This is a genomic window from Allobosea thiooxidans, assembly GCF_900168195.1.
Classification (GTDB): Bacteria; Pseudomonadota; Alphaproteobacteria; order Rhizobiales; family Beijerinckiaceae; genus Allobosea; species Allobosea thiooxidans.
In genome coordinates this window covers 112,586-169,990 of record NZ_FUYX01000003.1, presented here as the reverse complement: position 1 = coordinate 169,990, position 57,405 = coordinate 112,586, and the positions used below count along the sequence as shown (strand labels likewise).

Sequence of the window (57,405 nt, the reverse complement as noted above, 5' to 3'; positions counted from 1 at the left end):
GCTTCGGGCCTGATCTCCAGATCGCCGTTATAGGCGCCCCAGTTGATCTCGTTGCCGGGCTCGACGGCGATGAGGGGGACGCCGAGGCTGTCGATCCGCTGCAGGGCATCGCGCAAGGTCGCCCGGTAGAGCTCCGGCGAGATGTCGGAGAGGCGATACATGTCCCAGATGCGGCCGCGGCCGGAGCGGGGCTTCGTCCCCTTGGGATAGAGGGCGGCGTTGTTCAGCGAGACCTCGAGCAGGATGGCGAGGCCCTTCTGATGGGCGACCCGTACGGCGTCGATGCTGGCATCCATCGGGTTGGTCAGGGAGAGCCGCACCGAGCGGATGCCGCTCTGCGCGATCTGATCCAGCACCTTCTCGCGGCCGGCAGCGTCGAGCCAGGCGAGATTGACGCGGTTGACGCCGAACTGCGCCGGAGCAGCGGCGGGTGCGGCGAGAGCCGCAACCGCCAGGCCGGACGCGGCGACAAGCGGGATCAGGCGGCGGAGCCACGCCGCCGGCCAACCGGCATGCAAGCTCCGCCCCATGGCCCTGCGCGCAAAATCCGCCATCAGCGGATCCCGATATCCTTGAGCGCCGCGTTGAAGTTCTCCTCGCAGGCCGAGTAGCGATGGATCGCGGCCGGGACGTCGATCTTGGAGAGGAAGTCCTGCAGGAAGGCCTTCTTCTTCGCTTCGCGGTTCCAGACGGACGCCTCGATATAGGGGAAGCCGACGAAATCGAGCATCTCGCGCATGCGGTCGTCGACGGCGATCATCAGTGCGGGCACGCCGGACTGCATGCCGATGATCGAGCCGTGGAAGCGGCGGCCGAAGCAGAAATCCTGCCCCGACACCCAGCTGCGCCATTTGTGCGTGTCGAAGAAGACGCGGAACTCGCAGTTCCGCTGCCATTTCTCGGCGTGCTTGTACTCGGTCTTGGCGACGATGCGGCCGGCGGCCTGGTCGTAGGCGTCGTCCGTCTCCTCGGCGAGGATGTTGAGGTTATAGACCGTGATCTCGTCCTGGATGACATAGCTCGCGATGCTGTCCTGCCGCAGCAGCGCATGCGCGTCGACGATCGTGTCCGGCACGCTGCCGAGATAGCCGCCGAAGGCGATCTTCTGCGCGTCGGCGAGATCGGGATCGGCGAGGTGGCTGAGCGAGCGCTTCATCGCCGCGGGCTCGTAGTACAATGACGGACAGCCGGTCGGGCGGACATAGTTCATGCCCTCGGCCTTGAGGAAATCGGCCGTGAAATGGCCGCGCGTCAGGAAGAAGCTCTCCTTCTTCTTGAGCACGTTGAGGAAGCGGCGCGTGCCCTCGGGCAGGGCGTCCTTGAGGTTCTCCTTCTTCTGGATGCCGATGCCCATCACCACGATCGGCATGTTCAGCCGCTCGAACACGAAGGATTCGGTCGTCGCTGCATAGCCCGGCCGCAGCAGATTGGCCGAGGCGAACAGGCACAGGTCGAAGCTCTGGTTCAGCTTCTCGTAGGTTTCCGGCGAATTGACGCTGTTCGCCAGGTGCCAGAACGGCACATAGGTGACGTCGTGGCCGCGCACGCTGTGAGCGGCGCCTTCGCCGATCAGGTAGTTGCCGGTGTTGGCGATCTTCTTGACCTGCGCGATCAGGTCATTCTTGGTTCGCACCGCCTCGAAATAGGGGCGGTGCCTGACGGTCGCCCCCGATACGCTTTCGACGGTCCGCATCAGGTAGGATGGGATGCCCGTGACCATAATCCGCATGTCAGTCTGCCCTTAAGCCCCGTTTTTCGCCCAGAGCGCTTCCCCGCTTATCCGAAACGCGGAAGTGCTCTATCTCTTCGTTTCATCGCTTTTTTCGCGCGCGCCGGTGTCCGCTTCGCGGGAAATGGCTTCGCCCAGCCTCAGGCGATGCCGATCTCGTTCAAGACCGAGCGGAAATTGCGCTCGCGCTCGGAATAGGTCTCGATGATCCGCGGGATGTTCATCGCGGCGAGGTGGTCGGCGACGAAGGCCGCGCGATCGTTGGCGCCGTTGAAATCGGCGGCCTCGAGCTTCGGCAGCCCGGAAAAGTTCAGCATCTCGCGCATGCGGTCGTCGACCGCGACGATCAGGCTCGGCACGCCGGCCTGCAGCGCGATGACATTGCCGTGGAAGCGCCGGCCGAAGGCGAAGTCCATCGACGCGGTCCAGGCCCGCCACTGATTGGTGTCGAAGAAGGCGTGGACATCGACCTTCTTCTTGAGCTCGTCCGAGCCCTTGAAGGTCAGGTCCCCGATCACCCGGCCCGAGGCGGAATCGTAGACGCGGTCATCCGCATCCGGCTCGACCTGCATGTCGAAATGCAGCAGCTCGTCCTGCACCACATAGGATGAGCGTCCGTCATCCGAGGAGAGGGCGTTCATGTCGCCGATCGTCTCGAGCTCGGCGCCCATGTATCCGGTGAAGATGGTGCGGCATTCGCCGACCTTCACGTCCGGCAGCCGGCGCAGCGCGCTCTTCACATTGGCCGGCATGAAATAGAGCGAGGGACAGCCGACCGGCCTGACGAAGGAGAAGCCCTGATCCCTGAGGAAGGCAGCGGTCTCCTCGCCGCGCGTCAGGAAGTAGTGCTCCCTTTCCTTCAGCACCTTCAGCAGGCGCTGCGTGCCCTCGGGCAGGGACTGCTCGAGATCGGGCCGGTTCTGGATGCCGATGCCGAGCATCACCACCGGCATGTCGAGCCTGGACAGCACGAGCGCCTCGGCATCGGCCGACAGGCCCTTGCGCAGCAGGTTGGCGCAGGTGAAGACGCAGATGTCGAAGCGGTCGTTGATCGTGTCGAGGCCGGTGCCGTTGTTGACCGCGTTCCACAGGTGCCAGAACGGGATATGCGTCGCGTTCGGCGAGAGCGCCCGCAATGCGCCTTCGCCGATCAGGTAGTTGCCGGTATTGCTGATGTTCTTGAGCTCGCGGAGGAAGGCCTCCTTGCCCTCGGGCTGTGGCTGCTTCTCCGAATAGAAGACCTGGGCGCCCTCGGCCTTCTGGATGAGGCGGGTGAGATGGCTCGGTATGCCGGTGACGAGAATTCTCGGTGCCATGGATTCAGGATCTTCCGTTGATCACGCGACGGCACGGACGGAGGGCGCGGCCTCGTCGCCGGCGCGCTCGCCCGAAGCGATGTTGCGTTGAATGGGGGCTGTCGGCGCGATCGTGTCGCTCCAGGCGATGAAATCGGCAAAGGAGGCGCTCCAGGAGCGCTCCGCCGCGGTCGCGAGCGCGCCTTCGGCCAGGCGGCCGAGTGTCGCCCGGTCCTGCGCCAGGGTGGCGATCGTCCGGGCCATCTCGACCACGATCCGGGCGTCGGCGGCGTTCCCGATCAGGACGCCGTCCTCGCCGTCGACGACCAGCTCCTCGACGGCGCCGACGGCGGTCGCCATCGGTACGCAGCCGAGCTGCTGCGCCTCGGCGATCATCAGCGGCGCGCCTTCCCAGCGCGACGGCATCACCAGGATGTCGGCCCAGGCCAGATGGGCCGCGATGTCCTTCGCGGCGAAGACCGGCGGCGCGACATCGACGTCGAGACTGCGCAGGCGCGTCATCCAGGACGAACTCGGATCGTCGGAAAGGATCTCGCCGCCGATGGCGCGGGCCTCGATGGGGACGCCCCGCTCTTTGAGCTGAGCGAGCATGCCGTGCAGCCGGTCGATGCCCTTCTGCCGGTCGAGCCGGCCCATATAGAGCAGGCGAAGCGGTTCGTTCCCGCGCCCGGCCTTGCGCGCTTCGCTGACCTGGGCCCGCAGCTTCGCGTCGATGGAGAAACTCGCCGCATTCGGCACGGCGAAGATCTTGCCGAAGGGGACGCCGAAACTGTGCAGGTAGCTTTTGAGTTGCTCCGAGCAGGTCAGGAAGGCGTCATAGGCATGTTCGAAGGCGATGGCCGCATAGGGCTGGCCGGCCGGGCGCCTGAGCGCCGTCTCGTCGACGACATGGAGGTAGCAGGCCGTGCGGGTGCCGGCTGAGCGCAGCTGCGCCATCAGCGGATGGGCCGCCATGACATGGTTGTTGACGATCAGGTCGAAGCCGGAGAGCAGCCCCTTCAGTCCGGCCCAGTCGAGCGGGTGCTCGTCGGTGATGAAATCCTGGCCGAGGAATTGGCCGCTCCCGCCCCAGGCCGGAATCCCATCCTTCCAGAAATGGAGGTGGTCGAACGCCTGGTCGAACTCGTCGAGCACGTCCATCCGCTCGGAGCCGAGCACGAAGAGATGGGTTTCGAAGCCGTTTTGCCGGAGCTCCCGCCCGGCCGCATAGGCGACCTTTTCCGCCCCGCCGAACGAGGCGTTCGGCACCAGCACCGCTGCGGTCCGGCGCGGCCCCGCATGATGCGCCACCGGCAGGACGGGGGAGCCGCCGAGCTCGGTCCTGAGCAGCTTGTAGAGCTCGGACAGGGCGGGCAGCCGGCGTGGCCGCCAGGTCCAGCGCGTCGAGGCCGTCGGCCGCAGCGGGCTGGTCGTCAGCGCGCTGACGAGGTTGAGCAGCGCCTGCTCGGGCCGGATCAGCGAGCGGCGCTGGGGCGCCTTGGGGAACGGGAAGCTGATCTTGAGGCGTGCCGATGTCGGCCAGGTCTGGTCGCGGCCGATCGAGGAGAACCAGTCGAGCGCATCGTCGTCGATGACGTTCCTGATCAGTCCGGTCGAGACGAAGGTGAGATCGGCCGCGCCCTGCCGGGCGCCGGAGGGAAGGATCTCCCATTCGATGCTCCGCTGCGAAACGGCGTTGCAGAGCTCCACGAAAACGACGTTGCAGCGCTCGGCCAGGGTTTCCAGGTGGCAAAGCAGGTTCGGCAGGAGCCGCGAGCGGGCGAGAAGCTTGAGCGTCTCGCTGCCGCAGGCGGCGATGAAGGGCGGGAAATGGACGTTGTCGGGCTCGCCGACATGGCCCCAGAAGGCGCGCACCGCTTCGTCGAAGCCGATCTGCCCGGCCGGTAGCGTCGGGTCGGTGAAGACGTCGAGCATGCCTTCGCCGGTGCGGATCAGCGCATAGCGCGGCGCCTCCTCATGCTCGAAGCCGACGAGGGCCGGCCGGCGGAACAGCGCCTTGTGCCGGCGCCGGAGAAAGCTCATCGCGGCCGGGCGGTCGCGGTTCGCCTCCTTGAAGCGGCTCTCCGCCCGCAGCCGATATTCGAAGGCGGTGTCGTGGCAGGGCTCCCCGACGAAGCCCTTTTCGATGGCCGAGAGCCAGAACTCCCAGTCCTCGAAGCCGTTCTGGCGATCTTCCTCGAAGCGTACGCCGGCCCTGAAAACGTCGATCGAGATCATCGACCCGGTGTCGCAGATATTGTCGCTGATGCAGTGGATCAGGCGTGAATAGCTGTCGCCGTAATGGGCCCGCCAATTGACCGAGAAGGTGTCGATATTGGTGTAGACCCAGCCGGCCTCGCTCGCCTTCAGCCGGCGATAGAGCGTCTCGACCGTATCCGGCAGGACGCGGTTGTCGGCGTCGAGAAAATAGACCGCCTTGGCCTCGGGCAGCTCCTCGAGGATGTAGTCGATCGCACGGTTGCGGGCGCCGCCCGGGCCGGCATTCTCGCCGAAGATCACATGGACCTCCGGATGGGCCGCGGCATGGAGGGTGAGCTGATCGAACACCTCGTGATGCGGGTCGCCATCGACCGACACCACGATCGCGAGGCGGCATGCCGAGACCGAGGCCAGGGCCGATTCCAACGCTTCGATGACGAGCGCGGCATGGCCGTAGAGCGGCATGGCGATGGCGATCAGGTCCTGGGCCTCGTCACGCATTGGCGACCTCCCGGACCGGGCTCTTCTCGAGATATTTCACCAGCCGGAAATTGAAGACCTTGAGCCAGGCGAAATCGACCGAATTGGTCGCGGCCTTGCTGAGGACCACCAGGTCCATCGTGCGCGACGTCGGTATCTCCAGCATGAAGTTGATGTCGATCGGCTGTTCGGCCGTGATCTCGGTCCAGCCGCTGAAGAAGGTCGTGGGCGGCAGGGACCGGCCATCGGCTAGGGCCTCGATCTGCTTGCGGATATCGGCCGACAAGGGGACGAGCATCAGCCCGACCGTGCCTGGCTTGCCTTCCGGGTGGTCGATCACGGCGCGCGCCGAGATGCGCGCGGTGCCGGGCGCTACCACGCGGCGTACGGCGCCGGCGGTGATGCCCTCGCTGAGCGGATGGCAGACGATCGCATCCTCGAGCTCCAGGAAGCGCACGGTCGGAAAGCTCGGCTCGATCGGGCTGAGCGAGACATTGGCGACGGCGCGCAGCAACTCGACCGGCAGCCGGTAATCCTCGACCTTCCGCCCCGAGATCACGGTGGACGGCGTGAAGACATTCGGCAGTGCGGTCGGGCGGGCACCGGGGAGGCCGGTGAAGATCCGCAGCGCCAGGGGGCGCATGTCGAGGTCGGCATGCGGCATCCGCGCCTGGGCGGCGTAGCGCTCGTTGGTGATGACGTGGCCGAGCGAGAGTTCGGGCGGCAGCCCGCCCGTGGCCGAGATTTTCAGCCGCAGCGTGCGGGGGCTGCCGTCGCATGCCTTGGGCAGGGAGAAGAAGTTCCAGCCCTCGGTGATGCTGTCATAGGGAATGAGCCATTCCGCGATGCCCTCGCCGCTCTCCACATAGTCGAGCGTGACGACGAGCTGGCCGGTCTCATCCGCCGGTATGTCGCGGACATGCACGGCGAAGCCGGAAACCGCGTAACTCGAAACCGGAAAGAGCTGGACGATCTCGGTTTCGCGCAGCAGGGCCGCGAGCCCCTGATCCTTGGGGTCGATGAACGGCCCGTGGCCGAACACCTCGGAGACCGTGTCCCAGTTGCGGGCATGGAACGCATTCTCGAGCGCGCGATAGTTCTCGAAGAGCGTCTCACGCTCCCGCCGCAGCGTCGCCAGCTCGGTGTTGGCGCCGGCCATATGGCGCGACAGGCGTCCCAGGCCGCCTTCGAGCACCTGCACCACGAGCTCAGCATCGGAAGCCAGCGCCGCTTCCTGCAGCCGGATGACCGGGACATCGGGCAGGGACCCTATCTTGCGGAGCCGCTTGAGCGCGGCCTGCAGCGCCTTGCTGCCGGCATCGGAAGCCGCGACGCCGATCAGCGGAAACGTGCCCCGCAACCCTTCGGCGTCCGTTTCGGGATCCAGAAACAGGAGAAGATCACCGAGCGGAGAGGTTTCGAGGGCCTCCTGATCGCAGCTCGATGCAACCACATAGCGATTGCGGCGCGGAAGTCGATGAATGGTCGCGGATAATGACACGTTCAAGTTGGCGTCCACCATACGTCGGGAAGTCACGAATTTTTCTCTGATTTCCCTTTGAGGTTTTGAGTAGAACTGGCTGCGTGTCAATATTTCAATTATGACATTTTCGAGTACTTTGCCGCCTATTACGTTTAACTGCGCGCCAAATTGGTTTGAATTTAGAAGTATAACCCAATTGTGCCATAATTGAACTTTCATTCGGTTGTCATGCGACATGCGCCCACGACGAGATCGTCGTCGAAATCATGGGCGATGCCGTTGCCAAATGCGGCAATGCGGCCGTGGAAACCGAACGCGACCGCACGCTGCGATGGCGGCGCTTCCGCCTTTCGGGCACCGTCCGACAGACCCGGTCGACCACTCTTGAACGGGGCGTCGCTCTGCTCTGCGCCTCGCCGGGGCTGTGCAGTCCGAGGGCTGCGCCCAGCGGGGGCGGGGAGCTAAGTCAGTGTCGCCTCCGGCATGATCGAAGCCCGCTTCCAGGCTGCCTGCTCGTCGAGCTCGGCCTCGAAGCGACCGAAGACGACGCGGCCATGGTCCAGTTTTCCGCCCTCCGGCAGCCGCGACAGGAAATGCAGGTCGACCGGTCCCGATTCCGGCTGCGGCAGGCGGGCGGTCAGCGAAAACGGCTTCAGGGGCTCGGTGAGTTCGACCCATTCGCTCGAGGCGAGAACGCCCACGCCTTGCTCCGCGTCGTCCGCACTGTGGCCGGGGCGCGTGGCGACAAGGCGGGTGAGCAACCGCGTCTTGCACAGTCCGTCATCGATCGTTGCCTCGCAGGACAGGGCCGTGAGGCCCGGTTTCGCCGGCAGGGTGATGCAGGCGGCCGAAGCCGGCGACGTCTTCAGGGGGCGCAGCAGCACCCGGCCGCGGTCGAGGTAACCGAAATAGGGATAGGCCCAGCTCAGTTCCCGGGTCGATCGCGCCGTCGCGACCACCTGTTCGGGGATTGCGATCACGGGGTTGGCCGGCAAGGCCGCCAGCCCAGGCCCGGCCGGCGGCTTGAGGTCGGGAACCCCGCCCCAGAGCTTGAACTCCAGCATCGCGCCGCTCGGGGCATCCCCGGCCGGTGTGCTGCATGCGTATTCGCCGAGCAGGCCGACCGGGGCGCATGCCAGGCGCGGCGCCGCCGTTCCGCCGGAAGCATGGATACGCAGTTCGAGCCCCCGCCAGGTCAGGGCCGAGGCGGCGGGCAGCCGCAGCGGCAGCCAGCCGCTCCCCAGGTCGCGATAAGGCGCGCGCCAGCGCGCCATCTCCGCTTCCGTCTCCAGAATGACGAGTGCGACTTCGAGGAAACCGTCGCCGTTGCCGGGCGCGGCGGCCCGGAGGTCGATGCCGAGGAAGCCGCGAGCGCCCATCGGCAGGCGCTGGCGCAGGAGCGGGCTCGCGGCACCACCCGCTGGCACGGCCGCCGGGACGAGCACGTCGCCATCGGCGGCCGGCGTCTCGAAGACGAGGCGCGGCGGCGCCGCCCGGAGGTTCGCCAGCAACTCCTCGAGCTCGGGCGGAAGGCGAATGGCTTGCGTCCAGCTTTCGCGCAAAGCGGCGAGATCCTCGATCAGCATCTGGTTCAGCCGCGTCAGGCGGGAGACTTCGGCCAGCGAGCGCTCGATCAGTGCGGTGCGCAGCATCGCAGCGTCGCCATTGACGAAGATCGGCTCGGCGCCGCTCCCTCCGGTGCGCGACCACCATTCGGCCAGGCCGGCCGTGGCCAGCGTGCTTTCGGGGCTCCAGACGGCCCAGACATTGGTCGGGGGCAACTCGATCCTGCGCCGGTTGTCCCCGGCCGCACCGCCGTCGAGGACGGAGAGGGTGAACTCGGCGCCATCCGCGGTTTCCGCCACGAACCAGCGCATCGCGTCGGCCGGCGGAACGAAGCGCGACGGCCGGTCGCGCGGCGTCGCCACCAGGACTTTCGGGCTGCCATCATAGAGCGAAGGCAGCAGGTCAGGAGAAGCATGAAGCATCAGACGGAGACCTTCTCCGGTTGGATTTCCGACAGCGTCGGGTCGGGGATCGGTGGCGCGGCGGTGCGAGGCTTGGTCATCTCCGGCCACAGGCGCAGCCGCCTCGATGGGATGCCGAGGGCCCGGCAGAGATGCAGCATCTCCTCGCTATCCAGAATGATCGCATCATAGGCCTGCTCGAAGGCGGAGCAGGCGGTGACCGCATCCAGCGGCGACCGGCTCTCTTGCGGCGCGAGAAGCGCCCAGGTCTCGACCTTCAGCCGGCGGAGCGCGCCGGCGATCTGATGCAGCACACAGCTCCCGACCGAAACGACGCGGGAATAGGGGGCAAGCGTCGCCAACGCCGCTTGCCCGTCGCGCCAGTCCAGCCGCGGCAGGCTCGTGCCGAGATAGCTTTGACGCGTCGTGGCTCCGGCGCCGCACAGCGAGGCGAGCGGCAGCGACACGATCTCGCGGAAGATCTCGAGATCCCCGGCCTCGCCGGAGAGCTGCTCGCCGAAGGTGACGAGGTGGGGAATGTAGCCATCCTCCTGCAGCGTCTCTGCGAGCCTTGCGGCTGCCGCGATCGCCTTGGGGCCGGCTTCGTCCACCACCAGCGCCACGCTTCGGTCCGATGCCGCCGCAGGAAAGGCGGACGGCGTGCCGAAGAGCTCGGGATAGTAATCGCGCGGGACGGCGGCGCGCGCGCGATATCGGTCATGATCGGCCGCGCGCCAAAGTGCACGGCCTTCGCGGGCCGACACCTCGTCCAGCCTGCGCTGCAAGGAGGCCAGGCCCTCGGCGGCCGGCCGCAGCGCTTCGCCTGCATCGGCGCAGCCGATCGCGAGCTCGAAGAAGCGACCGCCGAACGGTTTGACGGTGTGCCAATGATTGCCGGTGGCGAAGGCGCCGTCGGGAAATTGCTGGGCCAGCAATGTTGCTGCCTCGATCGCCAGGATCTGGGCGGTCGCCGGCGGTGCCGGGATCTGCTGCGCCGGGAGCCGGTTCACCGTGGTGGCGCGCCAGCTCATCGTCCGGTGCGGGGAGGGGCTGAGCGTGATCGAGCAGGCGGCGATCGCGGCCTGCACCACCGCAGTTTCGAGCGCCCACAACGTACCGGCGAGCAGCCGTCGATCGGCCAGCGCGTCGTAGAGCGCCTGGTCCATCACGATCAGATGGCCGGGGCAGCGCCCGTAATCGGGCTGCTCGGCGGCGCGCATCAGGCGGATGAGGTAGTCGTCGAGTGCGATGAGCTCGCAGGTCCCGGCGGCGGTCATGCATCGGACGAGGCCGGTATCGGCGTGGTGAATGGCGTAGCGCGCCCGCGCCTCGATCTCCAGCCTCAGCACGGACTTCACGTTATAGAGCTGCGCGTGCTTGCCGCGGATATAGGCGAGGATCGGGGCGAAATCCCGCTCGGCCTCGACCAGCATGCTCTCGCCGCGCCGGCGATAGCGAAACCCGGCATCGGCGACATGCACGCCGCGAAAGCCCTTGCCGAGCCCCTGCAGCCAGAAATCCCAGTCCTCGACGCCCTTGCGCATGGCCGTGTCGAAGCGGGCGCCGGCATTGAGCATGCGCCGCGAGACGGTGCTGCCGGCCTCGCAGAAACTGCGGAACAGATGTTCGAGCGGCGAATAGGAACCCGACATGTCGCTGAAGCTCGCGAAGCCGAACTTGTCGACATCGGCATAGGCCCAGCCGACGCTCTCGTCGGAGCTGCGCAGGGCATCGACCATGCGTTGCAGCAGGAGAGGCCCGATATGGTTGTCGCAGTCCAGGAAATAGACCGCCTCGAGCGCCGGGAAAGCTGCGAGAGCGAATTCGAGGCCGGTGTTGCGGGCGGCGCTGAGGCCGCCATTGGCCTTCTTCAGATAGAACAGCTTGCCCGGATAGGACGCCGCGAAGTTGAGGCAGACCTCATGCATTTCGGGCGACGGACAGCCATCGTTGACGACCACGATCGCGAAGGCGAAATCCGTCTCCTGGCCGATGGCGGCACGAAGCGCCTCGGCCGCCAGCGACGGCTGGCCATAGGCCGGGACGAGGATGACCGCCCGCACATCCGCTTTCATCATGCCGTTCACATCCTGCTCCTGCGATCTCGGACCACGTGCCGCGTCAAACGAGCCGTGTGCGCGCCCTGGCGGCCATCCAGCGCGCCGTGTCGCGCAAGCCGTCCTCCCAGGAACATCGCGGCTGCCAGGGGGTCTCCCGGGTGATCAGCGAGATATCGAGGATGTTGACGGGCACATCGGCGGCGCGCCCGGCGCGGTAGATCCGCGGGACGTTCGACGTGCCGGCGATGGCCTCGATGTCGCTCGCGACCTGGTTGATGCTGAGCCCGGCCCCCGATCCGACATTCATGACGCGGTGGGGACCGTCATAGGTCGCAGCCAGCAGAAGGGCGGAGACGACGTCGTCGACATGCACAAAATCGCGCACGACCTCGCCCGTGCCCCAGATTTCGAGCGGCTCCCCGGCAAGGGCACGGTCGAGCATCGCCGCGACGACGCCCTGGCGCTTCAGCGGCGACTGCAGCGGGCCGTAGACATTGGCGATGCGCAAGGCGGAATATTCGAGCCCGTAGAGGTGATGATACAGGGCGAGATATTTCTCGATCGCGAGCTTGCCGACGCCGTAGGCCGATATCGGATCGGTGGCCGCCGCTTCGGGGATCGGGCACCGGTCGGCCGTGCCATAGACGGTGCCGCCGGAGGAGGCGAAGACGACGCGCCGGACGGCGGCGGCGTTGCAGATGTCCAGCAAGCGCAACGTGCCGCTGACGTTCATCTCGAGATCGGAAATCGGCTTCTGCCCGGGCTGTCCGGGCACCGAACCGCTCAGCAGGTGGAAGACGATCTCCTGCCCCTGCACCGCCTCCGCGACTGCCGCGGAATCCTCAAAATGCCCGCAGCTCCAGCAAACCCGGTCATCCAGCTCATCCGGATTGGTCAGGGTGCGCCCGAAGGCTCGGGCCGCGGCGCCCTGGCGCACCAAGGCATTGGCCAGGTGAACACCGAGAAAGCCACCGCCTCCCAAGACAAGGCATCTGGCGCCGTCAAGCGTCGGGATGTCGGCTCTGACGATAGACATGCCTGCCTGAGATTCGGTTTGTGAAGGGTTACGCCAACAACAGATCAGTCGATCAGCGAGGAAGGATGCGTTTTGTTTCGAAATTCATTCTAATTTACCTCCGATTTGGTATTGTCAGATCATCGGGAATCGTGACGTTGATATTCTGGTGGTCCATGATTGCGTCGCGAATACGACGCCGTGCGTCGATCGATGCGGCGCTGTCGCGGCCAAGAGCTGGGGCAGGGCATCGTTCGGTGCCTGGCGATCGGCGTGCACTTGGTTCCAATGCGCGGCGTCTTCTCGGTGCAAGGCCCGAGCTCTGTTCTGCCGCAGGCTGGCGCCGATAATCGTTGCGATTTTGGCGGTTCGTCCCACGTGACGAAAAAGGGGCTGGATGCACCGGGCTCCGGAAGTCCGGTTAAGGGCGGCGCGATGACGCTCGCTCCTGGTGCTTCACGGCCTTGGGCCTTTCGCCGGAGCGGCCACCGAAATGCTGCGCAAGGGAGGCTTCGCACGGGCCAGGGCGCCGACGAGGCCACCGATCGGGCGCGCGACGGCGGCCAGTCGCTGGGCTAGTGAGCCCAAACCGGCTTGAGTGCTTGGCGCGGCCATACGGAAGACCCGCTTCCGGGCCGCAGCTCTACGTCCGGTCGTAGCGCGAATCGGATTCGGAATGCTCAATGGATGATGAGAGATCGCATCATCCGGGAGCCTTGCGGGCGTGCGTTGGGCGATAGTTGGGGGGCGAACCCCGATGCTTTTTCGATTTATCAAATAAATCATCTGCTTAACGCAGTTGAGATGGCGGAAGAGGTGGGATTCGAACCCACGGTGGGCTTGCACCCACGGCGGTTTTCAAGACCGCTGCCTTAAACCACTCGGCCACCCTTCCGGTGCGGCGTTCAATGCCGTCGGGGCGCCGGATTTGCAAGGGAATTGCGGGACGTCGCGAAGGAAAAGCATGCGTTGCGCAGCGTGGCCCGGAAGTCACGGCCGTGGATAAAATGGCAGCGCCTTCCCGCCCTCGGGTTGACAGGCGCCGCTTTTCCGACACGTTTGTGCCCGCTCAAGGACAGGGACTCGCCTGTTCGGTGGCGTCGGGATTCGCGGCGTATCGCGGTTAAACGATCCCTTAATGGAAATGGCCGAAAACTCGGCTTGAACGCGCGTGCGGTCGAGCCGGTGCGATGTTTTTTGGCCCAGAGAGCGGAATAGCGGAATGACACGAGGCGCTAGCTTTTCGGCCACGGGGCTTTCCACCGAACCGTCCGATCCCGCTTCAGCGCCCTCATCGCTACGCTCCGTGACGCGCCTGGGCTGCGTCGTCCTCGCCGGGCTTTTCGTCGCCAACTGCGCCGGCAACCAGACCGCCGGCCGCCGCTCCAAGGAGATCGGCGCCTTCCCGCAATCGAAATACGGGGCCGCCAGCCCGCGCGTCATCGCCGACGGCGAAGAGGTTCCGAAGGGCGGTGGTCGCCAGCTCGTCGGCAAGGCCTATTCCGTGGCAGGCAAGCGTTACACCCCGTTCGAGAAGCCGGTCGGCTACACCTCGGTCGGCACAGCCTCCTGGTATGGCGAGGCTTTCCACGGCCGCCGTACCGCCAATGGCGAGGTCTATGACCGCAACAGCATCAGCGCCGCGCATCCGACCATGCCGCTGCCGGCCTATGCCCGCGTCACCAACCTGATGAACCACCGCTCCATCATCGTGCGCGTCAACGATCGCGGCCCGTTCCATGGCGGGCGGATGATGGACCTGTCGCAGAAGACCGCCGATGCGCTCGCCTTCCGCCATCTCGGCACGGCGCGCATCAAGATGGAATATCTCGGCCAGGCCTCGCTCGCCGGTTCCGACGACAATCTCCTCCTCGCCAGCCTGCGGACCGATGGCTCGCCGGCGCCGATCCCGGGCACCAGCGCACGCACCATGGTCGCGAGCGCGGAGCCGGTGGCGCCGTCGCGCTCGCGTTCGGCCGATGTCGAAACACAACAGCCCGCAGAGGCCGAGCCGGCTCCCGTGAGCCAGCCGCTCGCGCAGGCCTACGCCCCGCAGCAGCCGGTCCGGACCATCAGCCCGACCGCTCCGGTCGTCGCGAGCCTCGCCTCGGCCAGCTCGGCACCGCTAGGCGGCACGCCGGTGCACGCCGCGCCGCTGCCGCCGAGCCGCCCGTTCGATCTCGACACCATCGCCAACGCGGCGAAGCCGGTCCGGGTTCCCGCCCTGCTGCGCACGACGATGCCGCCGGCCCGCGCCACCATGGCGAGCCTCTTCACCGCACCGGAGAAGGGGCCGGCCGAGCGCTTCGCCAAGGCGCATCCGCTCAACAAGCTGACGCCGCAGGCGCTGCAGCCCCTGGCGCGGAACTGACGGCAAGGAGCTTGACCTGCCGTAAGGCGCTCTGCTTCACATCGCAGTATGAGCGCCTTTAGCCGTTGGACGATGTCGATCCGCATGCCGGGCGCAACGCTGCGTCGGTCCCTCGGTCGGCTGCTTCTCGTCCTCGCCATGGCGAGCCTTGCGGCCGCCGGCCATGCCCAGAGCTTCCAGTCGCCGGCTCCCTTCGCGATCCTGCTCGATTCGGAAAGCGGAGCCGTTCTCTATGAGAAGGCAGCCGACGAGCTGATGGTGCCGGCCAGCATGGCCAAGCTCGCCACCGTTCTCGTCGCTTTCCAGGACATGGCCGCCGGGCGCCTGACGCCCGACAGCGAGATCGGCATCTCGGAGAATGCCTGGCGCAAGGGCGGGGCGCCCTCGGGCGGCTCGACCATGTTCGCCATCGTCAACAGCCGGCTCAAGCTCTCCGACATTCTGCAGGGCATCATCGTCCAGTCCGGCAACGATGCCTCGATCGCGCTGGCGGAGGCGATTGCCGGCGACGAAGCGACTTTCGGACGGGTGATGACCGAGCGGGTGAGGGCGCTCGGCCTGACGAAATCGGTCTTCCGCAACGCGACGGGAATGCCCGACCCGCAGCAGCGCGTGACCGCCCGCGAGCTGGCGCTGCTGGCGGACCACATCATCAAGACCTATCCGGAGCTCTACAAGATCTTCGGTCAGCGCGACTTCACCTGGAACAAGATCCGGCAGCAGAACCGCAACCCGCTGCTGACGATGGATATCGGTGCCGATGGCCTGAAGACCGGTAATATCGACGAATCGGGCTATGGGCTGGTCGGCTCGGCCGTGCAGAACGGCCAGCGCCTGATCGTCGTCGTGAACGGGCTGAAGACCGCGCGCGACCGGGCGAGCGAAGCGCGCAAGCTGCTCGAATGGGGCTTCCGCGCCTTCGAGCGACGCCAGCTCTTCGCCGCGGGCGAGAACGTTGGCGAGGCCAGCGTCTATGGCGGCGAGAAGGGGCGCGTCGCGCTCCGCAGCAAGGGGGCGATCAGCCTGCTGATGCCGCGCGGCAGCTCCGAGCGCCTCACCGCGCGCATCGTCTATCGCGGCCCGCTGCTGGTTCCCGTCGAGGAGGGTGCGCAGGTCGCCCGGCTCGTGGTCACGCGTGGCGACATCAAGACGCTCGACGTGCCGCTCTATGCCGCGGAAGCCGTGCGCACGGGCCCCCTGCAGAGCCGGGCACTCGACGCGCTTCTCGAGGCCGCGACCGGCTGGGTTCGCAAGGCGCTGAGCCGGAGTTAGATCGCCGTGCGTCCTGCCGGACGCGATAACGGCGATCTATGTATTTGTTATCGCATCGGATTCGTCCGAAGATTGGATTCCACTTTTCGGTCCGATGCTGTAAGCGGACGGACATGAGCAAGGGTCGTTTCATCACGCTGGAAGGCGGGGAGGGCGCCGGCAAGTCGACGCTGGCACGGGCACTGGCCGAAAGGCTCGAGCGCGCCGGCTTCCCGCCCCGGATCACGCGCGAGCCCGGCGGCTCGGTCAAGGCGGAGGCGATCCGCGAACTGATCCTGTCTGGCCGGGTCCGGTCCTATGGCGCCTTCGCCGAGGCGCTGATGTTCTCGGCCGCGCGGATCGACCATATCGACAGCCTGATCCGCCCGGCGCTCGAACGGGGCGAGTGGGTGATCTGCGACCGCTTCATCGATTCCACGCGCGTCTACCAAGGCGTGCTCGGCCAGGTCGACGCGAAGCTGCTCGGCGAGCTCGAGGCCGTGACCATCGCCGGGCTGATGCCGGAGCTGACGCTGATCCTCGATCTCGACCCCGAGATCGGCCTGGCGCGCGCCGCCAGGCGGCGCAAGCCGGACGAGGCGGTCGACCGCTTCGAGGGCGAGACGCTGGCCTTCCATCGCAAACTGCGGCAAGCCTATCTCGACATTGCCCGCGCCGAGCCCCGACGCTGCGCCGTGCTCGATGCGACGCTGCCCGCCGAGGGGCTCGCCGAGGCCGCGTGGCGCATCCTGCGTGCGCGTTTGCCGATCGATGCGGAAAGCTGATGCGAGAGACGAGCGACGAACCCGACCGGCTGCCGATCGCGCCCCATCCCCGCGAGACGCTGTCACTGATCGGCCATGAGACCAGGGAGAAGGCCTTTCTCGACGCCGTCTCCTCGGGCCGGATGCATCATGCCTGGCTGCTCGGCGGTCCCGAAGGCGTCGGCAAGGCGAGCTTCGCCTACCGCGCCGCGCGCTTCATGCTCGCCTCGGGAGATCCGCGGACACGCGCGTCGGGCCGCGCCGATCTCGCCATGCCGGAGAACGACCCGGCGACGCGGCGGGTGATGGCCCGGTCGCATCCCGACCTGCATGTGCTGCGCCGCATTCCGAAGCCGGACGGCAAGAGCTACACCAGCAACATTCCGGTCGACGCCGTGCGGCGGGTGATCGACCGCTTCGGTGCGAGCGCGGCGGAGGGCGGCTGGCGCGTCTGCATCGTCGATTCGGCCGAGGACATGGATCGCTCGGCCGCCAACGCGCTGCTGAAGCTGCTGGAGGAGCCGCCGCCGCAAGCCCTGTTCCTGATCGTCGCGCATGCCCCAGGGCGGATGCTGCCGACGATCCGCTCACGCTGCCGGCTGCTGAGCTTCGAGCCGCTGGACGAGCCCGGCGTCGTCGAGGCGGGCCGCCTCGCGCTGGAGCGGATGGAGGCTCCCCTCGACGAATCCGCGCTGCTGCGCGCCGCGCGACTCGCCGAAGGCTCGGTGCGGCGCGCGCTGACCTATGTCGATCCGGAGACGCTGGCTCTGGTCGAAGCGGTGAGGGCGCGGCTCGATGCCCTGCCGCAGATCGACCTGCCTGGCCTGCTCGCTCTGGCGGAGGATGTTGCCGGCAAGGCGGGAGAGCGCGACTTCGCCGTGATGATCGAGACGGTGCAGGGCTGGATCTCCGACCATCTCCACGCGCATGCTGCAGCGCAACCGGCGCGCCTTGCACCGTTGGCGGAGGTATGGGAAAAGCTGGGACATGCGGCGCGTGAGGTCGAGACCTATAATCTCGACCGCCGCCCGCTCGTGATGACCATGTTTCATGATCTGTCGGCTGCGGTTTCCCGTTCGCGCGCAGCGTGAAGCGAAGCTCTCGGACAGACGATGGCCACGGCCCCGAAATTCTACCTGACGACCGCGATCCACTACACCAACGGGCCGCCGCATATCGGCCACGCCTATGAGATGGTGGCTGCGGACGCGATCGCCCGCTTCAAGCGGCTCGACGGCTACGACGTCTTCGCCATGACCGGCACCGACGAGCACGGCCAGAAGGTGGCGCGCACGGCCGCGCAGAACGGGCTTTCGCCGAAGGATTTCGTCGACCGGATCGCCGGCCGCTTCCAGGAGATGGAGCAGACGCTCGGCTGCTCGTTCGACCGCTTCATCCGCACCACCGATCCTGACCACAAGGTCTCGACCGACGAGCTCTGGCGGCGGATGGAGGCCAATGGCGACATCTATCTCGCCAAGTATTCCGGCTGGTATTCGGTCCGCGACGAGGCCTTCTACGGCGAGGAGGAAACGACGCTCCAGCCAGACGGCACGCGCCTGGGCGGGCAGGGGACGCCGGTCGAATGGGTCGAGGAGGAGAGCTACTTCTTCCGCCTCGCCAAGTACCAGGACGCGCTGCTGAAGCTCTATGACGAGGTTCCCGACTTCATCTCGCCGGAGACGCGCCGGAACGAGATCGTTTCCTTCGTGAAGGGCGGGCTCGAGGATCTCTCGATCAGCCGCACGACCTTCGACTGGGGCCTGTCCGTGCCGGGCGATCCCAAGCACGTGATGTATGTCTGGGTCGACGCGCTCAACAACTACCTGACCGGAACGGGCTTTCCCGACGCCGCGAGTCCGCGGGCGCATTACTGGCCGGCAGACGTCCACATCATCGGCAAGGACATCGTGCGCTTCCACACGGTCTACTGGCCGGCCTTCCTGATGTCGGCCGGGCTGCCGCTGCCGAAGCGTGTCTTCGGCCATGGCTTCCTGCTCAACAAGGGCACGAAGATGTCGAAATCGCTCGGCAACGTCGTCGATCCCTTCGCGCTCGCCGAGGCCTATGGCGTCGACCAGCTGCGCTACTTCTTCCTGCGCGAGGTCTCCTTCGGCCAGGACGGCAACTACAGCCATGAGGCGATCGTCGGGCGCATCAATGCCGATCTCGCCAACGACCTCGGCAATCTGGCGCAGCGCTCGCTGTCGATGATCGCCAAGAACTGCGAGGGCAGGGTGCCGCCGCGCGGCGCGCTGACCGAGGCCGACGAAGCCATGCTCGCCATGGCTGACGGCGCCCTGGCCAGGGCGCGCGAGGCGATGCAGGACTTCGCCCTGCACACGCTGCTCGCCGAGATCTGGGCGGTAGTCGCCGAGGCCAATCGTTATTTTGCCGGCAACGAGCCTTGGCGCCTGACCAAGACCGATCCGGCGCGGCGCGACACGGTGCTCTATGTCACGATCGAGGTGATCCGGCAGGTGGCGATCCTCGTCCAGCCGGTGATGCCGGTTGCGGCAGGCAAGCTGCTCGACCTCCTCGCCATCCCGGCCGAGGCGCGCAGCTTCGCCGCGCTGGGCGCGCAACACCGCCTCGTGAGCGGTGCGCCGCTGCCGGCGCCGAGCGCGGTCTTCCCGCGCTATGTCGAGCCCGAGGACGGTCAGGCGGCGTGATGCTGATCGACACGCATTGCCATCTGGACTTTCCGGATTTCGCCGAGGAGCTGCCGGCCTATGTCGCGCGGGCCGAGGCCGCCGGCGTCGGCCGGATAGTGACGATCTCGACGCGGGTCGCACGCTTCGCCGACTACGCCGCCATCGCCGAGCGCTTCCCGTCGGTCTGGTTCTCGGTGGGGACGCATCCGCATCAGGCGCATGAGGAGCTCGACGTCACGGCCGAGCGGCTGGCGGAGCTGTCCCGCCATCCGCGCTGCGTGGCCATCGGCGAGGCTGGGCTGGACTATCACTACGATTCCAGCCCGCGCGCGGCCCAGGCCCAGGGCCTGCGCACGCACATCGCCGCGGCGCGCGCGACGCAGCTACCGCTCGTCATCCATGCCCGCGAGGCCGATGACGACATGATCGCCATCCTGCGGGAGGAAACGGGGAAGGGCGCCTTCCCTGCCATTCTGCATTGCTTCACCGCCGGCGAGGCGCTGGCGATGACGGGCGTCGAGCTCGGCCTCTATGTGTCCTTCTCGGGCATCCTGACCTTCAAGACCTCGGAGAACCTGCGCCGCATCGCGCGGATGGTGCCGCGCGAGCGGATTCTGGTCGAGACGGACGCGCCCTATCTCGCGCCGGTTCCGTTCAGGGGCAAGCGCAACGAACCGGCCTATGTCGCTGAAACAGCGAAGGTTCTCGCCGAAACGATCGGCGTCGAATTCGACGAGGTCGCCCGGATCACGACGGAGAATGCGCGCCGCTGCTACTGGAAGATGGATCACGCCGCACCGGCATCGGCCGCCTGATACGCCATGACGCTGACGGTCACGATTCTCGGCAGCGGCTCATCCGGCGGCGTGCCGCGCCCGGGCTCCGGCTGGGGCGCCTGCGATCCGTCCAATCCGAAGAACCGGCGCCGGCGCTGCTCGATCCTGGTGACGCGCTCTGGTCCCGGTGGCGTCACCCGCGTGCTGGTCGATACCTCGCCGGATCTGCGCGAGCAGTTGCTGTCGGCCGAGGTGCCGGCGCTCGATGGCGTGCTGATGACGCACGACCATGCCGATCACACCCACGGTATCGACGATCTGCGCGCGCTCGTCCTGCATATGCGCCAGCGCATTCGCATCTATGCCGATACGGCGACGGAAGCCTCCTTGCGCTCGCGCTTCGGCTATCTCTTCGAGACGCCGCCGGGCAGCTACTATCCGCCGATCCTCGATCTCGACCAGATCACCGCCGGACGGCCACAGACCATCGAAGGCGCTGGCGGCCCGATCACGGCTCTGCCGTTCCGGGTCGAGCATGGGCCGAACTACCAGGCGCTCGGCTTCCGCTTCGGGGATCTGGCTTATCTGCCGGATGTCAGCCTGATCCCGCCGGCGGCGCGCGAGGCCATGGCCGATCTCGATGTCCTGATCCTCGATTGCCTGCGCGAGACGCCGCATCCGAGTCATTTCCATCTGGCGCAGTCGCTGGAAGCCATCGCTGCGCTGAAGCCGCGCCGCGCCATCCTGACCAACCTCCACGTCGATCTGGATTATGCCAGCCTGTCCAGTCGCTTGAACGAGGGCGTGGAGGTGGCGTTCGATGGGCTGGAAGTGGTGGCGCCGACGTAGCGGGCCCAAAAGCCTCATCGAGTTTGGTTCCATAATATGTCTTATGCGAATCAAGTCCCAGCGTGTCAGGGCCCCTCGTCAATGCCGTACGGCTTGATCGAGACCGACAGGCGGTGGCGGCTGATCGCCCCCCGCAAGCGCCGTCCGCAATCGGCGTCACCAGTCTAGCGTGGCGGATTCTCCTCGTCGGGAACTGCCATCGTCTTCTTCGTTTCGTTGAACGGCCCAAGGTCCGGTGGCGGCTTGGGAGGCGGAGGTGGAGGTGCAGGCGGCCTGCGCCGGTCGGAATCGACGTTCTTGTCGTCCGGCACGAGCTGTGACCATTCCGAACTGCGAGGCGCGCCGTTCCAGCCTTGCCGGGGCGCGGAATTCAGCGGCCCCGGCCCCGGTCCCGCTCCCCCACCCGCGCCGCTTCCACGGGCGGCGATCTTGAAGGCGATGCTTTGGACATCGTCCCTGGTGGCGGCGTAGCCGAGATTGCCCGACACGAACACGACGTCGAAGTCCAGGCCGGCATTGGTCACGTTCTTGACGCCGAAGTCGGCCTGGTACTCCAGCGACGAAAGCCGCCCCACTGGCTGAAGGTTTGCGCCGAGGTCGAGGCCCGTCACGACCTGCTTGAACCAGTTCTGGAAGCCGTATTTCGCGCGCGAGGATTCCGGATAGGCGTCGCAGGCGCTCGAATCCGCCCGCTCGAGGTCGATGATGAAGTTGATCTTCGTCGTCACGGTCTGGTTCGCGCTCTGGGAGAAGCCGAGATACGGACCGAAGGAGGCCGAGCCATAGGTCAGAATCTTGGAATTCCCCCTGGCGCTCGCGGACCCCTCGTGGCTCACCACGAGCTTGAAGGTGAAAGTCCCCGTCACCCTCCGGCCCTTCAGGCGCGAGATTCGTTTCCCGGACGGATTGGCCTCTTCCTGGAGCGCCTTGGCGAACGCGCATTTGAGCGCTGCTGAGATCGGGGCGATGGCCGCGAGTTCCTGACCCGAATAGTCGGGGAGGCTCGCGCACCCTGCAAGCGCGACGCCAAGCACCGAGGAAACGGGCAAATTCCTCACAGGCCTCCCCTGCCCTTACGTCATGTCATGGAGGCACGAAATCACGCAGCACGCAAGGCCGGCCGCGCTGAGCCGACGCTGCACCGTCCGTGAAGCTCGATCGACCTCCTTCGCGCTAGCGACTGTCCTGGTCGAGCTGCGCATATTCCGCCGCGAGGAAGTCGAGCAAGGCGCGCACTGACGGCAGGAGCCCGCGCCGCGAGGGAAACACGGCATGGATGACGCCGGCGCGCGGCGCCCAATCCGGCAGGACATCGACCAGTCTTCCCGCCCTGAGATCCTCGACGATCACCATGGTCGGCATCTGCGCCATGCCCACACCCGCAATCGCGGCATGGCGCAGCGCCACCATGTCCTCGGTGACGAAGCGAGGCCTGTGACGGATGCTGGCCTCGGCGCCGTCCGGCCCGGAGAGCCGCCACTCATGGTATTGGTGCGGCCCGCCCCATGACAGGCTTGGCAGATCGCCGACGTCGGCCGGCACGAGCGGTCGGTCGAAGTTCTGCAGCAGGCCAGGCGCCGCGACCAGCCGCTGCCGGCTCTCGGCAAGGCCCTTCATCACCAGCTCGCTTTCGTCGAGCGGCGGAAAGCGCACCCTGATCGCGATGTCGAAGCCTTCGCGGATCACGTCGACGCGCCGGTTCGTGCTCTCCAGCTGGACCTCGACCTTGGGATGGGCGGCGAGGAAGCGGGCGATCATCGCACCGACCTGAAAATACAGGACCGCGGATGGGCAGGCGACGCGCACCACGCCCTGCGGCGCGGCCCGGATGCGGTCGATCGCCTCCTGCGCCGCCTCCGCCTCGACCAGCATCGCCACGCAATGACGGTAATACTCCCGGCCGATTTCGGTGACAGCGAAGCGCCGTGTCGAGCGCTGCACCAGCCGAACCCCCAGCCGCTCTTCCAGCAATGCCAGGCGCCGGCTCAGGCGCGAGCGCGGCATGCCGAGAACCCGGGCGGCCGCGGCAAAGCCCTGATGCTCCACCACCTGCGCGAAGAAATAGAGATCGTTGAGGTCCTGCGTCACAGTCATTGTCTCGCGTGCAGGACAGTTTGTAGCATTTCAGGCGGCTACTGCCCTTCTCGTCCTGACCATAGTCTCTTCGGTAACACGGCGCCACCACGGCGCTCACGAGGAGACAAGCCCATGAGAAAGGTTCGTGGAATCTTCGGAAGCCCCGACGCCCATTGGGTCGGCGACGGCTTTCCTGTGCGCTCGATGGTTTCGCCTGCCGTGCAAGGCGCCTCGTCGACCAGTCCCTTCCTGCTGCTCGACTATGCCGGCCCGGCCGAGTTCGCCCCCGCCCAGCGGCCGCGCGGCGTCGGCGTGCATCCGCATCGCGGCTTCGAGACCGTCACCATCGTCTATCAGGGCGAGGTCGAGCATCGCGACTCGACCGGCAAAGGCGGCCTGATCGGCCCCGGTGACGTGCAGTGGATGACGGCCGCCTCCGGCATCCTGCACGAGGAGTTCCACTCGCAGGCCTTCACCCGCAGCGGCGGCACCCTCGAAATGGTGCAGCTCTGGGTCAATCTGCCGGCGAAGGACAAGAGCGCGGATCCGGGCTACCAGACGCTGCTCGACGCCGATATTCCCGTCGTCGCCCTGCCTGGCGGTGCCGGAACCGTGCGCGTCATCGCCGGGAGCTATGACGGCCATGCCGGCCCGGCGCGGACCTTCACCCCGATCGAGATCTGGGACATCAGCCTCAACCGCGGCGGCACCACGTCGCTGACGCTGCCCGAGGGGCATACGCTCGGGATCGTCGTCCTGCGCGGCAATGTCCTCGTCAACGGCGTCGACAAGGTGCGCGAGGCCCAGTTCGTCCTGCTCGACCGGGAGGGCGGCGCCGTCACGATCGAAGGCGAGACCGACGCGACGCTGCTGGTTCTCGGCGGCGAGCCGATCGACGAGCCGGTCGCGATGCACGGCCCCTTCGTGATGAACACCCGCGAGGAGATCCGCCAGGCCATGGCCGATTTCCAGAGCGGCCGCTTCGGCAAGATTCCGGCCTGACAGCCGGCACCGGCGCCGTCCGCCGCCGCGATGCCGGACATTTCACCCCCATGGAGGAAGATATGACCAAGCCCTATACCCGCCTCGACAAGGACAAGGCCGCCGTCCTGCTCGTCGACCACCAGACCGGCCTGCTCTCGCTCGTCCGCGACATCGACCCGGACAAGTTCAAGAACAACGTGCTGGCGCTGGCGGACCTCGCCAAATATTTCAAGCTGCCGACGATCCTGACGACCAGCTTCGAGGACGGCCCGAACGGCCCGCTCGTCCCCGAGCTGAAGCAGACCTTCCCGGACGCGCCCTTCATCCCGCGCCCCGGCCAGATCAACGCCTGGGACAACGAGGACTTCGTCAGGGCGGTCAAGGCGACCGGGCGCAAGCAGCTCATCATCGCCGGCGTCGTCACCGAGGTCTGTGTCGCCTTCCCGGCGCTGGCTGCGATCGAAGCCGGCTTCGATGTCTTCGTCGTCACCGATGCCTCCGGCACCTTCAACGAGATCACGCGCCATTCTGCCTGGCAGCGCATGTCGGATGCCGGGGCGCAGCTGATGACCTGGTTCGGCGTCGCCTGTGAGCTGCATCGCGACTGGCGCAACGATGTCGAGGGCTTGGGCGCGCTCTTCTCGAACCACATCCCCGACTACCGCAACCTGATCACGAGCTACTCCACCGTCTCGGCGAAGAAGACGGCCTGATCCCCGGCGGAGCGCGGTGCAGATGACACCGGCGCTCCGCCCTCCCCGCTCACGCCCTGCAAAGAGGAAGCCATGACCACTGCCAATCCCGCTAATTTCGACGGCCGGCGCCCGGTCATCGACCCGAACGACGCCGTCATGCTGCTGATCGACCATCAGAGCGGCCTGTTCCAGACCGTCGCCGACATGCCCATGCCGGTGCTGCGCAACCATGCGACCGCGCTCGCCAGGATGGCGACGCTGAGCAAGATGCCGGTGATCACCACCGCTTCGGTGCCGCAGGGGCCGAACGGCCCGCTGATCCCGGAGATCCACGAGAACGCGCCCCATGCGCAGTACGTCGCCCGCCGCGGCGAGATCAACGCCTGGGACAATCCCGACTTCGTCGCGGCGGTGAAGGCGACCGGGCGCAAGACCCTGATCATCGCCGGCACCATCACCTCGGTCTGCATGGCTTTCCCGGCGATCGCCGCCGTCCATGACGGCTACAAGGTCTTCGCCGTGGTCGATGCCTCCGGCACCTATTCGAAGATGGCGCAGGAGATCACGCTCGCCCGTATCGTCCAGGCCGGCGTCGTGCCGATGGATACGGCCGCAGTCGCCTCCGAGCTGCAGAAGACCTGGCATCGCGACGATGCTCGGGAATGGGCCGAGGTCTATACGAAGATCTTCCCGCCCTACCAGCTCCTGATCGAGAGCTACATGAAGGCCCAGCAGGTCCAGAAGGACCAGGAGCAGCTCGACTCCCAGCGCGGCTGAATCGACCGCAGCCATCGCTACGACGGCATCGTCGACCTGGCCGCCGGGCGCTCAAGCCTCGGCGGCCATCTCGTTCGTCTATCGCACGGTCAGCCGGCGTCAGGCCGCCTGCTGCGCAAGCGGGACCCTGGCGGACAGGGTTGCGCCCTGCCCCGAGACGCGGAACGTCAGGGTTCCCTCGAAGGCCATCAGCCTCTCGCGCATGCCGGAAATCCCCACCCCTTCCCGGATCGGGTCGGGACCGCCGACGCCCGCGGCGGCCGTGCCGTCGTCCTCGACGCGAAACTCCAGCATGCCCTGCTCGTCCATGTCGAGGGAAAGCCGAACCGTACTGGCGTTGGCATGGCGATGGACGTTCGCCAATGCTTCCTGCGCGACACGGAACAGGGCCATCTCGACTTCGGCCGGCAGCCGCAGATCCCTCAGCGCATGGCCGATCCTCAGCTCGAGACGGATGTTCGTGCGCCTCTGGAAGCCGTCGACGAACCAATGCAGCGCGTTGGGCAGCCCGGCTTCGTCCAGCATCGGCGGATGCAGCAGATAGGAGACTCCGCGAATCTCCTTCTGCGTCCTGTCGATGAAGTCCCGGATACGGCTCAGATGCTCGTGCCAGGGACCGTTGCGACGAGAAAGAGCGTCCGCGGCCAGCTTGAGCTCCAGGCTGGCGGCCAGCAGGTTCTGGGCGGCCGAGTCATGGAGGTCGCGCGCGATCTGGCGGCGCTCGTGGTCCTGGCGCTGCAGCAGGCGGCCGGTCAGCTCGCGCAGGGACGAGGTCAGGTATTTCTGCCTGGCGATGTTCCGGATGCTTCCGATCGCGATCCCCGCCTGCCCGGGCAGCGGCGCCATGCGCATTTCCCAGTGGCCCGGTTTCGGGCCCGCCCCCACCTCGTGCTCGCGTTGCAGGGTGTCGCGCATTTCGATGCAGCGCTGGAAGCTCGACGCTATGAAGCTGGCTTCGGCGGGTTCCAGGATTTCATTCACCGCCCGGCCTGCGAGCTGATCGGAGGGCAAGCCGAAGAAGGCTTGGCTGTTCTGATTGACCTCGAGGAAGATCGGGACATCGCCACTCTCTCCCCGACCGATCAGGAAATTGCAGTCCGGCGAGCTGTTGAAGATCGTCCGATACCGGGCGCGGTTGGATGCCAGCGCCGCCACCAGTTTCTTGAGGCTGCGCAGTTGCCGCTCCGCGATGAAGGCGGCCAGCGCCAGCCCCGCGATCGGCAGGGCCAGCAGCATCAGGACCTCCCTGACCTCGAGCCACCAGGCGGCACGGATCGTGTTTTGCCTCAAGCTTGCGAAGGCATAGAGCCCATAATCGCCGATGGCCTTGAACGCCACGATGTTCGGTCGCCCATCGGCATCCTCGATCTCGACATGGCCTTGCCGGGCTGTCTCGTGTTGGGCCGACCGGATCCGTGCCGCGAGCTGATGGGGATAGTCGGCGCCGAGTGCTGCGCCGGCATGCTCCGTGAGCAGGACTCCAGACGAGGACAGAAGGCCCACGGTTTCCGCGGAGGGGCCGGATATGCTCTCGAAGAACCGTCCGATATAACCGCGATCGAGCGCCAGAAAGGCGATTCCGGCGAAGGCGCCGTCCGCGTTCCTGATCGCGCGGCTGATCGGTACGCTGAAGAAGGTGTCCTTCGCACCGATGATCGGGGTGCCGACGTAAAGGCTGCCGTGGCTGCCGCGGTCGCGTTGCACCCTGAAATAGTCGCGCCAGGACACGTTCATCGAACTGCGCCAGGGTGCCGAGACCTTGATCTCGCCGCCGGCATCGGTGACGCCCAGAATGCGCATATGCGGGCGCGATGCCAGGATCGCTGCCATCCGCTGGATCGAGCGTTCGGCCTCGCCCGGCGGTTCGGTCGGCATCTGGGATATCTCGGAGAGGGTCGAATCCGCTCCCTCGAAGACCCGCAGGCTGTGCTCGGACGCCAGGGCGACCGCCCGCCCCAGCTGTTCGGTCGCCTCCCCGACCCTTTGGCGGTAGGTCGACTCCGCGTAGATCAGGCCGGCGGCGATCGGAAGCAGCGCGCTCAGAAGCAGCGCAATGCGAATGGCCCGGAACAGCCGCCGGCGTTCGGCCTTGACCAATCCCGACGATGCTGCCTCTCGTTGCATGACCTCAGCTCCCACCGCCGCCGCCGGCTGTCCGCTTGTTGTCGGTCAATTTCGCGAGACACGCCCCCGCTACATATGCGCCCCTCTCAAATCCCGGAGGTGCCACTAGGGGTGTTCCGCAGCGATAGTGCAATTTCGTGGGCAAGTTGCAAGACGCGGCCATGCGCTGGCCATGCGGAAAGTCGTGTCGATTGCCGGCTGGTATGCGCGCGGGCTGCGGTTGCGCGGATGCTCTGCGGCACCGCACGGACGCGATGGCGGCGCGTTCCTGCGCAGCGACGGCATCGTCCTCAGGGAAAACCCCAAATCCCGCATCGGCAGCCGGATCACCGGCCGTAATACGAGGATCATGGGCCCGAACGGCCCCGTTTCCGCAAGCGGGAACGGAAGGGAGCGCGATTCGCCACCCGGCGGATACGGGATTTCTTGCGGCAATCCCAGGGTTCAGGGACCTGTCGCAACCCGTTTCCGCTGTCTATGGTGGTGCATCTTGCGATCCGGGAAACTGCCTGAGGCATTGGCGGATAGGGACATGAATGCGTCACCCGACTGGCGCGAGAGCGCTCGGCCTGCCCGAAAGCCGGTGCGCGTCCTGATCGCGGACGATCACGACATCGTCCGCCGCGGCGTTCGCTCGGTCGTCGAAAGCCGGCCCGGCTGGGAGGTCGTCGCCGAGGCTCAGGACGGCCGCGAGGCCCTCGACCTGGTGATCGCGAGCAAGCCGGACATCGCCATCGTCGACTATTCCATCCCGATCATGAACGGCGCGCAGCTCACGCGCCATATCTGCGCGGAAGCGCCCGGCACGCAGGTGCTGATCTTCACGATGCACGACAGCGACGTGCTCATCCGCGAAGTGCTCACGGCCGGCGCCCGCGGCTTCCTGGTGAAATCCGATGCCGACCGGACGTTGATCGCGGCGCTCGATGCGCTCGCCCGTCGCCAGCCCTACTTCACGGGGCAGATCAATGAAGCGATGCTCAAGCTCTACCTGTCCCAGCCGGGCGGCAGCGAAACGAGCACGCTGACACCGCGCGAGCGCGAGATCGTCCAGCTGATCGCCGAGGGTAATTCCAGCAAGGAAGCCAGCCGCATCCTCAACATCAGCCTGAAGACCGTCGAGACGCACCGTTCCTCGGTCATGCACAAGCTGAATCTGAGCACGACGGCGGCACTGGTGCGCTACGCCGTCCGGAACAAGATCGTCGAGCCCTGACCGGTGCGGACGACGCGGCCCCGACACCTCGCGCTGCGTCTCAGGGTTTGCCCCGATACACCTTCGCCCTCGCCTTCCCGACAATCACCGCCGTCATTGCGCGGAAGGACGGCGACGTGAGCGGGTTGGATATCTTCGCCTGGATCGTGCTGATCGTTCTGGCCGCCAGCACCGCCTTCGTCGTGGCCTTCATGGCGATGCTGCCCGGCATGGTCGCAAGGCGACGCGGCCATCCCTGGGCCGAGGCTGTCGCCGTCGGCGGCTGGGTCACCCTGTTCTTCGGCTTCGTGCTGTGGCCGCTGGTTCTGATCTGGGCCTATGTCGACGTACCGTCGAACCCGGCCCGGCGCCCTGTCGCGCCGGAGGCAGTGCGATGATCGTCGTCCTGCTGAACGTCTACCTCGCGCTGCTGTTCATCTTGGTGAAGCTGCGGGTCGTTCCGTTCAACCTGTTCTGGAAGGTGTCGCCGGTCATCGTGCTGCTGCTCCTGTTGGTCGGCCTGTTCATTCCGATGAACTGGGGCGCGCCACAGGGGCCGGCGCTCGTCGTGCGGCAATCGATCGCCATCGTGCCGGACGTCGCCGGCGAGGTCATCGACGTGCCGGTGGCAGCCAACACTCCCCTGAAAGCCGGCGAGATCCTCTTCAAGATCGACCCCACCCCCTACCGGTCGCAGCTGAAGGCGCTGGAAGCGCAATACAAGCTCCAGGAACAGCGGCTGTCGCAGATGACCCAGTTGCAGAGCACGGGATCGGGCCGCGCCTTCGACGTGGAGCAGCGTCAGGCCGAGGCCGACCAGCTCAAGGCGCAGCTGGAGGGCGCGCAGTGGAATCTGGACAAGACCGTCATCCGTGCCCCCGCCGACGGCTACGTCACCAATCTCGCGCTGCGCAAGGGCGCGCGCGTCTCGAACCTGCCGCTCTCGCCGGTCATGTCCTTCGTCGACACGGCGGACACGATCATCGGCGTCGAGATCAACCAGATCGATGCACGCTATATCGCGCCCGGCCAGCCGGTGGAGCTGACCTTCAAGTTCGCGCCCGGCCAGGTCTTCCCCGGCCAGGTCGAGAGCGTGCTGCAGGCGATCTCGACCGGTCAGGCCCAGGTCTCGGGCGCAGCGGTCACCCCGATAGCGATCCAGTCGGCCCCCTTCGTCGTTCGCGTCAAGCTCGACGATCAGGCCTTTGCTGCCTCCCTGCCCGCCGGCGCGACGGGAGATGCTGCGATCTTCACCGACCGGGTCAAGGCCGCGCACATCATCCGCAAGGTGCTGCTGCGCCAGATCGCCATCCTCAACTACGTCAACCCGTTCTGACGAACGGCCAGGACCCGCGAACCGGAGAGAGGTTGCCATGCAAGTCAGTCTGAAGGGCAGGCTCCGCAACAGCGTCGCCGTTGTCGCCGCCATCGGCATGCTCCTGCCAACGCCGTCCGGCGTCTGGGCTCAGGCGCCGCGCGCTGCGGCGGCGGCAATGCCGGCCCCTGCCGCTTCCGATCAGGCATGGCCGCGCGTGATCGCCGACGCCGCCCAGGACATCACGATCTACCAGCCGCAGATCGAAAGCTGGCGCGACGGCATCCTCGAGGCGCGCGCGGCCGTGGCCCTGAAGCGCCCGGCCAGCGAGGCGCCGACGCTCGGCGTGGTCTGGTTCAAGGCGCGGACCTCGGTCGACAAGCAGAGCGACCTGGTCGCGCTGGATAACATCGAGGTGACCAGGGCCAACTTCCCCTCCGATGCCGGCAGCGCGGACGCTGTTCTGGCCAGCTTGCGCCAGCACACGGCCGACGGCCTGCGGAGCATTTCCCTGTCACGCCTCCAGTCGAGCCTCGCCGTATCGGAAGCCGAGACCAGCCAGAGCGTCGCGGTCCGCAACGACCCGCCCAGGATCATCTTCAGCCAGACCCCTGCCCTGCTCGTCCTGGTCGACGGCAAGCCGGAGCTGCGGCAGGTCGCCGGCAGCAAGCTGCTGCGCGTCATCAATACGCCGGCGCTGATCCTCTTCGACGAGGCCGGCGCCACCTATTACCTGCGGGCGCTCAAGCAGTGGTGGAGCGCCAAGGCGCCGGAAGGTCCCTGGGCGGTCGCCGCCAACCCGCCTTCGACGCTCGCCGCAGCGCAGAAGGCCGCGGGCTCCCATGTCAATCTCATCGACACGCCACCGGCGGACATCGCCGAGGCTGTCGAGGCCGGCGCCGTCCCGAACCTGCATGTCAGCCTGTCCCCGGCCGAGCTGATCCAGACCGCAGGCGCGCCCGAATACCTGCCGGTCCCCGACACCGAACTGCTCTACGTCAAGAACACCAGCAGCCATGTCATCGTCGATGTCGCCAATCAGGAGAACTACGTCCTGATCGCCGGGCGCTGGTTCCATTCGAAGTCGCTGGCGGATGGCCCGTGGAGCTTTACCGCGAGCGATAAACTGCCGGCCGATTTCGCCAAGATCCCGGACAGCCACCCGAAGGGCGAGGTCCTGGCTTCGGTCAGTGGCACGGTGCAGGCACAGGATTCCCTGATCGACAACCAGATCCCGCAAACCGCCGCCGTCGATCGCAAGAAGGCGAAGGCGAGCGTCCATTACGACGGAAAGCCGCAGCTCAAGCCGATCGAAGGCACCAGCCTCGAATATGTCGTGAATGCCGCCGTCCCGGTCATCAGGGCGGGAACCGCCTATTATGCCGTCCAGAACGGAGTCTGGTTCGTGGCGGCCGGCCCGAACGGTCCCTGGGCGGTCGCGACCGAAGTGCCTGCCGCGATCTATGCGATCCCGCCGAGCTCGCCGCTGCACTTCGTCACTTACGTCAAGGTCTACAGCGCGACGCCGGAAGTGGTCTATGTCGGCTATACGCCCGGCTACTACGGCACCGTCGCCGCGCCCGGCGGCGTGGTGGTCTACGGTACCGGCTATGCCTATCCGGCCTGGATCGGCTCGGCCTGGTATCCCGCGCCCCTGACCTATGGCTACGGCGCCGCCTTCGCCTGGGGGGCCGTCACCGGCTTCACGATCGGCGCGATCGCCGGTGCCGCCTGGGCTGGCGGCGCCTGGGGCTGGGGCGGCGGCTGGGGTTGGGGCCACAACAACGTCGTGATCAACAACTTCAACAGCTTCAACCAGTTCAACTTCAACCACGCCAATATCTACAACCGCTGGACCAACAACGCCGTCCATAGCCGCATCGACAACCGGGTGGCGAACCGGATCGACAACCGCCCGGGCGGGCGCGGCGGCCTCACGCCCGGCGGGCGGGCCGAGCTGCGCGACAATGCGCGTGCCAACATCGCCCAGCATCGCGCCGGCGCGAACGACCACTATGCCGGGCGCAACGGCGAGGTCTTCCGGCGTGGGCCGCAAGGCTGGCAGCAGCACCAGAACGGCCGCTGGAGCAATGCTGGTGCAGGCGAGATTCCTCACCTGAATCGCGAGCAGATCGGCCGTTTCCACGGTGAGCGCATGGAGGGCTTCCGCGGCGGCGGCATGGGCGGCGGGCGCTTCGGCGGAGGCGGTTTCCAGGGCGGCGGCTTCCACGGTGGCGGTTTCGGTGGTGGCGGTTTCCGGGGCGGCGGCGGCTTCCATGGTGGCGGGTTCCACGGCGGTTTCCGCCGGTAGAGCTCCGCCGACGCTCATTTCCTCTTCCCTCCTATCCGGCCGCGGCCGATGCAGGGGAACCTACCCCGTCGGGTTGCCCGAACGTTCGAAAGGCAGATCAAGCATGAGTATCCGCAGCATTGCCCTGTCGGCCCTTGCGGCCACGCCGCTCCTGCTCGCCGCAGACCTCGCATCCGCTTCTCCCGATCGCCTTCAGGGAGCCTGGGTCGGCGACGCCGCGACCTGCGACCAGGTCTTCGCCAAACAGAAGGGCCGCCTGACGTTCAAGAAGCAGAAGGGCGACGTCTGGTCGGGCTTCATCGTCAACGGCAAGCATATCAGCGGCGTGCGCTCGACCTGCGATCTGGTCTCGTCGAAGCAGAAGGGGGACGTCTCGACCTTCCTGCTCAGCTGCAAGGATGCGATCGCCTTCGACACCATGACCCTTTCGGTCCGCTTCAGAGACGACAACACGATCGTGCGCTTCGACCCGGATTTTCCCGAGGTCGAACTGCTCTACAATCGCTGCAGTTGATGGCGAGGTCGGGAACCGCGCGCCTCCAACGATCCGCGGCTCCCGACCTTTGAACGGAGGTTGAGCTCATGGCGAAGACGATGAAGGCGGCGGTGGTTCGCATGTTCGGCGAGCCGCTGGCCATCGAAGAGGTTCCGATCCCGCAGCCCGGCCCGGGAATGATCCAGGTCGCGATCCAGGCCTCGGGCGTCTGCCACACCGACCTGCACGCCGCCGAAGGCGACTGGCCGGTGAAGCCCAGCCCACCCTTCATTCCGGGGCATGAGGGCGTCGGCTACGTCTCCGCCGTCGGCTCCGGCGTCAAGCATGTGAAGGAAGGTGACCGGGTCGGCGTACCCTGGCTCTACACCGCCTGCGGCCATTGCCGGCATTGCCTCGGCGGCTGGGAGACGCTGTGCGAAAGCCAGCAGAACACTGGTTACTCCGTGAATGGCGGCTTCGCCGACTATGTCGTCGCGGATCCGAACTTCGTCGGCCACCTGCCGCAGAACATCTCGTTCACGGAGATCGCACCGGTGCTCTGCGCCGGAGTGACCGTCTACAAGGGCATCAAGGTCACCGACACCAAGCCCGGCGACTGGCTGGCCATATCCGGCATCGGGGGCCTCGGCCACATGGCGGTGCAATACGCCAAGGCGATGGGCCTCAACGTCGCGGCGGTCGACATCGACGACGACAAGCTCGAACTGGCGCGCCGCCTCGGCGCGACGCTCACGGTGAACGCGCGCAAGGACGATCCCGCCACGGTGATCCGTCGCGAAACCGGGGGCGGTGCTCAGGGTGTGCTGGTGACGGCGGTCAGCCCGAAGGCCTTCGAGCAGGCGATCGGCATGGTGGCGCGCGGCGGCACGGTCTCGCTCAACGGCCTGCCGCCGGGCGGCTTTCCGCTCGACATCTTCGGCATGGTCCTCAACGGCATCACGGTGCGGGGATCGATCGTCGGAACCCGGCTCGATCTGCAGGAATCGCTCGATTTCGCTGCCCAGGGCAAGGTCAGGGCAACGGTCTCGACGGCGAAGCTGGAGGACATCAACGACGTCTTCGAGCGGATGCGCCAGGGCCGGATCGACGGCCGCGTCGTGCTGGATATGGCAGCCTAGCGGCGCGTCCCTGCCCTGCCGATCGCCTTCGGGAGCAACCGCGGAGCGAGCGGGGGTTTTTCCCGATGGAGGGCGCATCGAGCCTTGCCTTAAGGTCAGATCATGACGTCGGATCCTGCGCTCGCAAACCACGCCCCTCGGGGCCGGGAGGCATCCTTCCGGCCGATGACTGGCATGGGTTCCCGGGGAGCTTTTCGCCGAGCGTCCAAACACTTGCCTGTGCGATCGCACCAAGCTCGCCCTGCCGCACCGGCCGGATCGGGCCGGGCGGATCGAAGTGCCTGACCGGGGGCGGCCCCCTTGCAGAGGAGAACAGCCATGATCGGATTGCCAGTTCCTGTTTCCGCAGCGGCGCCACCGTCCGAAAAGGCTCCGCTCAGGCGGCGCCTGCTCCTCGCCTGCGCCGCGGTCGCGGCTGCCGTCACGGTCGGCTCGGCAGCGCTCGTCATGCCCGCCGAGGCGCAGACCAGCCCTGCCCCCGCGCAGGCTCAGAACCAGGCCCGGCCCAACATCCTCGTCATTTTCGGCGACGATGTCGGACAGAGCAATATCAGCGCCTACTCGCATGGGCTCGTCGGTTACCGGACGCCGAACATCGATCGGATCGCCAAGGAAGGCACGATGTTCACCGACTACTATGCGGAGAACAGTTGCACGGCCGGCCGTTCCACCTTCATCACCGGGCAGGTCTGCCTGCGGACCGGCCTCTGCAAGGTCGGCATCCCCGGCGCCACCGTCGGGCTGCAGGATCGCGACGTCACCATCGCTCAGGCGTTGAAGCCCTTGGGTTATGCGACCGGGCAGTTCGGCAAGAACCATCTCGGCGATCGCGACGAATACCTGCCGACCCGGCACGGCTTCGACGAGTTCTTCGGCAATCTCTACCATCTCAATGCCGAGGAGGAGCCGGAACGCCCCTATTATCCGAAGAACGATACGGCCTTCGTGAAGTCGAACTCGCCGCGCGGCGTGCTCAAGACTTCGGCCGACGGCAAGATCGAGGATACCGGCCCCCTGACGGCCAAGCGGATGGAGACGATCGACGACGAGACCACCGCGGCCGCGATCGATTTCATGCAGCGTCAGGTGAAGGCGCAGAAGCCCTTCTTCACCTGGATGAACACCACGCGCATGCACGTCTACACCCATGTGCGCGAATCGATGAAGGGTCGCAGCGGCATGCCGGGCAACGACTATGCCGACGGCATGCTCGAGCATGACGAGGATGTCGGCAAGCTCCTGAAGGCGCTCGACGATCTCGGCGTCGCCAACAATACCATCGTCGTCTACACCACCGATAACGGTCCGAACCAGTGGTCTTGGCCCGACGCGGCGACGACGCAGTTCCGCTCGGAGAAGGACACGAACTGGGAAGGCGCCTTCCGCGTGCCGGCGATGATCCGCTGGCCGGGCAAGATCAAGGCCGGCGAAGTCTCCAACGAGATGGTCTCCGGTCTCGACTGGTTCCCGACGCTGGTCGCCGCGGCTGGCGACGGCGACATCAAGGACAAGCTCGCCAAGGGCACGACGCTGGGCAATCAGCAGACCAAGGTCCATCTCGACGGCTACAATCAGCTGCCCTACCTGACCGGCCAGCAGCCGAAATCGGCCCGCAACGAGTTCTTCTACTTCAACGACGATGGCGAACTCGTCGCCTATCGCTACAACGACTGGAAGATCGTGTTCTGTGAGCAGCGCCAGCCCGGCGGTTTCGTGGTCTGGGCCAATCCGTTCACCTGCCTGCGCGCACCGAAGGTCTTCAACCTCCGCATGGATCCGATGGAGCGGGCGGATGTCGTCTCGGACCAGTATTATGACTGGCTCGCCAAGAACGCCTATCTGATCCAGTACGGCGTCTGGAAGGTCGCGCCCTTCCTCAAGACCTTCGAGGAATATCCTCCGAGCCAGCGGCCCGCGAGCTTCAGCGTCGACCAGATGGTGTCTGCGCTGATGCGCAATCTGGATACGGCGGCGTCGCGAACTCCGAAATAGGCAGGTCGGGAGCGGGCCACCGACAGGCGGCCCGCTCTTTCGGTCCACGGCGTTTTCAATGACAGCCGTCGGGATGCCGACGACAGGGCGCGCTGGGTCGGGCAGAAGCGGCAGGTGGCCCAGGCCGCACCGGCTAGCCCCTTTTGTGGCTGGCTCACCGGCGGAGGCCGGGAATCAGACAGCGCAAGCAACCGTTATTTCCATGGAGAGTGTCGGTCATGAGCAAGCGGAACGGCCAAGCGGAGCCCCCAGGGCCGGCCTTGAGTCGACGCGAGTTTCTGGCGGGGACAGCCGCCTTGCTCGCCAGTGGCACCGGCACTGCCCTCGCACAATCGCCGGCGCCCGACGATGCCCGCGCGATCGCGCGGGAAGCGACGATCTACGGCTTCCCGATGATCGACAACTACCGCATCCAGCATTCCTACTTCGTCGATCGCGGCAGCCCGGAGTTCAAGGCGCCCTGGAACACCCTGGTCAACAACGCCCGGGTCTATACGCCGGACGATAAGGCGATCCAGACGCCGAACTCCGACACACCCTATTCCTATGTCGGGGCCGATCTGCGGGCCGAACCGCTCGTCTTTACGGTGCCGGCCGTCGAGAAGGGGCGCTACTACGCGCTCCAGTTCATCGACATGTACACCTTCGACTTCGCCTATGTCGGCAGCCGGGCGACGGGCAATGGGGCGGGCAGCTATCTGCTCGCTGGTCCGAGATGGCAGGGCAGGAAGCCGAAGGGCATCAAGTCGGTGATCCGCTGCGAGACCGATCTTGCCTTCGTGCTCTACCGCACCCAGCTGTTCGACCCTGCCGATATCGAGAAGGTCAAGGCGATCCAGGCGGGCTACAAGGTCGAGCCGCTGTCGCAGTTCCTCGGCCGCCCTGCCCCGGCCGCGGCGCCCGCGATCGCCTTCGCGAAGCCGCTCGCGCCGGAGCAGGAGCGGAATTCCCTCGAGGCCTTCGGTCTCCTCAACTTCCTCCTGCAGTTCTGCCCGACGCATCCATCCGAGCGGGCGTTGATGGCACGCTTCGCCAAGATCGGGATCGGTCCGGGCAAGCCTTTCGACGCGAATGCCCTCGTGCCGGAGATGAGAGCGGCCCTCCAGCAGGGCATGGCCGACGGCTGGAAGGCCTTCGCCGAGTTCAAGGAAACCCAGCTCGACACCGGCAAGAAGACCAGCGCCGATGGGTTCGGCACGCGCGCCTTCCTCAAGAACGACTACATGCAGCGCATGTCCGCAGCCATTCTCGGCATCTACGGCAACTCGAAGGACGAGGCGATCTATCCGGCCTACTTCCTCGATTCCGGGAAACAGAAGCTCGAAGGGGCGAACCGCTACACGCTGCGTTTCCCCCCTGGGCAATTGCCGCCGGTGAACGCCTTCTGGTCTCTGACCATGTATGAGATGCCGGCGAGCCTGCTCTACGCCAATGCGCTGAACCGCTATCTGATCAATTCGCCGATGCTGCCCAAGCTGAAGCGCGACGCCGATGGCGGGATCACGCTCTACATCCAGAACGAGTCTCCGGGAGCGGAGCGGGAGGCCAATTGGCTTCCGGCTCCGAAGGGACCGTTCTTTGCGGCGATGCGCCTCTATTGGCCGAAACCGGCCGCGCTCACTGGCAAATGGAAGGCGCCGTCTATCGCGCGCGTCAGCTGACAGGGAACAGAACGATGAACCGCAAGCTCATGCTTCTCGCGGCAGCCGCTGTGCTGGCGCCCCTTGCCGGCGCCAGCGCGCAGGCTCCGGCCCCGACGCCCGTCACGGTCGATAATTTCATCCGGGCCGAGTCCGATGTCTATATTGGCAACCTCGCCAAGGAGGCCGGGCTGGGCAAGCTCTCGCACCGGCGCGAGCCGGCCTCGCTCGACGATCAGACCGTCATCCGGCTCAATCGCGACACGCTCTATTCCAGCGCGGTCTTCGATCTCGATGCCGGTCCGGTGACGATCACCCTGCCCGATGCCGGCAAGCGCTTCATGTCGCTGCAAGTCATCAACCAGGACCATTATGTTCCGATGGTCGCCTACGGCGCGGGTGCCCATACGATCGATCGCAAGAAGGCCGGCACTCGCTATGTCGCCGTCGGGATCAGGACGCTGGTCGACCCTGCCGATCCCAAGGATGTCCAGCAGGTTCACGCCCTGCAGGATGGCATCAAGGTCCGCCAGAAGGCGCCAGGCAGCTTCCAGGTTCCGAACTGGGATCCCGCCAGCCAGAAGAAGGTGCGCGATGCGCTGCTGGTCCTGGGCTCGACGATCCCGGACTTCAAGAGGGCCTTCGGCACCAAGGCGGAGGTCGACCCGATCCGCCACCTGATCGGAACCGCCCTCGGCTGGGGCGGCAATCCCGACAAGGATGCGATCTACCTCAACGTGACGCCGCCGAAGAACGACGGGACCACCGTCTACCGGCTCAACGTCAAGGACGTTCCGGTCAACGGCTTCTGGTCCGTCAGCCTCTACGACGCCCGGGGCTATTACGAGAAGAACCCCTACAATGCCTACACGCTGAACAACCTGACGGCCAAGAAGAACGGAGACGGCTCCATCGCCATCCAGTTCGGCGGCTGCGACGGCAAGATCGCCAATTGCCTGCCCACCATGCCGGGCTGGAACTACACGGTGCGCCTCTATCGCCCGCGCGCCGAGATCCTGAACGGCAAATGGAATTTCCCGCAGCCTCAGCCGGCTCCCTGAAGCATGTCTTGAAAGGCGCGCCGCCGGAGAGACTTCGCTCTGTCGGCCGCCCCCACCTGCAACACCACGCAGGAGAGCGCTTGACCGGGATATTTGCGCCGTTCAGCCTCACGACGATCCACGTTCGGGAATGACGCCATGATTCGATCCCAGTGCGCCTTCTGGAGTGCAGCGATCTGCATCGGCGCGACGATCGGCTGCGGCTCGGCCATGGCCACCGAAGGCGGCGCAAGTCTGTACGTGCCCGGCCTGCACGGCCCCGGAGCGGGCATCGTTCCACCACCGGGCTTCTATTTCGAGAACGATTTCTACTCCTATTCAGGCCGCCTCTCCGCATCGACGCGCACGCAGATCGGCGGAGCGGTTCTCGCCAACGTCAAGGTCGAGGCGCGCGCCAATTTCGCCACGCCGACCTGGGTCACCCCGCTGCAGATCTTCGGCGGCAATCTCGGCTTCGCGGTGGCGCTGCCCTTCGGCGATCCGCGCGTCAGCGCAGGCGCGGTGATCGCCGCGCCGCGGCTCGGCAGGGCATTCGGCATCAAGCAGCGGGATTCCGCATTCCTGTTCGGCGATCCGGTGGTGACCAGCTTCGTCGGCTGGCATGCGGGCAACTTCCATTGGCAGGTCGGCGCCGCGGTGAACGTTCCCTCCGGGACCTACCGTGACGGCGCCCTCTCGAACCTGTCCTTCAACCGTTGGATCGGCGATATCTACGCCGCCGCGACCTGGCTCGATCCAAAGATCGGCCTCGACATCTCCGGCACCGTCGGGCTCGAACTCAACGGCAAGAACGACGATACCGACTACAAGAGCGGCAACGCGGTCCATGCCGACCTCGCCATCAGCCAGTATCTGAGCAAGGAATTCTCGGTCGGCGCCCTGTTCTCGCACTACCAGCAGATCAGCGCGGACAGCGGCGCAGGCGCTTCGCTGGGCCCCTACAAGGGCCGGGTCACCGCAGTCGGCGGCACGATCGGATACAGCTTCAATGTCGCCGGGACGCCGGTTTCGGCGCGCTTGAAGGTTCTGCGCGAAGTCAGCACCGAAAATCGGCCGCAAGGCACGATCGCCCTGGTCTCGGTCGCCTTCCCGATCGGTCATGCGCCTCCCGCCGCACCGCCTCCGGAACCCGTTCCGGGCGCGAAGGTGGTGAAGCACTGAGCAGGAAGCGCGCGCGTCGCGGCCCCGGCGTCCTTTGCGCTGCCGAGGAGATCGCCCAGATGGAGGCGATTCTCCGGCGTTATTGAGCCTTCCCCGCACCGTTTGCCGTCAGGGCCGCGCAGGCTCCGTGCTCGGCCGGCGGGTCAGACCCGTTGCAGCCCGCGATAGCGCGCGAAGCTGCGCTGCTCCCCGGAAGCGAAGAGCACGACGTCATAGGTATCGGGCGCCTGGCCGGAAACCTCCATCCCCGGCGAGCCGACCGGCATGCCGGGGACGGCCAGGCCCTTTGCCTGCGGGCGTTCGGCCAGCAGGCGCTTGATCGCCTCGGCGGGAACATGGCCTTCGACGACATAGCCGCCGATCTCGGCGGTATGGCAGGACGCCAGGGCATCGGGCACACCGAGCTTGACCTTGAGCGGGGTGACGTCGGGAATCTCGACGACCTCGACCGAAAAGCCGGCGGCCTTCACATGCGTCACCCAGGCGCCGCAGCAGCCGCAATTGGGGTCGCGGGTCACGATCATCCTCGGCAGCGCCTCGGCCGCCGATGACGGGCGCCACGAGAGGATCGACGCGGCGAAGGCCGCAGCGCCGATCATCAGCCCGCGGCGGGATGGGTGGAGCGGATTTGCCATCGGAATGTCCTTGTCCTGGTCGTCCCCGCGTGGTGCACCGCCGCCGCCCGGAAAGCCAGCCCTCACTTCGCCTTCTGCAGCTTGGTGACGGTGATCTGGCCGTTGACGCGGTCGGCGTCGAACTTGATCTTGTCGCCGGCCTTCAGCCCTTTCAGCATGGCGGCGTCGCTGGCCCGGAACACCATGGTCATGGCGTCCATGTCGAGATTCTTGATCGCGCCGTGGTTGATGGTGAGCTTGCCCTGGGCCTCGTCGATCTTGGTGACGGTGCCGCTGACCGATTGGGCGGCGGCCGGCAGCGCGGCGATCAGGAAGGCGAAGGTGGCGGCTGTCTTCAGCATGGGGGGCTCCATTCGGTTCGGGGTCACTTGACGATGATCTTGCCGGTCATGCCCGCCTCGCGGTGACCGGGGATCAGGCAGGAGAAGTCGAACTCGCCGGCCTTGGTGAAGGCCCAGACGATCTCGCCCGTCTTCTTCGGCGCGAGGCGCTTGGCGTTCGGGTCGTCATGCTCCATGTCGGGGTTCTTCTGCATCTCGACGGCGTGCTTGAGGTTCTCCTCCAGCGTCGCCACGACGAGCTCGTGATCGAGCTCGCCATTGTTGCGCAGCTGCAAGCGAACCTGTTCCCCGCGCCGGACCTCGATCCTGTCGGGAATGAACACCATCTTGCCGTCGCGCTCGCTCATCACGACCTGCACGATCCGCGCCGGCTTCTTGGGATCGCCGGGCTTGCCATAGGCGGTCTCGTCGCCATGGCCATGGCCTGCCCCGCCGGGGCCAGCCAGAGCGGTGCCGGCGGAGAAGAGGCCTGCGATCACGGCCAGCCCGAATGCTGCTGTCTTCATGAAATTCTCCTGGTCGGGGACATGCGCGTCAGTGGTTGGAATGGGCGTTCTTGGCGCGGGGACGCGGCTTGCCGTCCGGACCGAGATTCGGCTTGCGCGGATCCTTGGCGCGCCATTCCGTCGCCTGGACCCCGCTGTCGGGCGGGCTCGCCCGCGGCGCCTCGCCGAGCTTCGCGCCCTTGAGCTCGTACGCGACGGTTCCCTCCGGATGCTTGAACCAGCCCGGGTCCTTGTAGTCGCCCTTCGCCAGCCCCTCGCGGACCTTCACGACCGAGAACATGCCGCCCATTTCGACCGGGCCGAACTGGGCGAAGCCGGTCATCATCGGCAGCGTGTTCTCGGGCAGCGGCATTTCCATCGAGCCCATCTCGCCCATGCCGTTCGAGCCCATCGGCATGTAGCCCGGCGCGATCTTGGCGATGCGCTTCGCCAGGTCCTTCTTGCTGACGCCGATGTAGTTCTTCACCGAATGCCCCATGGCATTCATGGTATGATGCGACTTGTGGCAGTGGATCGCCCAGTCGCCGACTTCGTCGGCGACGAAGTCGAAGGCGCGCATCTGGCCGACGGCGACGTCGATCGAGACCTCGTCCCAGGCCGCGGCCGGATCGACCCAGCCGCCATCGGTGCACGAGACCTTGAACTCGTAGCCGTGCATGTGGATCGGATGGTTCGTCATGGTCAGGTTGCCGAAGCGGATCCGGACCTTGTCGTTCTTGCCGACGACGAAGGGGTCGATGCCCGGAAAGACGCGGCTGTTCCAGCACCACATGTTGAATTCGGTCATCTCGGCGACCCGCGGCACATAGGAGCCGGGCTCGATGTCGAAGGCGTTGAGCAGGAAGACGAAGTCGCGGTCGACGCGGCGGAAGGCCGGGTCCTTCGGATGGACGACGAAGAAGCCCATCATGCCCATCGCCATCTGGACCATCTCGTCCGAATGCGGATGGTACATGTAGGTGCCCGAGCGCCTCAGCACGAACTCGTAGACGAAGGTCTTGCCGGGCGGGATATGCGGCTGCGTCAGCCCGCCGACGCCATCCATGCCGTTGGGCAGGCGCTGGCCGTGCCAGTGGACGGCCGTGTTCTCCGGCAGCTTGTTGGTGACGTAGATGCGGACCTTGTCACCCTCGACCGCCTCGATGGTCGGCCCCGGCGACTGGCCGTTATAGCCCCAGAGATAGGCCTTCATGCCCGGGGCGAGCTCTCGCACCACCGGCTCTGCGACGAGATGGAACTCCTTCCAGTCGCCGTTCATGCGCCAGGGCAGCGACCAGCCGTTCAGCGTCGCGACCGGCTGGTAGTCCGGTCCCGTGGTCGGAACGAGCGGCGCCTGCGTCGTCGCCTCCTTCATGGTCGGCGCCTCGGGCACGGCGGCGAAGGCGCTGCGGCCCGAGACGGCGGTAGCGCCGGCGAGCACGAGCCCTGACGAGCCGATGAAACCTCTGCGGGAGAATGTGGTCATATCTTCAACTTCCCTCAGTGGCCGCCGCCGGCATCGCCGTCGCCCGCGGCTGCGGTCACGGTCGCTCCGCCGCCGGCGCTGCCGCCGCCGATCAGGGCGTGCTTGAAATCGGTGTGAGCGATCCAGAAATCGCGCCGGGCGTTGATCGCCGCGACGTTCGAAAGGATGCGGCTGCGGGCATCGGCGATGAGGTCCGTGACATCGTTCAGCATGCCGCTGTACTGCAGCAGCGACTGGTCCTGGATGATCTTGCGCAAAGGCAGGACGTTGTTCTGATACTGCCGGGTGATGTCGTGATTGGCCCGGTAGGAGGTGTAGGCCTCGCGCGCCTCGGAGCGGGCATTCACCGCCTTCTCGGCCAGCCGGTTGGCGGCCTGCATATAGGTCTGCTCGGCGAGGACGACCTTCGACTGGCCGAAATCGTAGATCGGAATCTCGATCTCGAGTTCCAATGTGCGGCTGCGGCTCGCCTCGCGCTCGACATGGCCATGGTCGTTGATGACGCGTCCACGGTCATAGGTGCGCCGGCCGAGCAGATCGACGTCGTTGACGAAGCGGGTCGCCTGCGTCAGTCCGAGCGACTTGGCGAGCGCATCGAGGTCGGCGCGGGCGATCTGGATGTCGATGCGCTTGCGCAGCGCCTCGGCCTCGATCGCCTTTGCCGACTGGAGCCGCGGCAGGGCGGGCAAGGTCTCCGGCAATCTGAATTTCAGCTCATCGCCCCAGAGGCCAAGCTGGCGGACGAGCCGCTCCCGCTCCTGGCGCTGCTGCTGGCGCGCCTGGGCGAGCTGCACGGTCAGCTCTGCCTCGAAGGCGAATTCGCGTGCCTGGTCGATCTTGTTGACGCCGCCGCTCTCGCCCAGCCGTTTGAGCAGCTCCGAGGCCGCATCCGAGGAGGCCTTCGCCTGCTGGAAGAAGCCGGCCTGCACATTGGCGGCGACGGCTCGATAATACTGTCGGCGGGTATCGGCCGCGAGCTTGAGAACCGCCTCGGCCGTCCGCAGCTGCGCGGCGCGAAAGCGGTCGCCCGCGATCTCGGCGCGCGCCGGCAATGTGACGAGCGCGAAGAGGCTGCCCGCGATCTGGCGCTCGATCTCGAGCTCGAATCGGCCGGAGAGCTTGGAGATGCCGAAGGTTGGATTGGGCGGCAGGCTCGCGGCGACCATCTGCGCTTCGGCGATGCCGAGCTCGTTGAACGCCGCCTGGAGGCCGCGATTGTTGAGCAGCGCGACCTGGACGGCGGCATCCGCCGTCAGCGGCTTGCGCAGCAGCTGGTCGACGCGGGCCTTGGCCGTGAGCGCGGCCTGGTCGTCGCCGATCTTCACGACGTCCTTGCCCAGCTCGCTGTAGCTGATCGCCTGCACCGAGCTCAGGCCGCCATCCGGCGAGAAGCTCGCGCAGCCACCGAGCAGGATGGCCGCGCCGGCGAGAAGGCCGAACCGGAAGGCGCGGCGGGTGGAGATCGTGGTAGCGGTCAAGACAGGCTTCTCTCGCAAGGCGGCGGATCCGTGGTGGGAAGCGATCGGGCAGGCCGGCGTCATGGCAGCGGCCCGACCCGGCGGTTGAGCTCGTGCCAGTCCTTCGGCTCGGCCGGTCGCAGCGTCGCTGCGCCGGCGGTCACGCTGCGATAGGCGGTGGCGGGAACCTTGACGCTGGGGTCGGCCGGCCGGGCGAGGTGCTCGGGGATGGGAGCGAGCGTGCAGGCGCCAAGCGCAAGCCCGATCGCAGCAATGGTCGGCACCTTCACGAACGTCACGATTCGACTCCCCGGTTTCGGTGATCCAGGGGTAGCAACCGGTTCGGCGGGGCGTCCGTTACAAATTGTTTCAAAGCAGTCCGGGCGGCCCGGCGATCCGGGCGCTATGGTGCGGTACGCTCCGGCGACAGGCGGGGCTCGACCCGACGGGGCGCATCCGAGGAAAATGGACGAGACGCACGCGAACCTGGCGCCCGCCGCGCTACCCAACGACGACCACGGGCACATCCTGATCGTGGACGACGATCCGCAGATCCGGCTGCTCGTGGCGCGCTTCCTCCAGCGCCACGGCTATCAGGTCGTCGGTGCTCACGACGGTCAGGCGATGATGGACGTGCTGGCGCATACGCCGATCGACCTGATCATCCTCGATCTGATGCTGCCGGGCCGGTCCGGGGTGGAGCTCTGCCAGGACGTCAGGGCAACCTCGCATGTCCCGATCGTGATGCTGACCGCCCGCAGCGAGGAAAGCGTGCGCATCATGGGGCTCGAGGGCGGCGCCGACGACTACGTCACCAAGCCGTTCAGCCCGCGCGAATTGCTGGCCCGGGTCCGGGCCGTGCTGCGCCGCTCGCGCGCCGCGCGCGGTTCCGCCGAGGCGCGGGGAAGCGAGATCATCAGCTTCGACGGCTGGGCGATGGATCTGCGCCGCCGCGAGCTCCAGTCGCCCTCAGGGACGTTGATCGATCTCTCGACCGGCGAGTTCGACCTCCTCGTCGCCTTCGTCGAACACGCCAACCGGGTGCTGTCGCGCGAGGCCCTGATGCAGTTCGCCAAGGCGCGTGCGAGCAACGACCCCTTCGACCGGACCATCGACGTCCAGATCAGCAGGCTGCGGCGCAAGCTCGAGGCCGGGCAGAATGGCGGGCAGCTGATCAAGACGATCCGCGGCGCGGGATATATGCTGGCCTGCGATGTGCAGTCGCGGCAGGGACAGCCCGCTTGAAGAAAGCTCTGAGCCGCCTCTTTCCCGATACCGTCGCCGGCCAGGCGATCCTGATCCTGGTCGCGGCTTTGCTCGCCTTCCATTTCCTCGGCTATTGGGCCTATCGCGTCGGCGTCGAAAGCCTGGCCACGACGGCGCGTGACCGCGGCCTCGCCGAGCGCATCGTCTCGATCAAGCGCGCCATCGCAAGCCTTCCCCAGGCTCCCGACCGCGATCGCGTTGCGCACGATCTCTCCAGCGCCAGCCTCGAGGTGCATTGGAGCAAGGTCAGTCTGGTGCTGGGCACGGCGCCGAAGACGGCACGGACACAAGCGATGGAGGCCCATCTCCGGGAGCTGGTGCCGGATCTCGCCGCGGACTCCTTCCGGGTCGGATTCGCCGATGACGGCGCGCTCGGCGCCGGCAATGCCGATGCCGATGCCTATCGGCACATGATGCTGGTCTCGGCGCGGCTGGCGGACGGCTCCTGGGTCAACTTCTCCTCATCCGCGCTCGGAACGACGCAGCATGCCGACTGGAGCGTGATGGCCATCGCGATCTGTTTCGCCGTGGGCATCGTCGTCGTCGCGCTGCTGCTGCTGCGCTGGGCGACGCGCCCGTTGCGGGAGCTGGCCGTCGCGGCCGAGCGCTTCAGCCTCGATGAAGCGCCCCACCCGCTTCCGGAGCGCGGGCCTTCCGAGGTGCGCCGCGCCGCGCAGGCATTCAACACCATGCGCGAGCGCATCCAGCACCTCGTCGCCGAGCGCACGCAGGCGCTCGCGGCCGTCTCGCACGACCTGCGCACGCCCATCACCCGGCTCAGGCTGCGTTCCGAACTGCTCGACGACGACGCGACGCGACGTCTCATCGATGCCGATCTCGGCGAGATGGAGACGATGATCGATTCCACGCTGGAATATCTGCGCGGCGGCATCTCCAGCGAACCGATCCGCCCGATCGACCTCGTCTCGGTGGTCGAGACCATCGTCGACGAGCAGATCGACCAGGGGCGCCGCATTGCTCTGGGCGGGATCGCGCATGGGCGGGTGCTCGGCAGGCTGACGGCCCTGAAGCGCGCCTTCTGGAATCTCATCGGCAATGCGGTGAAGTTCGGAGACACCGTCACGGTCGAGATCCGGGATACGCGGACCGAACTCATCGTCATCGTCGCGGATGACGGCCCCGGCATCCCCGAAGCCGACATGGAGCGGGTCTTCCAGCCCTTTGCCCGGCTGGAAGAATCGCGCGGCCGGGAAACGGGCGGGTCGGGCCTGGGGCTGACGATCGCGCGCGCCGTTATCCGCTCCCATGGCGGCGAAGTCCTCCTGTCGAACCACCCCGAGGGCGGGCTGAAGGTGCGGATATCGCTCCCGAAGCTGAAACCGAGTCCGGACGAGACGGCGGGCGACTCCGTGGCGGGCCGGCGCGGCAGCGCCGACTCGACGACGGACGAGATCGGCACGATGACCGCCGCCGAGAGGAACCCGGAGGCCTGACCGCGGCCATCTCCCCAGGCGGCGAGCCGCTTGCCAAACCGAGACGCGCGATGGCCTAATCCCGGGAAAGCGCCGATGTCTGATCGAGCGCGCACCGAAGGCCGGAAAGAGCCTTTCTCAGGGAGAGGAATCTCGATGATCACGAAGCGACATCTGATCGCGGCGGCGACGGCCGCGTCCGCGCTGGCGATTCTGGCGCCGGCCCATGCCGAAACCTGGCCGCAGAGGCCGATCACCTTCATCGTGCCGTTTCCGGCCGGCGGCGGCACCGACGCCTTCGCGCGCCCGCTCGCAGCCCAGCTCGACCAGCAGCTTGGCCAGCGCATCGTCATCGAGAACCGCGGCGGCGCCGGCGGAACGGTCGGCGCCTCGGCTGCCGCCAAGGCGAAGCCGGACGGCTACACCTTCTTCGTCGGCGCGGCGCACCATGCCATCGCCCCGGCGCTCTATCCGAAGCTCGACTACAACATCCAGACGGATTTCGTTCCGATCGCGGTGATCGCCCAGCCGCCGCAGGTTATCGTCGTCCATCCCGGCAAGGTCCAGGCGAAGACCGTTGCCGAGCTGGTCGCCTTCGCGAAGCAGAACCCCGAGAAGCTCAACTTCGCCTCGGCCGGGAACGGCACGACGCATCACCTCGCGGGCGAGCTTTTCCAGATCTCGACCGGCACCAAGCTGACGCATGTGCCCTATCGCGGTGCCGGCCCGGCCCTGCAGGACACGGTCGCCGGCCAGGTCGACCTGCTGTTCGACGGCCTCGGCTCTTCCGCGGCCCAGATCCAGAACGGAACTCTGCGCGGCCTCGCCGTCGCCTCGCCGACGCGGTCCGAGGCGGTGCCCGACGTGCCGACGGCGAAGGAGGCCGGCCTCCAAGGCTTCGAGGTTTCGACCTGGTATGCGCTCTGGGCGCCGAAGGGCACGCCGCCCGAGATCGTGAACCGGATGCGCAGCGAGGTCGAGAAAGCCCTCAAGACCCCGATGATCGAGGCCGCCTGGAAGAAGAACGGCTCGCCAATCCCGAGCCTCTCCGGCGATGATTTCGGCCGCTTCGTCTCGGCCGAGGTCGAGCGCTGGGGCAAGGTCGTCAAGGAGGCGCAGGTCAAGCTCGAATGAGGGGGGCGGCTTGCTGCCACCTTTCCTGGTCGCATCGGCCTGCGCCAGTGGCTTGATGTGAGAGGGACAGAGCATGATCAGGATGGCCGTCATCGGCCTGGCGGTCGCACTGGCCGCTTTTGCCGCGCTGTTGGCTGTGGCTCTGTTGACCGACTTCGCGACCGTGCCCTGCCAGGACGGGGTGTGGGATGCGACCAGACTACGTTGCATCCCGACATGACCGGTGAGCGCTGACCACGCTATGAGGTCAGCGTGCCGCTGTCCGTGTCTTCGTCTGCGGCGCCGTCGATCACGGCGCGGGCGACCGCGATCGAGAAGCCAGCCCGCGCCAACGCTGCGAGGTCCTTCTGGCGGCTCGCTGCCCGGTCCCCGCGCGACCATGGGCCGAGCCGTTTGCGCCACGCGGCTTTCCGGGCCGCGGCCAACTCTTCCTCGTCGCTGACGCTGCTGGCCTGCTGTGCAAGCTCGCGGCCCACGCCCTTCGCGGCGAGCGTGGCGGCGACGGCGCGCGCCGAGCGGCCACGGCGCCTGAGCGTTGCAGCCCTCGCCTCGGCAAAACGCTGATCGTCAACCAGCCCGGAGGCGATGCAACGCGAGACGACATCATCGAGCACTGTCCTGTGCGCCGCCGGGTCTTCACCATGATGGCGGCAGCTCAGCGCGATCTTGCGCGCCAGCACCCGGCGCAATTGCGCGGCCGGCGCGGAATAGCGTTCGAGATAGTGCATCGCTGCGCGCTGGAGGTAATCTGGCGTGATGCGCCGCGGAGCCCGGGCAAGCCGTGCGCCCTGCCCTCGCCTGTCCTCTCGATCGGTCATGCTAGTCGGATACCGGCTTCTGCCGGCCGGCCTTGACGCCAGAGCGCTTCTCCTTGGAGGCGAGGCGGCGTTCCTTCGAGGCCTTGGTCGGCTTCGTCGCGCGGCGGACGGCGGGCCGGATCGCAGCCGCGCGGATCAGCTCCAGCAGGCGCTCGACGGCTTCCTCGCGATTGCGCTTCTGGCTGCGATGCGCCTGGGCGACGATGACGATGACGCCGTCCTGGGTCAGACGGCTTCCGGCCTGCTTCATCAGCCGGATCGCCACCTCGTTGGGCAGGGACGGCGACCGGCGCACATCGAAGCGGATCTGCACCGCGCTCGACACCTTGTTGACGTGCTGGCCGCCGGGACCGGATGCGCGAACGAAGCTCTCCTCGATCTCGCTCTCGTCGATCGCAATGGACGGGGTGACTTGAATCATGGGAGGAGGCTACTTCAGTTCCGGACAAGTTGCAGCGGAGACATGTCAGCCTTGAAGCCTTCTCGCGACATCACCCGGCTGATCGAGATCATGGCGGCGCTGCGCACGCCGGGAACCGGCTGTCCCTGGGATCTGGACCAGGATTTTGCTTCCATCGCGCCCTACACGGTCGAGGAGGCCTATGAGGTCGCCGATGCGATCGCGCGCGGCGACAAGCTCGACCTCAAGGACGAGCTCGGCGATCTGCTGCTGCAGGTCGTCTTCCATGCCCGCATGGCCGAGGAGGAAGGCTCCTTCGCCTTTCCGGACGTCGTCGAGGCGATCACCTCCAAGCTGCTCCGCCGCCATCCGCATGTCTTCGGCGACGCGCGCGATCTCTCGCCGGCCGAGGTGAAGGTGCTCTGGCACCGGATCAAGGCCGAGGAAAAAGCCGCCAAGGCGGCGCAGCGCGCAGCCGCCGGCCTGCCGCCGCAAGCCGAGGACACCGGTGTGCTCGCCGGCGTGCCGCATACGCTGCCCGCCCTCACCCGTGCCTGGAAGCTCCAGGCGCGCGCCTCGACGGTCGGCTTCGACTGGAACGATGCGCGCCTGGTGCTCGACAAGATCCGCGAGGAAACCGCGGAGATCGACGAGGCGCTGGCCAAGGGCGATAAGGATGCGATCCGGGAAGAGATCGGCGACCTGCTCTTCGTCGTCGCCAACCTCGCCCGCCATGTCGATGCCGACCCGGAAGCTTGCCTGGCCGCGGCGAGCGCGAAGTTCGAGCGCCGTTTCAAGGGCATCGAAGATAGGCTCGACGCCGAAGGGCGCAAGGCCCAGGACGCGACGCTCGATGAGCTCGAAGCGCTCTGGCAGAGCGTGAAGCGGCAGGAGAAGGCAGGGGCGTAGGGCGGCTCAGCTTTGCCGGATCGCCTCGGGGAAGCGGGCGGAGAAGGCCCCTTCCCGTTCGGGCGGCAGCCGCACGATCAGCTGAAGGCTGCCGTCCTCGGCATCCTCGCGCCGGAGGATCTCGCCATTGGCATGCAGCCAGGCCAGCGACTTGCCGTCTCCGGGCGCAAGCGCGAGCGAATAGACCGGGCGGCTATGGGCGATGCGGGTCTCGATCGCGCGCGTCAGCCGCTCGATCCCTTCCCCGGTGAGGGCCGAGACCAGCACAGGGCGCGCTTCGGCGGGCCGGAGCGAGGCGATCCCGAGCTGGCGCTCGCGCTCGGCCGGGTCGAGCAGGTCGGCCTTGTTCCAGACCTCGATCACGCGCTGGCCATCATCGGGGTTGATGCCGAGATCGCGCAGGATCGCCTGGACGTCCGCGGCCTGCGCCTGTGTGTCCTCATGGGCGACGTCGCGGACATGCAGCAGCACATCGGCCTCGATCGCGTCCTCGAGCGTGGCGCGGAAGGCGGCGACGAGCTGAGTCGGCAGGTCAGAGATGAAGCCGACGGTGTCGGACAGCATGATCCGCGCGCCATGCGGCAGCTTGATCGCGCGCGCCGTCGGATCGAGCGTGGCGAACAGCATGTCCTGCGCCAGCACCTCGGCCGAGGTCAGCCGGTTGAACAGCGTCGACTTTCCGGCATTGGTGTAGCCGACAAGCGCAACGATCGGATAAGGCACGCGTTTCCGGCTGGCGCGATGCAATGAACGGGTGCGCTTCACCTGCTCCAGATCGCGCTCGATCTTGCTCATCCGTTCCTGGATGATGCGCCGGTCGGCCTCGATCTGGGTCTCGCCCGGGCCGCCGAGGAAGCCGAAGCCGCCGCGCTGGCGTTCGAGATGGGTCCAGGAGCGGACCAGCCGGCTTTTCTGGTAATTGAGATGCGCGAGCTCGACCTGGAGCGCGCCCTCCTTGGTCCGGGCCCGTCGCCCGAAGATCTCCAGGATCAGGCCGGTGCGGTCGATGACCTTGCAGCCGAAGGCCTTCTCCAGATTGCGTTGCTGGACCGGCGACAGCGCGCAGTCCATCACGACGAGGCCGATCTCTTCGAGCTTGATGCGCTCCGCCAGCTCCTCGACCTTGCCCTTGCCGAGATAGGTGGCGGGCCGCAGCGCCGTGAGCAGGACCTGGACCGGCTCGACGACGGTCAGGTCGATCGCGGCCGCGAGGCCGGCAGCCTCGTCGAGCCGCGCCGCGAAGGAGCGCTGATTGGCATCCGCCGCGACACCGCGCTTCTGCAGATAGGGCCCCACGACATAGGCGCGCGTATTCGCCGCGATATCGCGTTCGATCTCGTCGAGCGGCTTGGGCGCCGCCCGCTCCTGCTCGTTGTCGCGGCTTGCCGCCAAATCAGTTCTTGTCCGTGTCCTCGGGCTCGAACAGCTGCACCGGATGGCCGGGCATGATGGTCGAGATCGCGTGCTTGTAGACGAGCTGCGAATGGCCGTCGCGGCGCAGCAGCACGCAGAAATTGTCGAACCAGGTGACGACACCCTGCAGCTTCACGCCGTTGACGAGGAAGATCGTCAGCGGGATCTTCTGCTTGCGAACGTGGTTGAGGAAGGTGTCCTGAAGGTTCTGTGCCCGCTCAGCGGCCATGGGTAGTCCCTATTGTTGGGATCGCGTCGGTTTTGCGTCCGCGGTCCAGTTCGTTCCGTTCGGGCTGGTGGCGCATTCCTCCAGCCTCGGAACACCGACGCTCCATTAGATCGTCGAGTCTGTTTGCGGCGCAAGTGCAGCAGCGCCACGATTTTACACAGGGGTATCTGCGTGCGGCGCAGATACCCGCCAAACCGAACCTCCGTCAACCGACGCCGAGCGACTTCAGCTTGCGGTGCAGAGCCGAGCGCTCCATGCCGATGAATTCGGCCGTCCGCGAGATGTTGCCCGAGAAGCGGGCGATCTGGGCGATCAGATATTCGCGCTCGAAGATCTCGCGCGCATCGCGCAGCGGCAGGCTCATCAGGCGCTCGCCGCCGGAGCCCGAAGGCGTGGTCGGCACCATGGCGCCGACCTCGGCCGGCAGCATCTCGACCGTCACCTCGGCCGTCGGATCGCCCTTGGTCAGGATCATCAGCCGTTCGACATTGTTGCGCAGCTCGCGGACATTGCCCGGCCATTCATGCGACTGCAGCACGGCCATGGCGTCGCTGCCGATCTGGCGCTTCGGCAGGCCGGTCGCGATCGAGATCTGGTCCATGAAGAACTCGATCAGCTCCGGCACGTCCTCGCGCCGCTCCGACAGCGGCGGTATCCGGATCGGCACGACGCTGAGGCGATGATAGAGGTCCTCGCGGAATTGCCCGTCGGCGATGAGCTTCGCGAGGTCGCGGCTCGACGAGGAGATGATGCGCACGTCGACATGCACGCGCGTCGCGCCGCCGACACGCTGGAAGTTCTGGTCGACCAGCACGCGCAGGATGCGGTTCTGGGTCTCGCGCGGCATGTCGCCGATCTCGTCGATGTAGAGCGAGCCGCCATGCGCCTCCTCGAGCGCCCCGATCCGGCGCGAGCGGCCGTCGCCGCCCTCGACGCCGAAGAGCTCCTCTTCCATCGTCTCGGGCGTGATGGTCGCGGCGTTGATGACGACGAAGGGGCTGTTCGACCGCGTCGACGCCTCGTGCATCGTGCGCGCCGCTAGCTCCTTGCCGCAGCCCGGCTCGCCGGTGATGAGGACGCGCGCATTGGTCGGCGCGACGCGCTCGATCGTCTGGCGCAGCTGGTTCACCACCGTCGTGCGCCCGACGATGCGGTTGGCCTGCACCGAGCGGGTCTTGAGCTCGCGCACTTCGCGGCGCAGCCGCGAAGCTTCCAGCGCGCGCTCGGCGACGAGAACCAGCCGGTCCGCCTTGAACGGCTTCTCGATGAAGTCGTAGGCGCCGCTCTTGATCGCGGACACGGCCGTCTCGATGTTGCCGTGGCCGGAGATCATCACCACGGCGAGATCCGGGTGGCTCTCCTTGATCAGTTCGAGGACCTGCAGGCCGTCGAGGCGGCTGCCCTGCAGCCAGATGTCGAGGAAGACCAGGTTCGGCCGCCGCGCCGCGATCGCGGCCAGCGCGTCGTCGGCGGAGCCCGCCTTGCGGGTCCGGTAGCCCTCGTCCTCCAGAAGGCCGGCGACCAGATCGCGGATATCGACTTCGTCGTCCACCACCAGGATGTCAGCGCTCATGAGCCAATTCCATTCCTTCGATCATGATTGAGGCCGGAGGCCGGCGAAGCGGCGTTGTCGCCGTCCTCGACGTCCTGCGTCGGGCCCGCTTCGGGGAACCAGAGACGAATGCGCGCACCGCGCGCGCCGCTGGAGGCGTCGGGTCGGTCGAGCAGCTCGATCCCCCCGCCATGGTCCTCCAGGATCTTGCCGACGATCGCAAGGCCGAGGCCCGTCCCGCCCTCGCGCGTCGTCATATAGGGCTCCAGCAGCTTCTGCCGCTGGTCCGCCGGCAGGCCCTTGCCGTTGTCGATCACGTCGATGACGATGCGCCCGTCGTCGAGCCGCTCGAGCCGGACGTCGATGCGGCCATGGCCGCGCTCTTCGATGGGGATGGCGTCGATCGCCTCGGTCGCGTTCTTGATGACGTTCGTTAGGGCCTGCGAGATCAGGCGACGGTCGAACCGGGCGGAAACCGGCTCGGAGGGCAGGCTCTCCTCGATCGTCACCTCGGGATTGCCGACCCGCCAGAGGAAGACGATCTGCCTGATGGTCTCGACGATGTCCTCCCTGAGCAGCGACGGCTTCGGCATCCGGGCGAAGGAGGAGAACTCGTCGACCATCCGCCGGATATCCTCGACCTGTCGCACGATCGTATCCGTGCACTGGTCGAAGACATCCTTCCCTTCGGTGATGACCCGCCCGAATCGGCGCTTGATGCGCTCGGCCGAAAGCTGGATCGGCGTCAGCGGATTCTTGATCTCATGGGCGATCCGCCGCGCCACATCGGCCCAGGCCGCGGTGCGCTGGGCCGAGACCAGGTCGGTGATGTCGTCGAGCGTGACCACGAGCCCGGCCCCGATCCCCTCGCCCTCGCGAACGGCGCGGACATTGACCATGCGGTCCTGCCCGGCGCGGGCGAAGATGATCTGTCCCGAGCTCTGGCGCTGGCGGCCCTGCAGCGCCTCGGCGACGAAGCTGGTGACCTCGGGCGCGACCTCCGCGATCGGCTTGCCCAGCACGCGCCCGCCGGTACCCAGAAGGCTTTCCGCCGAGCGGTTGATCGTGGTGACATGCCCGTCGGCATCGAGGCTCAGCACGCCGGAAGAGACGCCTGAGAGCACCGTTTCGGTGAAACGGCGCCGGCGGTCCATGACCTCGCTCGCCGTCACCAGCCCGTCACGCTGGCGGCGCAGCTCCGCGGTCATCTTGTTGAAGGTCTCGCCGAGATGCGCGAGATCGCCCTCTGATCGTCGGACCGGCACCTGGACGTAGAAATTGCCGCTCGAAACCTGATCGGTGGCGTGGATCATGCGGCGGATCGGCGCGACGAGGCCGTTGGCGAAGCTCAGGCCGATCCAGATCGCTGACAACAGCAGGATCAGCGCGATCAGGCCGTACATCGACGCGAAGGCGATCTGCACGCCCTTCCGGCGTGCGTCGATCGACAGATATTCGACGGCAGCACCACGCGCGACCGCTGGGAACTCGACGGCGAGCGGGTCGACCTCCCGGGCGATGTGCAGGAAGCTGTTGTCATAGGCCGGCAGCTTCATCACCGCGCCGAAGATCCGGCCTGTCCGGGGGATGACGCAGATCGGCTCCGGCGCGGACTGGGCATCGTCGAAGGCGGCCTGATCCGGCTTCGGCGCATCGCGCAGCACGTTGATGTTGGCGCGCACGACCACCTTGTCCGGCGGCTGCATGATCGCCGCGACGGGCACGCCGAGCGCGGTGGCACGGTTCGTCAGGAAGTTCTCGAACCATTTGCGGTCGACGTCATAGGCCGGCTTGGCCCGGGTCAGGTCGTCGGCGAGGATGCGGATCTCGCGTCCCAGCGAGCGGCACTGGCTGGCGGCATAGGCATCGGCGACTTCGACCGACTTGAACACTGCATCGCGCATCCGGTCGGAAAACCAGGGCTCGAGCCCGCGTTCGATCGTCACGGTCGCGATGATGGCGACGAGGACGGCCGGCAGCGCCGCGATGATGCTGAACAGGCCGACGATCCGGACATGCAGCCCGGCCGCGGCCGCCCCCGCCTTGCGCGCCCGAATCAGGACGGCCGCCTCGAACGCGACGATCACCAGCAGCGCCAGGATCAGCAGCGCGTTGAGCACGAAGACGCCGACCACGATCTCGTGGACCGGCACGATCGGCGTGGCGCCAGACAGGACAAGAAAGGTGAGCAGCGCCGAGACCAGCGCCAGAACGACGACGATCGCTCCGATCCAGCCGGAGACGCGGCGGGATTTCTCCTCGCCGCGCGGCATCATTCTGGCCTCACCGATGGAAGCGGACACGTTTTCTGGCAACTCCGATGCAGCGCGGGCGGATGCGGATCCGGCCGGCGGGCGCTACTGATGCGCCGCCGCAACGGTGTTGTCAAAATATGACATGGGCAAGGCAGCGCTGCGCCGGCTCAGCGTGGCGAGCGGACCACCTGCATGTCGAGCTCGCGGATCTTCTTGCGCAATGTGTTCCGGTTGAGTCCGAGCAGTTCCGCGGCCCGGATCTGGTTGCCGCGCGTGGCGGCGAGCGCGGCCGCGATCAGCGGCGGCTCGATCTCGCGCAGAATGCGGTGATAGAGGCCGGGCGGCGGGATATTGTCGCCGAAACTGCCGAAATACTGGCCGAGATGACGTTCGACCGAGCCGGACAGGGTCTCGCTCCGTTCCGTCGCGGCCGGGCTGCTCGCATAGCCCGGGCCGGCGCTGGCCGGCTGGAGCTCGGCCTCCACGATCGGGGCCGTAATGGTTTCCTGGGGATAGAGCGCCGCAAGGCGGCGGACCAGGTTCTCCAGCTCGCGGACATTGCCGGGCCAGCGATAGCGCCGCATCACGTCCATCGCTTCCGAATCGACCTGCTTGCGCGGCAGGCCCTCCTTCTCGACGAGCGAGAAGAAGTGGCGGACGAGGTCCGGGATGTCCTCGACGCGCTCGCGCAGCGGCGGCAGGCGGATGGGCACCACGTTCAGCCGGAAGAACAGGTCCTCGCGGAAAAGCCCCTGCGCGATCGAGATGCGCAGGTCCTTGTTGGTCGCGGCGATGATGCGGACATTGGTCTTGATCGGCGTGCGGCCACCGACCGTGGTGTATTCGCCCTGCTGGAGCACGCGCAGGAGGCGGGTCTGCGCCTCCATAGGCATGTCGCCGATCTCGTCGAGGAAGAGCGTGCCGCCCTCCGCCTGCTCGAAGCGCCCGGAGGAGCGCGTCAGCGCACCGGTGAAGGCGCCCTTCTCATGGCCGAACAGCTCGGATTCGATCAGGTCCTTCGGGATCGCCGCCATGTTGATCGCGACGAAGGGGCCGTTCTTGCGCTTGCCGTAGTCGTGCAGCGCCCGCGCCACCAGCTCCTTGCCGGTGCCCGACTCGCCATTGATCATCACGGTGAGATCGATTGGCATCAGGCGCGCCAGGGCGCGATAGACGTCCTGCATCGCCGGCGAGCGGCCGATCAGCGGAATGTCCTCGGGCTCGGCGGCATGGCCGCGGGCCGTCTCGCCGCGCGGGCGCGACATGGCACGCCCGACGATCGCGACGAGTTCCTTCAGGTCGAAGGGCTTGGGCAGGTATTCATAGGCGCCGCGCTCCGACGCCTTGATCGCCGTCATGAACGTGTTCTGCGCGCTCATCACGATGATCGGCAGCTCGGGCCGCACCCGTTTGATGCGCGGCAGCAGGTCGAAGGCATTGCCGTCCGGCATGACCACGTCGGTGATGATCAGATCGCCCAGTCCCTGTGCGGCCCAGGTCCAGAGCGTCGCCGCCTGGCCCGTGGTCCGGACTTCGTAGCCGGCCCGGGCCAGCGCTTGATTGAGGACGGTGCGGATCGCGGCGTCGTCGTCGGCGACGAGGATATGACCGGTCGGCATGGGTTCCTTTAGGCCTTGCGCTGACTGCCCTGACCGAGCTGGTGCAGCGGCAGAAGAATTCTGAACTGCGTCCGGCGAGGAGCGGATTCGCATTCGACGATTCCGCCGTGATCG

At 66.8% G+C, this 57,405-nt stretch carries 50 protein-coding genes and 1 tRNA gene (2 of these 51 only partly in view); 25 read left to right on the top strand and 26 right to left on the bottom strand.

Annotated elements, in window-relative coordinates; all coding sequences use genetic code 11:
* From B5Y19_RS06680 to B5Y19_RS06640, 9 genes are all read right to left on the bottom strand, one after another.
* Nucleotides 1-554 carry the 5' portion of a glycoside hydrolase gene (locus B5Y19_RS06680; protein ID WP_244555505.1) on the bottom strand. The gene continues 592 nt to the left of window position 1, outside the view, so the window shows 554 of its 1,146 coding nt (coding positions 1-554); the start codon lies at nt 552-554; its stop codon lies beyond the left edge, outside the window.
* Nucleotides 554-1,729: a polysaccharide pyruvyl transferase family protein gene (locus B5Y19_RS06675; protein WP_055726946.1), complete on the bottom strand. Its 1,176-nt coding sequence runs from the start codon at nt 1,727-1,729 to the stop codon at nt 554-556. The genes B5Y19_RS06680 and B5Y19_RS06675 overlap by 1 nt, the downstream gene beginning before the upstream one ends.
* A gap of 140 nt (nt 1,730-1,869) precedes the next feature.
* Nucleotides 1,870-3,045, bottom strand: a complete 1,176-nt coding sequence (locus tag B5Y19_RS06670; RefSeq protein WP_055726947.1) for a polysaccharide pyruvyl transferase family protein — start codon at nt 3,043-3,045, stop codon at nt 1,870-1,872.
* Between the two features lie 21 nt (nt 3,046-3,066).
* Nucleotides 3,067-5,745 (bottom strand): glycosyltransferase, encoded by a 2,679-nt coding sequence (locus B5Y19_RS06665; protein ID WP_055726948.1) that lies wholly within the window; start codon nt 5,743-5,745, stop codon nt 3,067-3,069.
* Entirely contained in the window at nt 5,738-7,444 is a 1,707-nt protein-coding gene (locus B5Y19_RS06660) for a DUF6212 domain-containing protein (RefSeq protein WP_244555504.1), read from the bottom strand. The genes B5Y19_RS06665 and B5Y19_RS06660 overlap by 8 nt, the downstream gene beginning before the upstream one ends.
* A gap of 224 nt (nt 7,445-7,668) precedes the next feature.
* Nucleotides 7,669-9,195, bottom strand: coding sequence for a DUF6212 domain-containing protein (locus B5Y19_RS06655; protein ID WP_055726949.1), 1,527 nt, complete (start codon nt 9,193-9,195; stop codon nt 7,669-7,671).
* A complete protein-coding gene (locus B5Y19_RS06650; RefSeq protein ID WP_055726950.1) occupies nt 9,195-11,252 on the bottom strand; it encodes a glycosyltransferase family A protein in 2,058 nt (685 codons plus the stop codon). Before B5Y19_RS06650 ends, B5Y19_RS06655 begins: the two co-directional genes overlap by 1 nt.
* Nucleotides 11,253-11,295: 43 nt before the next feature.
* Nucleotides 11,296-12,270, bottom strand: coding sequence for an NAD-dependent epimerase/dehydratase family protein (locus B5Y19_RS06645; RefSeq protein ID WP_055726951.1), 975 nt, complete (start codon nt 12,268-12,270; stop codon nt 11,296-11,298).
* A 784-nt stretch (nt 12,271-13,054) separates the two neighbouring features.
* A tRNA-Ser gene (locus tag B5Y19_RS06640) sits at nt 13,055-13,144 on the bottom strand.
* Nucleotides 13,145-13,555: 411 nt separating this feature from the next.
* Between B5Y19_RS06640 and B5Y19_RS06635 the strand changes: the two genes are divergently transcribed.
* From B5Y19_RS06635 to B5Y19_RS06605, 7 genes are all read left to right on the top strand, one after another.
* Nucleotides 13,556-14,620, top strand: a complete 1,065-nt coding sequence (locus B5Y19_RS06635) for a septal ring lytic transglycosylase RlpA family protein (RefSeq protein WP_244555502.1) — start codon at nt 13,556-13,558, stop codon at nt 14,618-14,620.
* 84 nt (nt 14,621-14,704) lie between these two features.
* The gene (locus tag B5Y19_RS06630) at nt 14,705-15,892 is read left to right on the top strand and encodes a D-alanyl-D-alanine carboxypeptidase family protein (protein WP_139384289.1); all 1,188 of its coding nucleotides are present in this window, start codon (nt 14,705-14,707) and stop codon (nt 15,890-15,892) included.
* A 113-nt stretch (nt 15,893-16,005) separates the two neighbouring features.
* The gene (gene tmk, locus B5Y19_RS06625; protein WP_055726953.1) at nt 16,006-16,656 is read left to right on the top strand and encodes a dTMP kinase; all 651 of its coding nucleotides are present in this window, start codon (nt 16,006-16,008) and stop codon (nt 16,654-16,656) included.
* Entirely contained in the window at nt 16,656-17,726 is a 1,071-nt protein-coding gene (locus B5Y19_RS06620; RefSeq protein WP_055726954.1) for a DNA polymerase III subunit delta', read from the top strand. Before tmk ends, B5Y19_RS06620 begins: the two co-directional genes overlap by 1 nt.
* Before the next feature lie 21 nt (nt 17,727-17,747).
* A complete protein-coding gene (metG, locus tag B5Y19_RS06615; RefSeq protein WP_055726955.1) occupies nt 17,748-19,307 on the top strand; it encodes a methionine--tRNA ligase in 1,560 nt (519 codons plus the stop codon).
* Complete coding sequence (locus tag B5Y19_RS06610) at nt 19,307-20,104, top strand: TatD family hydrolase (RefSeq protein WP_055726956.1); 798 nt, start codon at nt 19,307-19,309, stop codon at nt 20,102-20,104. The genes metG and B5Y19_RS06610 overlap by 1 nt, the downstream gene beginning before the upstream one ends.
* A 6-nt stretch (nt 20,105-20,110) precedes the next feature.
* Entirely contained in the window at nt 20,111-20,914 is an 804-nt protein-coding gene (locus B5Y19_RS06605) for an MBL fold metallo-hydrolase (RefSeq protein WP_055726957.1), read from the top strand.
* A gap of 164 nt (nt 20,915-21,078) precedes the next feature.
* On the opposite strand, the gene B5Y19_RS06600 is transcribed toward B5Y19_RS06605, so the two are convergent.
* Together B5Y19_RS06600 and B5Y19_RS06595 are read right to left on the bottom strand one after the other, a co-directional pair.
* On the bottom strand, nt 21,079-21,963 hold the full coding sequence (locus B5Y19_RS06600) for a hypothetical protein (RefSeq protein WP_139384288.1): 885 nt from the start codon (nt 21,961-21,963) through the stop codon (nt 21,079-21,081).
* Between the two features lie 124 nt (nt 21,964-22,087).
* Complete coding sequence (locus tag B5Y19_RS06595; protein ID WP_055726959.1) at nt 22,088-23,008, bottom strand: LysR family transcriptional regulator; 921 nt, start codon at nt 23,006-23,008, stop codon at nt 22,088-22,090.
* Between the two features lie 114 nt (nt 23,009-23,122).
* On the opposite strand from B5Y19_RS06595, the gene B5Y19_RS06590 reads away from it, so the two are divergent.
* The 3 genes from B5Y19_RS06590 to B5Y19_RS06580 all read left to right on the top strand — a co-directional run bounded on the left by B5Y19_RS06590 (nt 23,123) and on the right by B5Y19_RS06580 (nt 25,446).
* Nucleotides 23,123-23,992 carry a pirin family protein gene (locus B5Y19_RS06590; RefSeq protein ID WP_055726960.1) on the top strand — a complete coding sequence of 290 codons (870 nt, stop codon included), beginning with the start codon at nt 23,123-23,125 and terminating at the stop codon, nt 23,990-23,992.
* Between the two features lie 62 nt (nt 23,993-24,054).
* Entirely contained in the window at nt 24,055-24,687 is a 633-nt protein-coding gene (ycaC, locus tag B5Y19_RS06585; protein WP_055726961.1) for an isochorismate family cysteine hydrolase YcaC, read from the top strand.
* A gap of 72 nt (nt 24,688-24,759) precedes the next feature.
* The gene (locus B5Y19_RS06580; protein WP_055726962.1) at nt 24,760-25,446 is read left to right on the top strand and encodes a hydrolase; all 687 of its coding nucleotides are present in this window, start codon (nt 24,760-24,762) and stop codon (nt 25,444-25,446) included.
* 99 nt (nt 25,447-25,545) lie between these two features.
* Here B5Y19_RS06580 and B5Y19_RS06575 read toward each other — a convergent pair whose 3' ends face one another.
* Nucleotides 25,546-27,570 (bottom strand): histidine kinase, encoded by a 2,025-nt coding sequence (locus B5Y19_RS06575; protein ID WP_079591267.1) that lies wholly within the window; start codon nt 27,568-27,570, stop codon nt 25,546-25,548.
* A 172-nt stretch (nt 27,571-27,742) separates the two neighbouring features.
* Here B5Y19_RS06575 and B5Y19_RS06570 point away from each other — a divergent pair, with 172 nt between their 5' ends.
* The 10 genes from B5Y19_RS06570 to B5Y19_RS06525 all read left to right on the top strand — a co-directional run bounded on the left by B5Y19_RS06570 (nt 27,743) and on the right by B5Y19_RS06525 (nt 39,859).
* On the top strand, nt 27,743-28,786 hold the full coding sequence (locus tag B5Y19_RS06570; protein WP_244555501.1) for a response regulator: 1,044 nt from the start codon (nt 27,743-27,745) through the stop codon (nt 28,784-28,786).
* Nucleotides 28,787-28,902: 116 nt separating this feature from the next.
* On the top strand, nt 28,903-29,163 hold the full coding sequence (locus B5Y19_RS06565) for a DUF3302 domain-containing protein (RefSeq protein ID WP_055727048.1): 261 nt from the start codon (nt 28,903-28,905) through the stop codon (nt 29,161-29,163).
* Complete coding sequence (locus tag B5Y19_RS06560) at nt 29,160-30,101, top strand: HlyD family secretion protein (protein WP_055726965.1); 942 nt, start codon at nt 29,160-29,162, stop codon at nt 30,099-30,101. The genes B5Y19_RS06565 and B5Y19_RS06560 overlap by 4 nt, the downstream gene beginning before the upstream one ends.
* Nucleotides 30,102-30,138: 37 nt before the next feature.
* A complete protein-coding gene (locus B5Y19_RS25615; RefSeq protein WP_139384287.1) occupies nt 30,139-32,391 on the top strand; it encodes a hypothetical protein in 2,253 nt (750 codons plus the stop codon).
* 103 nt (nt 32,392-32,494) lie between these two features.
* Entirely contained in the window at nt 32,495-32,905 is a 411-nt protein-coding gene (locus B5Y19_RS06550) for a hypothetical protein (RefSeq protein WP_055726967.1), read from the top strand.
* 68 nt (nt 32,906-32,973) lie between these two features.
* Entirely contained in the window at nt 32,974-34,005 is a 1,032-nt protein-coding gene (adhP, locus tag B5Y19_RS06545) for an alcohol dehydrogenase AdhP (protein ID WP_055726968.1), read from the top strand.
* 318 nt (nt 34,006-34,323) lie between these two features.
* Nucleotides 34,324-35,997 carry an arylsulfatase gene (locus tag B5Y19_RS06540; protein ID WP_055726969.1) on the top strand — a complete coding sequence of 558 codons (1,674 nt, stop codon included), beginning with the start codon at nt 34,324-34,326 and terminating at the stop codon, nt 35,995-35,997.
* A 218-nt stretch (nt 35,998-36,215) separates the two neighbouring features.
* The gene (locus B5Y19_RS06535; protein ID WP_055726970.1) at nt 36,216-37,658 is read left to right on the top strand and encodes a DUF1254 domain-containing protein; all 1,443 of its coding nucleotides are present in this window, start codon (nt 36,216-36,218) and stop codon (nt 37,656-37,658) included.
* 14 nt (nt 37,659-37,672) lie between these two features.
* Nucleotides 37,673-38,698, top strand: a complete 1,026-nt coding sequence (locus B5Y19_RS06530; RefSeq protein WP_055727049.1) for a DUF1254 domain-containing protein — start codon at nt 37,673-37,675, stop codon at nt 38,696-38,698.
* Nucleotides 38,699-38,836: 138 nt separating this feature from the next.
* Complete coding sequence (locus B5Y19_RS06525) at nt 38,837-39,859, top strand: SphA family protein (protein WP_055726971.1); 1,023 nt, start codon at nt 38,837-38,839, stop codon at nt 39,857-39,859.
* A 143-nt stretch (nt 39,860-40,002) separates the two neighbouring features.
* Here B5Y19_RS06525 and B5Y19_RS06520 read toward each other — a convergent pair whose 3' ends face one another.
* The 6 genes from B5Y19_RS06520 to B5Y19_RS06495 all read right to left on the bottom strand — a co-directional run bounded on the left by B5Y19_RS06520 (nt 40,003) and on the right by B5Y19_RS06495 (nt 44,562).
* The gene (locus B5Y19_RS06520) at nt 40,003-40,494 is read right to left on the bottom strand and encodes a DUF411 domain-containing protein (RefSeq protein ID WP_055726972.1); all 492 of its coding nucleotides are present in this window, start codon (nt 40,492-40,494) and stop codon (nt 40,003-40,005) included.
* A gap of 62 nt (nt 40,495-40,556) precedes the next feature.
* Nucleotides 40,557-40,835, bottom strand: coding sequence for a copper-binding protein (locus B5Y19_RS06515; protein ID WP_139384286.1), 279 nt, complete (start codon nt 40,833-40,835; stop codon nt 40,557-40,559).
* A gap of 23 nt (nt 40,836-40,858) precedes the next feature.
* Nucleotides 40,859-41,341, bottom strand: coding sequence for a cupredoxin domain-containing protein (locus B5Y19_RS06510; protein WP_055726974.1), 483 nt, complete (start codon nt 41,339-41,341; stop codon nt 40,859-40,861).
* 28 nt (nt 41,342-41,369) lie between these two features.
* The gene (locus tag B5Y19_RS06505; protein WP_079591266.1) at nt 41,370-42,806 is read right to left on the bottom strand and encodes a multicopper oxidase family protein; all 1,437 of its coding nucleotides are present in this window, start codon (nt 42,804-42,806) and stop codon (nt 41,370-41,372) included.
* Between the two features lie 14 nt (nt 42,807-42,820).
* Nucleotides 42,821-44,284 (bottom strand): TolC family protein, encoded by a 1,464-nt coding sequence (locus B5Y19_RS06500; RefSeq protein WP_244555500.1) that lies wholly within the window; start codon nt 44,282-44,284, stop codon nt 42,821-42,823.
* 59 nt (nt 44,285-44,343) lie between these two features.
* Nucleotides 44,344-44,562, bottom strand: coding sequence for a hypothetical protein (locus B5Y19_RS06495; protein WP_055726975.1), 219 nt, complete (start codon nt 44,560-44,562; stop codon nt 44,344-44,346).
* A gap of 166 nt (nt 44,563-44,728) precedes the next feature.
* On the opposite strand from B5Y19_RS06495, the gene B5Y19_RS06490 reads away from it, so the two are divergent.
* From B5Y19_RS06490 to B5Y19_RS26030, 4 genes are all read left to right on the top strand, one after another.
* Complete coding sequence (locus B5Y19_RS06490) at nt 44,729-45,508, top strand: response regulator (protein ID WP_055726976.1); 780 nt, start codon at nt 44,729-44,731, stop codon at nt 45,506-45,508.
* Complete coding sequence (locus tag B5Y19_RS06485) at nt 45,505-46,983, top strand: ATP-binding protein (protein ID WP_055726977.1); 1,479 nt, start codon at nt 45,505-45,507, stop codon at nt 46,981-46,983. Before B5Y19_RS06490 ends, B5Y19_RS06485 begins: the two co-directional genes overlap by 4 nt.
* Before the next feature lie 135 nt (nt 46,984-47,118).
* Nucleotides 47,119-48,096 carry a Bug family tripartite tricarboxylate transporter substrate binding protein gene (locus B5Y19_RS06480; RefSeq protein ID WP_055726978.1) on the top strand — a complete coding sequence of 326 codons (978 nt, stop codon included), beginning with the start codon at nt 47,119-47,121 and terminating at the stop codon, nt 48,094-48,096.
* 73 nt (nt 48,097-48,169) lie between these two features.
* Nucleotides 48,170-48,316: a hypothetical protein gene (locus tag B5Y19_RS26030; RefSeq protein WP_176168582.1), complete on the top strand. Its 147-nt coding sequence runs from the start codon at nt 48,170-48,172 to the stop codon at nt 48,314-48,316.
* Between the two features lie 19 nt (nt 48,317-48,335).
* On the opposite strand, the gene B5Y19_RS06475 is transcribed toward B5Y19_RS26030, so the two are convergent.
* Together B5Y19_RS06475 and arfB are read right to left on the bottom strand one after the other, a co-directional pair.
* A complete protein-coding gene (locus B5Y19_RS06475; protein ID WP_244555499.1) occupies nt 48,336-48,824 on the bottom strand; it encodes a regulatory protein RecX in 489 nt (162 codons plus the stop codon).
* Nucleotides 48,825-48,915: 91 nt separating this feature from the next.
* Nucleotides 48,916-49,335, bottom strand: a complete 420-nt coding sequence (gene arfB, locus B5Y19_RS06470; protein WP_079591263.1) for an alternative ribosome rescue aminoacyl-tRNA hydrolase ArfB — start codon at nt 49,333-49,335, stop codon at nt 48,916-48,918.
* A gap of 51 nt (nt 49,336-49,386) precedes the next feature.
* Between arfB and mazG the strand changes: the two genes are divergently transcribed.
* Nucleotides 49,387-50,223, top strand: coding sequence for a nucleoside triphosphate pyrophosphohydrolase (mazG, locus tag B5Y19_RS06465; RefSeq protein WP_055726981.1), 837 nt, complete (start codon nt 49,387-49,389; stop codon nt 50,221-50,223).
* 6 nt (nt 50,224-50,229) lie between these two features.
* Here the strand turns inward: mazG and hflX are convergent, their stop codons facing one another.
* The 6 genes from hflX to B5Y19_RS06435 all read right to left on the bottom strand — a co-directional run.
* On the bottom strand, nt 50,230-51,615 hold the full coding sequence (hflX, locus tag B5Y19_RS06460; RefSeq protein ID WP_055726982.1) for a GTPase HflX: 1,386 nt from the start codon (nt 51,613-51,615) through the stop codon (nt 50,230-50,232).
* A 1-nt stretch (nt 51,616) separates the two neighbouring features.
* Entirely contained in the window at nt 51,617-51,865 is a 249-nt protein-coding gene (gene hfq / locus B5Y19_RS06455; RefSeq protein WP_055726983.1) for an RNA chaperone Hfq, read from the bottom strand.
* Nucleotides 51,866-52,070: 205 nt separating this feature from the next.
* Nucleotides 52,071-53,438, bottom strand: coding sequence for a nitrogen assimilation response regulator NtrX (gene ntrX / locus B5Y19_RS06450; protein ID WP_079591262.1), 1,368 nt, complete (start codon nt 53,436-53,438; stop codon nt 52,071-52,073).
* Nucleotides 53,435-55,720, bottom strand: coding sequence for a sensor histidine kinase NtrY-like (locus B5Y19_RS06445; RefSeq protein WP_244555498.1), 2,286 nt, complete (start codon nt 55,718-55,720; stop codon nt 53,435-53,437). Before B5Y19_RS06445 ends, ntrX begins: the two co-directional genes overlap by 4 nt.
* A 119-nt stretch (nt 55,721-55,839) precedes the next feature.
* Nucleotides 55,840-57,291: a nitrogen regulation protein NR(I) gene (gene ntrC / locus B5Y19_RS06440; protein ID WP_055726986.1), complete on the bottom strand. Its 1,452-nt coding sequence runs from the start codon at nt 57,289-57,291 to the stop codon at nt 55,840-55,842.
* 8 nt (nt 57,292-57,299) lie between these two features.
* Nucleotides 57,300-57,405, bottom strand: partial view of a two-component system sensor histidine kinase NtrB gene (locus B5Y19_RS06435; RefSeq protein WP_079591320.1) — the end only. The gene runs 1,034 nt beyond the window's last position; 106 of the gene's 1,140 nt are visible here — the last part of the coding sequence; its start codon lies beyond the right edge, outside the window; the stop codon is at nt 57,300-57,302.

Excerpts from the sequence above, each read along its gene's own strand:
- B5Y19_RS06515 (WP_139384286.1), bottom strand. The coding sequence starts at position 40,835 with ATGCTGAAGACAGCCGCCACCTTCGCCTTCCTGATCGCCGCGCTGCCG.
- B5Y19_RS06655 (WP_055726949.1), bottom strand. The coding sequence starts at position 9,195 with ATGCTTCATGCTTCTCCTGACCTGCTGCCTTCGCTCTATGATGGCAGC.
- B5Y19_RS06660 (WP_244555504.1), bottom strand. The coding sequence starts at position 7,444 with ATGTCGCATGACAACCGAATGAAAGTTCAATTATGGCACAATTGGGTT.
- B5Y19_RS06560 (WP_055726965.1), top strand. The coding sequence starts at position 29,160 with ATGATCGTCGTCCTGCTGAACGTCTACCTCGCGCTGCTGTTCATCTTG.
- hfq (WP_055726983.1), bottom strand. The coding sequence starts at position 51,865 with ATGGCCGCTGAGCGGGCACAGAACCTTCAGGACACCTTCCTCAACCAC.
- B5Y19_RS06620 (WP_055726954.1), top strand. The coding sequence starts at position 16,656 with ATGCGAGAGACGAGCGACGAACCCGACCGGCTGCCGATCGCGCCCCAT.
- B5Y19_RS06475 (WP_244555499.1), bottom strand. The coding sequence starts at position 48,824 with ATGCACTATCTCGAACGCTATTCCGCGCCGGCCGCGCAATTGCGCCGG.
- B5Y19_RS06530 (WP_055727049.1), top strand. The coding sequence starts at position 37,673 with ATGAACCGCAAGCTCATGCTTCTCGCGGCAGCCGCTGTGCTGGCGCCC.
- B5Y19_RS06480 (WP_055726978.1), top strand. The coding sequence starts at position 47,119 with ATGATCACGAAGCGACATCTGATCGCGGCGGCGACGGCCGCGTCCGCG.
- adhP (WP_055726968.1), top strand. The coding sequence starts at position 32,974 with ATGGCGAAGACGATGAAGGCGGCGGTGGTTCGCATGTTCGGCGAGCCG.
- B5Y19_RS06510 (WP_055726974.1), bottom strand. The coding sequence starts at position 41,341 with ATGAAGACAGCAGCATTCGGGCTGGCCGTGATCGCAGGCCTCTTCTCC.
- ntrC (WP_055726986.1), bottom strand. The coding sequence starts at position 57,291 with ATGCCGACCGGTCATATCCTCGTCGCCGACGACGACGCCGCGATCCGC.
- B5Y19_RS06630 (WP_139384289.1), top strand. The coding sequence starts at position 14,705 with ATGCCGGGCGCAACGCTGCGTCGGTCCCTCGGTCGGCTGCTTCTCGTC.
- arfB (WP_079591263.1), bottom strand. The coding sequence starts at position 49,335 with ATGATTCAAGTCACCCCGTCCATTGCGATCGACGAGAGCGAGATCGAG.
- B5Y19_RS06665 (WP_055726948.1), bottom strand. The coding sequence starts at position 5,745 with ATGCGTGACGAGGCCCAGGACCTGATCGCCATCGCCATGCCGCTCTAC.
- B5Y19_RS06580 (WP_055726962.1), top strand. The coding sequence starts at position 24,760 with ATGACCACTGCCAATCCCGCTAATTTCGACGGCCGGCGCCCGGTCATC.
- B5Y19_RS06540 (WP_055726969.1), top strand. The coding sequence starts at position 34,324 with ATGATCGGATTGCCAGTTCCTGTTTCCGCAGCGGCGCCACCGTCCGAA.
- B5Y19_RS06575 (WP_079591267.1), bottom strand. The coding sequence starts at position 27,570 with ATGCAACGAGAGGCAGCATCGTCGGGATTGGTCAAGGCCGAACGCCGG.
- B5Y19_RS06645 (WP_055726951.1), bottom strand. The coding sequence starts at position 12,270 with ATGTCTATCGTCAGAGCCGACATCCCGACGCTTGACGGCGCCAGATGC.
- B5Y19_RS06550 (WP_055726967.1), top strand. The coding sequence starts at position 32,495 with ATGAGTATCCGCAGCATTGCCCTGTCGGCCCTTGCGGCCACGCCGCTC.
- tmk (WP_055726953.1), top strand. The coding sequence starts at position 16,006 with ATGAGCAAGGGTCGTTTCATCACGCTGGAAGGCGGGGAGGGCGCCGGC.
- B5Y19_RS06570 (WP_244555501.1), top strand. The coding sequence starts at position 27,743 with ATGCGGAAAGTCGTGTCGATTGCCGGCTGGTATGCGCGCGGGCTGCGG.
- B5Y19_RS06650 (WP_055726950.1), bottom strand. The coding sequence starts at position 11,252 with ATGATGAAAGCGGATGTGCGGGCGGTCATCCTCGTCCCGGCCTATGGC.
- B5Y19_RS26030 (WP_176168582.1), top strand. The coding sequence starts at position 48,170 with ATGATCAGGATGGCCGTCATCGGCCTGGCGGTCGCACTGGCCGCTTTT.
- B5Y19_RS06520 (WP_055726972.1), bottom strand. The coding sequence starts at position 40,494 with ATGGCAAATCCGCTCCACCCATCCCGCCGCGGGCTGATGATCGGCGCT.
- B5Y19_RS06525 (WP_055726971.1), top strand. The coding sequence starts at position 38,837 with ATGATTCGATCCCAGTGCGCCTTCTGGAGTGCAGCGATCTGCATCGGC.
- B5Y19_RS06490 (WP_055726976.1), top strand. The coding sequence starts at position 44,729 with ATGGACGAGACGCACGCGAACCTGGCGCCCGCCGCGCTACCCAACGAC.
- B5Y19_RS06610 (WP_055726956.1), top strand. The coding sequence starts at position 19,307 with ATGCTGATCGACACGCATTGCCATCTGGACTTTCCGGATTTCGCCGAG.
- B5Y19_RS25615 (WP_139384287.1), top strand. The coding sequence starts at position 30,139 with ATGCAAGTCAGTCTGAAGGGCAGGCTCCGCAACAGCGTCGCCGTTGTC.
- B5Y19_RS06535 (WP_055726970.1), top strand. The coding sequence starts at position 36,216 with ATGAGCAAGCGGAACGGCCAAGCGGAGCCCCCAGGGCCGGCCTTGAGT.
- B5Y19_RS06670 (WP_055726947.1), bottom strand. The coding sequence starts at position 3,045 with ATGGCACCGAGAATTCTCGTCACCGGCATACCGAGCCATCTCACCCGC.
- ycaC (WP_055726961.1), top strand. The coding sequence starts at position 24,055 with ATGACCAAGCCCTATACCCGCCTCGACAAGGACAAGGCCGCCGTCCTG.
- ntrX (WP_079591262.1), bottom strand. The coding sequence starts at position 53,438 with ATGAGCGCTGACATCCTGGTGGTGGACGACGAAGTCGATATCCGCGAT.
- B5Y19_RS06595 (WP_055726959.1), bottom strand. The coding sequence starts at position 23,008 with ATGACTGTGACGCAGGACCTCAACGATCTCTATTTCTTCGCGCAGGTG.
- B5Y19_RS06590 (WP_055726960.1), top strand. The coding sequence starts at position 23,123 with ATGAGAAAGGTTCGTGGAATCTTCGGAAGCCCCGACGCCCATTGGGTC.
- metG (WP_055726955.1), top strand. The coding sequence starts at position 17,748 with ATGGCCACGGCCCCGAAATTCTACCTGACGACCGCGATCCACTACACC.
- B5Y19_RS06505 (WP_079591266.1), bottom strand. The coding sequence starts at position 42,806 with ATGACCACATTCTCCCGCAGAGGTTTCATCGGCTCGTCAGGGCTCGTG.
- B5Y19_RS06675 (WP_055726946.1), bottom strand. The coding sequence starts at position 1,729 with ATGCGGATTATGGTCACGGGCATCCCATCCTACCTGATGCGGACCGTC.
- B5Y19_RS06605 (WP_055726957.1), top strand. The coding sequence starts at position 20,111 with ATGACGCTGACGGTCACGATTCTCGGCAGCGGCTCATCCGGCGGCGTG.